General features: G+C 72.4%; 52 protein-coding genes and 1 pseudogene (2 of these 53 only partly in view). 28 read left to right on the top strand and 25 right to left on the bottom strand.

All coding sequences use genetic code 11. The features are described from left to right. From ACGF5U_RS09685 to ACGF5U_RS09675, 3 genes are all read left to right on the top strand, one after another. On the top strand, positions 1–820 hold the 3' portion of the coding sequence (locus ACGF5U_RS09685; RefSeq protein WP_392712178.1) for a methylmalonyl-CoA mutase. 761 nt of this gene lie to the left of the window's left edge; only the last 820 of its 1,581 coding nucleotides appear in the window; its start codon lies beyond the left edge, outside the window; it ends in the stop codon at positions 818–820. 212 nt (positions 821–1,032) lie between these two features. Then, a complete protein-coding gene (leuE, locus tag ACGF5U_RS09680) occupies positions 1,033–1,692 on the top strand; it encodes a leucine efflux protein LeuE (RefSeq protein ID WP_392712180.1) in 660 nt (219 codons plus the stop codon). A 46-nt stretch (positions 1,693–1,738) separates the two neighbouring features. Next, a complete protein-coding gene (locus ACGF5U_RS09675; RefSeq protein ID WP_392712182.1) occupies positions 1,739–2,569 on the top strand; it encodes a MerR family transcriptional regulator in 831 nt (276 codons plus the stop codon). A 155-nt stretch (positions 2,570–2,724) separates the two neighbouring features. Here ACGF5U_RS09675 and ACGF5U_RS09670 read toward each other — a convergent pair whose 3' ends face one another. Together ACGF5U_RS09670 and ACGF5U_RS09665 are read right to left on the bottom strand one after the other, a co-directional pair. Then, complete coding sequence (locus ACGF5U_RS09670) at positions 2,725–4,059, bottom strand: polysialyltransferase family glycosyltransferase (protein ID WP_392712184.1); 1,335 nt, start codon at positions 4,057–4,059, stop codon at positions 2,725–2,727. Further along, complete coding sequence (locus tag ACGF5U_RS09665; protein ID WP_392712186.1) at positions 4,056–5,174, bottom strand: glycosyltransferase family 2 protein; 1,119 nt, start codon at positions 5,172–5,174, stop codon at positions 4,056–4,058. Before ACGF5U_RS09665 ends, ACGF5U_RS09670 begins: the two co-directional genes overlap by 4 nt. A 251-nt stretch (positions 5,175–5,425) precedes the next feature. On the opposite strand from ACGF5U_RS09665, the gene ACGF5U_RS09660 reads away from it, so the two are divergent. The 12 genes from ACGF5U_RS09660 (at position 5,426) to ACGF5U_RS09605 (ending at position 20,274) form a co-directional block, all read left to right on the top strand. Further along, the gene (locus ACGF5U_RS09660) at positions 5,426–6,730 is read left to right on the top strand and encodes a DUF6716 putative glycosyltransferase (RefSeq protein WP_392712187.1); all 1,305 of its coding nucleotides are present in this window, start codon (positions 5,426–5,428) and stop codon (positions 6,728–6,730) included. Between the two features lie 14 nt (positions 6,731–6,744). Beyond that, positions 6,745–8,070 (top strand): cytidylyltransferase domain-containing protein, encoded by a 1,326-nt coding sequence (locus tag ACGF5U_RS09655; protein ID WP_392712188.1) that lies wholly within the window; start codon positions 6,745–6,747, stop codon positions 8,068–8,070. Between the two features lie 80 nt (positions 8,071–8,150). Next, complete coding sequence (locus ACGF5U_RS09650) at positions 8,151–9,038, top strand: N-acetylneuraminate synthase family protein (RefSeq protein WP_392712190.1); 888 nt, start codon at positions 8,151–8,153, stop codon at positions 9,036–9,038. Further along, complete coding sequence (locus ACGF5U_RS09645; RefSeq protein ID WP_392712192.1) at positions 9,035–10,279, top strand: hypothetical protein; 1,245 nt, start codon at positions 9,035–9,037, stop codon at positions 10,277–10,279. Before ACGF5U_RS09650 ends, ACGF5U_RS09645 begins: the two co-directional genes overlap by 4 nt. Positions 10,280–10,540: 261 nt before the next feature. Beyond that, positions 10,541–11,767, top strand: coding sequence for an amidohydrolase (locus ACGF5U_RS09640; RefSeq protein WP_392712630.1), 1,227 nt, complete (start codon positions 10,541–10,543; stop codon positions 11,765–11,767). A gap of 825 nt (positions 11,768–12,592) precedes the next feature. Continuing rightward, on the top strand, positions 12,593–13,639 hold the full coding sequence (locus ACGF5U_RS09635; protein ID WP_392712194.1) for a BMP family protein: 1,047 nt from the start codon (positions 12,593–12,595) through the stop codon (positions 13,637–13,639). 249 nt (positions 13,640–13,888) lie between these two features. Continuing rightward, a complete protein-coding gene (locus ACGF5U_RS09630; RefSeq protein WP_392712631.1) occupies positions 13,889–15,460 on the top strand; it encodes an ABC transporter ATP-binding protein in 1,572 nt (523 codons plus the stop codon). Next, on the top strand, positions 15,457–16,566 hold the full coding sequence (locus ACGF5U_RS09625) for an ABC transporter permease (protein WP_392712196.1): 1,110 nt from the start codon (positions 15,457–15,459) through the stop codon (positions 16,564–16,566). The genes ACGF5U_RS09630 and ACGF5U_RS09625 overlap by 4 nt, the downstream gene beginning before the upstream one ends. Continuing rightward, a complete protein-coding gene (locus tag ACGF5U_RS09620) occupies positions 16,563–17,834 on the top strand; it encodes an ABC transporter permease (RefSeq protein ID WP_392712198.1) in 1,272 nt (423 codons plus the stop codon). The genes ACGF5U_RS09625 and ACGF5U_RS09620 overlap by 4 nt, the downstream gene beginning before the upstream one ends. Continuing rightward, positions 17,831–18,232 carry a cytidine deaminase gene (locus tag ACGF5U_RS09615; protein ID WP_392712199.1) on the top strand — a complete coding sequence of 134 codons (402 nt, stop codon included), beginning with the start codon at positions 17,831–17,833 and terminating at the stop codon, positions 18,230–18,232. The genes ACGF5U_RS09620 and ACGF5U_RS09615 overlap by 4 nt, the downstream gene beginning before the upstream one ends. A 143-nt stretch (positions 18,233–18,375) precedes the next feature. Beyond that, complete coding sequence (locus ACGF5U_RS09610; RefSeq protein ID WP_392712200.1) at positions 18,376–19,653, top strand: thymidine phosphorylase; 1,278 nt, start codon at positions 18,376–18,378, stop codon at positions 19,651–19,653. 261 nt (positions 19,654–19,914) lie between these two features. Further along, a complete protein-coding gene (locus ACGF5U_RS09605) occupies positions 19,915–20,274 on the top strand; it encodes an STAS domain-containing protein (RefSeq protein WP_392712201.1) in 360 nt (119 codons plus the stop codon). On the opposite strand, the gene ACGF5U_RS09600 is transcribed toward ACGF5U_RS09605, so the two are convergent. From ACGF5U_RS09600 to ACGF5U_RS09590, 3 genes are all read right to left on the bottom strand, one after another. Further along, positions 20,207–21,184 (bottom strand): sigma-70 family RNA polymerase sigma factor, encoded by a 978-nt coding sequence (locus ACGF5U_RS09600; protein WP_392712202.1) that lies wholly within the window; start codon positions 21,182–21,184, stop codon positions 20,207–20,209. The genes ACGF5U_RS09605 and ACGF5U_RS09600 overlap by 68 nt on opposite strands. 97 nt (positions 21,185–21,281) lie before the next feature. Continuing rightward, the gene (locus ACGF5U_RS09595) at positions 21,282–21,929 is read right to left on the bottom strand and encodes a L,D-transpeptidase family protein (protein WP_392712633.1); all 648 of its coding nucleotides are present in this window, start codon (positions 21,927–21,929) and stop codon (positions 21,282–21,284) included. A 216-nt stretch (positions 21,930–22,145) separates the two neighbouring features. Next, positions 22,146–23,453, bottom strand: a complete 1,308-nt coding sequence (locus tag ACGF5U_RS09590) for an MFS transporter (protein ID WP_392712203.1) — start codon at positions 23,451–23,453, stop codon at positions 22,146–22,148. 62 nt (positions 23,454–23,515) lie between these two features. Between ACGF5U_RS09590 and ACGF5U_RS09585 the strand changes: the two genes are divergently transcribed. After that, positions 23,516–24,481 (top strand): LysR family transcriptional regulator, encoded by a 966-nt coding sequence (locus tag ACGF5U_RS09585; protein WP_392712204.1) that lies wholly within the window; start codon positions 23,516–23,518, stop codon positions 24,479–24,481. Positions 24,482–24,736: 255 nt separating this feature from the next. Here ACGF5U_RS09585 and ACGF5U_RS09580 read toward each other — a convergent pair whose 3' ends face one another. Continuing rightward, on the bottom strand, positions 24,737–25,513 hold the full coding sequence (locus tag ACGF5U_RS09580; protein ID WP_392712206.1) for an alpha/beta hydrolase: 777 nt from the start codon (positions 25,511–25,513) through the stop codon (positions 24,737–24,739). A gap of 129 nt (positions 25,514–25,642) precedes the next feature. On the opposite strand from ACGF5U_RS09580, the gene ACGF5U_RS09575 reads away from it, so the two are divergent. Beyond that, positions 25,643–26,797 carry an adenosine deaminase gene (locus ACGF5U_RS09575; RefSeq protein ID WP_392712207.1) on the top strand — a complete coding sequence of 385 codons (1,155 nt, stop codon included), beginning with the start codon at positions 25,643–25,645 and terminating at the stop codon, positions 26,795–26,797. A 137-nt stretch (positions 26,798–26,934) separates the two neighbouring features. Continuing rightward, positions 26,935–27,273 carry an ATP-binding protein gene (locus ACGF5U_RS09570; protein ID WP_392712208.1) on the top strand — a complete coding sequence of 113 codons (339 nt, stop codon included), beginning with the start codon at positions 26,935–26,937 and terminating at the stop codon, positions 27,271–27,273. Positions 27,274–27,386: 113 nt separating this feature from the next. On the opposite strand, the gene ACGF5U_RS09565 is transcribed toward ACGF5U_RS09570, so the two are convergent. The 5 genes from ACGF5U_RS09565 to afsQ1 all read right to left on the bottom strand — a co-directional run bounded on the left by ACGF5U_RS09565 (position 27,387) and on the right by afsQ1 (position 31,219). After that, on the bottom strand, positions 27,387–27,587 hold the full coding sequence (locus ACGF5U_RS09565) for a PspC domain-containing protein (RefSeq protein ID WP_392712209.1): 201 nt from the start codon (positions 27,585–27,587) through the stop codon (positions 27,387–27,389). Between the two features lie 89 nt (positions 27,588–27,676). Next, entirely contained in the window at positions 27,677–28,300 is a 624-nt protein-coding gene (locus ACGF5U_RS09560) for a VanZ family protein (protein WP_392712210.1), read from the bottom strand. Positions 28,301–28,372: 72 nt separating this feature from the next. Then, entirely contained in the window at positions 28,373–28,993 is a 621-nt protein-coding gene (locus ACGF5U_RS09555; protein ID WP_392712211.1) for a hypothetical protein, read from the bottom strand. Continuing rightward, on the bottom strand, positions 28,980–30,545 hold the full coding sequence (locus tag ACGF5U_RS09550) for an ATP-binding protein (RefSeq protein ID WP_392712212.1): 1,566 nt from the start codon (positions 30,543–30,545) through the stop codon (positions 28,980–28,982). Before ACGF5U_RS09550 ends, ACGF5U_RS09555 begins: the two co-directional genes overlap by 14 nt. Further along, entirely contained in the window at positions 30,542–31,219 is a 678-nt protein-coding gene (gene afsQ1 / locus ACGF5U_RS09545) for a two-component system response regulator AfsQ1 (protein WP_392712635.1), read from the bottom strand. Before afsQ1 ends, ACGF5U_RS09550 begins: the two co-directional genes overlap by 4 nt. A 170-nt stretch (positions 31,220–31,389) precedes the next feature. On the opposite strand from afsQ1, the gene ACGF5U_RS09540 reads away from it, so the two are divergent. Beyond that, positions 31,390–32,127 (top strand): SigE family RNA polymerase sigma factor, encoded by a 738-nt coding sequence (locus ACGF5U_RS09540; RefSeq protein ID WP_392712213.1) that lies wholly within the window; start codon positions 31,390–31,392, stop codon positions 32,125–32,127. A gap of 167 nt (positions 32,128–32,294) precedes the next feature. Here ACGF5U_RS09540 and ACGF5U_RS09535 read toward each other — a convergent pair whose 3' ends face one another. Next, on the bottom strand, positions 32,295–32,999 hold the full coding sequence (locus ACGF5U_RS09535; protein WP_392712214.1) for a uridine kinase: 705 nt from the start codon (positions 32,997–32,999) through the stop codon (positions 32,295–32,297). A gap of 54 nt (positions 33,000–33,053) precedes the next feature. Between ACGF5U_RS09535 and ACGF5U_RS09530 the strand changes: the two genes are divergently transcribed. Then, positions 33,054–33,389: a hypothetical protein gene (locus tag ACGF5U_RS09530; protein ID WP_392712215.1), complete on the top strand. Its 336-nt coding sequence runs from the start codon at positions 33,054–33,056 to the stop codon at positions 33,387–33,389. A 97-nt stretch (positions 33,390–33,486) separates the two neighbouring features. On the opposite strand, the gene ACGF5U_RS09525 is transcribed toward ACGF5U_RS09530, so the two are convergent. Genes ACGF5U_RS09525 through deoC form a run of 3 tightly spaced genes read right to left on the bottom strand, consistent with a single transcriptional unit; the run spans position 33,487 to position 36,802 of the window. Continuing rightward, a complete protein-coding gene (locus ACGF5U_RS09525) occupies positions 33,487–34,380 on the bottom strand; it encodes an aldehyde dehydrogenase family protein (RefSeq protein WP_392712216.1) in 894 nt (297 codons plus the stop codon). Continuing rightward, positions 34,373–35,809, bottom strand: a complete 1,437-nt coding sequence (locus tag ACGF5U_RS09520) for an aldehyde dehydrogenase family protein (RefSeq protein WP_392712217.1) — start codon at positions 35,807–35,809, stop codon at positions 34,373–34,375. The genes ACGF5U_RS09525 and ACGF5U_RS09520 overlap by 8 nt, the downstream gene beginning before the upstream one ends. A gap of 6 nt (positions 35,810–35,815) precedes the next feature. Next, positions 35,816–36,802 carry a deoxyribose-phosphate aldolase gene (gene deoC, locus ACGF5U_RS09515; RefSeq protein WP_392712636.1) on the bottom strand — a complete coding sequence of 329 codons (987 nt, stop codon included), beginning with the start codon at positions 36,800–36,802 and terminating at the stop codon, positions 35,816–35,818. A 132-nt stretch (positions 36,803–36,934) separates the two neighbouring features. Here deoC and ACGF5U_RS09510 point away from each other — a divergent pair, with 132 nt between their 5' ends. Then, entirely contained in the window at positions 36,935–37,516 is a 582-nt protein-coding gene (locus tag ACGF5U_RS09510) for a PH domain-containing protein (RefSeq protein ID WP_392712218.1), read from the top strand. 362 nt (positions 37,517–37,878) lie between these two features. Here the strand turns inward: ACGF5U_RS09510 and ACGF5U_RS09505 are convergent, their stop codons facing one another. From ACGF5U_RS09505 to ACGF5U_RS09490, 4 genes are all read right to left on the bottom strand, one after another. Next, on the bottom strand, positions 37,879–39,066 hold the full coding sequence (locus ACGF5U_RS09505; RefSeq protein WP_392712219.1) for a hypothetical protein: 1,188 nt from the start codon (positions 39,064–39,066) through the stop codon (positions 37,879–37,881). A 925-nt stretch (positions 39,067–39,991) separates the two neighbouring features. Further along, positions 39,992–41,650 (bottom strand): phospho-sugar mutase, encoded by a 1,659-nt coding sequence (locus ACGF5U_RS09500; protein ID WP_392712220.1) that lies wholly within the window; start codon positions 41,648–41,650, stop codon positions 39,992–39,994. A 428-nt stretch (positions 41,651–42,078) separates the two neighbouring features. Further along, positions 42,079–42,903, bottom strand: coding sequence for a purine-nucleoside phosphorylase (locus ACGF5U_RS09495; protein ID WP_392712222.1), 825 nt, complete (start codon positions 42,901–42,903; stop codon positions 42,079–42,081). Between the two features lie 515 nt (positions 42,904–43,418). Further along, the gene (locus ACGF5U_RS09490) at positions 43,419–43,856 is read right to left on the bottom strand and encodes a gamma-glutamylcyclotransferase (RefSeq protein WP_392712223.1); all 438 of its coding nucleotides are present in this window, start codon (positions 43,854–43,856) and stop codon (positions 43,419–43,421) included. Positions 43,857–44,009: 153 nt separating this feature from the next. Here ACGF5U_RS09490 and ACGF5U_RS09485 point away from each other — a divergent pair. Together ACGF5U_RS09485 and ACGF5U_RS09480 are read left to right on the top strand one after the other, a co-directional pair. After that, positions 44,010–45,485 (top strand): annotated as a pseudogene (locus ACGF5U_RS09485) (NAD(P)H-quinone dehydrogenase); the annotation flags it as partial. A gap of 209 nt (positions 45,486–45,694) precedes the next feature. Then, positions 45,695–46,648 carry a DeoR/GlpR family DNA-binding transcription regulator gene (locus tag ACGF5U_RS09480; protein ID WP_392712224.1) on the top strand — a complete coding sequence of 318 codons (954 nt, stop codon included), beginning with the start codon at positions 45,695–45,697 and terminating at the stop codon, positions 46,646–46,648. Positions 46,649–47,049: 401 nt separating this feature from the next. On the opposite strand, the gene ACGF5U_RS09475 is transcribed toward ACGF5U_RS09480, so the two are convergent. Next, a complete protein-coding gene (locus ACGF5U_RS09475) occupies positions 47,050–47,649 on the bottom strand; it encodes a TetR/AcrR family transcriptional regulator (RefSeq protein ID WP_392712225.1) in 600 nt (199 codons plus the stop codon). Positions 47,650–47,759: 110 nt separating this feature from the next. Next, a complete protein-coding gene (locus ACGF5U_RS09470) occupies positions 47,760–49,514 on the bottom strand; it encodes an acetyl/propionyl/methylcrotonyl-CoA carboxylase subunit alpha (protein WP_392712226.1) in 1,755 nt (584 codons plus the stop codon). A 458-nt stretch (positions 49,515–49,972) separates the two neighbouring features. Here ACGF5U_RS09470 and ACGF5U_RS09465 point away from each other — a divergent pair, with 458 nt between their 5' ends. Next, the gene (locus ACGF5U_RS09465) at positions 49,973–50,455 is read left to right on the top strand and encodes a hypothetical protein (protein ID WP_392712227.1); all 483 of its coding nucleotides are present in this window, start codon (positions 49,973–49,975) and stop codon (positions 50,453–50,455) included. Here ACGF5U_RS09465 and ACGF5U_RS09460 read toward each other — a convergent pair. The 4 genes from ACGF5U_RS09460 to ACGF5U_RS09445 form a co-directional block, all read right to left on the bottom strand. After that, complete coding sequence (locus tag ACGF5U_RS09460; RefSeq protein WP_392712228.1) at positions 50,436–51,038, bottom strand: Maf family protein; 603 nt, start codon at positions 51,036–51,038, stop codon at positions 50,436–50,438. The two genes, ACGF5U_RS09465 and ACGF5U_RS09460, sit on opposite strands and share 20 nt — an antisense overlap. A 39-nt stretch (positions 51,039–51,077) precedes the next feature. Next, entirely contained in the window at positions 51,078–51,206 is a 129-nt protein-coding gene (gene mmpB, locus ACGF5U_RS09455) for a morphogenic membrane protein MmpB (protein WP_392712229.1), read from the bottom strand. Between the two features lie 373 nt (positions 51,207–51,579). Continuing rightward, positions 51,580–51,789: an acyl-CoA carboxylase epsilon subunit gene (locus tag ACGF5U_RS09450; RefSeq protein ID WP_392712231.1), complete on the bottom strand. Its 210-nt coding sequence runs from the start codon at positions 51,787–51,789 to the stop codon at positions 51,580–51,582. Between the two features lie 10 nt (positions 51,790–51,799). Continuing rightward, positions 51,800–53,383 carry an acyl-CoA carboxylase subunit beta gene (locus ACGF5U_RS09445; RefSeq protein ID WP_392712232.1) on the bottom strand — a complete coding sequence of 528 codons (1,584 nt, stop codon included), beginning with the start codon at positions 53,381–53,383 and terminating at the stop codon, positions 51,800–51,802. Between the two features lie 119 nt (positions 53,384–53,502). Here ACGF5U_RS09445 and ACGF5U_RS09440 point away from each other — a divergent pair, with 119 nt between their 5' ends. From ACGF5U_RS09440 to ACGF5U_RS09425, 4 genes are all read left to right on the top strand, one after another. Next, on the top strand, positions 53,503–54,414 hold the full coding sequence (locus ACGF5U_RS09440) for a biotin--[acetyl-CoA-carboxylase] ligase (RefSeq protein WP_392712233.1): 912 nt from the start codon (positions 53,503–53,505) through the stop codon (positions 54,412–54,414). Between the two features lie 142 nt (positions 54,415–54,556). Continuing rightward, complete coding sequence (locus ACGF5U_RS09435) at positions 54,557–55,696, top strand: adenylate/guanylate cyclase domain-containing protein (RefSeq protein WP_392712235.1); 1,140 nt, start codon at positions 54,557–54,559, stop codon at positions 55,694–55,696. A 34-nt stretch (positions 55,697–55,730) separates the two neighbouring features. Beyond that, positions 55,731–56,627: an enoyl-CoA hydratase/isomerase family protein gene (locus ACGF5U_RS09430; RefSeq protein WP_392712236.1), complete on the top strand. Its 897-nt coding sequence runs from the start codon at positions 55,731–55,733 to the stop codon at positions 56,625–56,627. A gap of 109 nt (positions 56,628–56,736) precedes the next feature. Then, a protein-coding gene (locus ACGF5U_RS09425; protein ID WP_392712237.1) for a diguanylate cyclase domain-containing protein crosses the window boundary here: on the top strand, positions 56,737–56,764 show its beginning. It continues 1,112 nt past the right edge of the window; the window shows 28 of its 1,140 coding nt (coding positions 1–28); its start codon is at positions 56,737–56,739; its stop codon lies off the right edge, out of view.

Raw genomic sequence — 56,764 nt, 5'->3', positions numbered from 1 at the left:
CTTCGTGGCCCGCACCACGATCCTCGAAGAGGTCGCCAAGTTCCGCGCCGCGCGCCGCATCTGGGCCCGGGTCATGCGGGACGAGTTCGGGGCGAAGAACCCGAAGTCGCTGATGCTGCGGTTCCACACGCAGACGGCCGGTGTGCAGCTGACCGCGCAGCAGCCCGAGGTGAACCTGGTGCGCGTCGCCGTCCAGGGCCTCGCGGCCGTCCTCGGCGGCACCCAGTCGCTGCACACCAACTCGTTCGACGAGGCGATCGCGCTGCCGACCGACAAGTCGGCCCGCCTCGCCCTGCGGACCCAGCAGGTCCTGGCGTACGAGACGGACGTCACCGCCACGGTGGACCCGTTCGCCGGGTCGTACGTCATCGAGAAGATGACCGACGACGTGGAGGCCGCCGCCCTCGAACTGATGACGAAGGTCGAGGACCTCGGCGGCGCGGTCAACGCCATCGAGCACGGCTTCCAGAAGAACGAGATCGAGCGCTCCGCGTACCGGATCGCGCAGCAGACCGACAGCGGCGAGCGCGTCGTCGTCGGCGTCAACCGGTACACGCTCGACGCGGAGGAGCCGTACGAGCCGCTGCGCGTCGACCCGGCCATCGAGGCCCAGCAGGCCGAACGCCTGGCGAAGCTGCGTGCCGAACGCGACCAGACGGCGGTGGACGCGGCGCTGGAGGAGCTGAAGAAGGCGGCCGAGGGCACGGACAACGTCCTGTACCCGATGAAGGACGCCCTCAAGGCCCGCGCGACGGTGGGCGAGGTCTGCAACGCGCTCCGGGAGGTCTGGGGGACGTACGTCCCGACGGACGCGTTCTGAGCCGTCCCGCTCAGCTCCGGTCCGGTCCGGTCCGGTCCGTTCGGCCGGTCCGTCCCGGTCCAGAACGTTCCGGTCCGGTCCGGTCCGTTCGGCTGGTCCGTCCCGTTCCAGGCCGTTCCGGTCCGGTCCCTCCCGTTCCGGTCCGTTCCGGTGCGTTCCGTGTGGTGAAACACCCGGGCGGAGTGTCGTACCCGCGTGCGACACTCCGCCTCATGCTGGGTGTCACCGATCTGCCGACCTATGTCGCCGGGCTCCTCCTGATCATTCTGCTGCCGGGCCCGAACTCGCTGTATGTGCTGTCCGTCGCCGCCCGTCGCGGCATACGGACCGGCTATGCCGCCGCGGCCGGCGTGTGGTGCGGCGACACGGTGCTGATGACCCTCTCAGCGGCCGGTGTGGCCTCACTGCTCCAGGCCAACGCTCTGCTCTTCGGCATCGTCAAGTTCGCGGGCGCCGGCTACCTGACCTGGCTCGCCATCGGCATGCTGCGGGCCGCGTGGGCGGTGTGGCGGACCCGCCGCGAGCGGGCGGCCGACGGGGCGGACGAGAACGCCGCGTCCCCGGCGGCCGAGCGGCCGTTCCGGCGGGCGCTCGTCATCAGTCTGCTGAACCCGAAGGCGATCCTGTTCTTCGTGGCGTTCTTCGTCCAGTTCGTGGACCCGGCGTACGCGTACCCCGCGCTCTCCTTCGTGGTGCTCGGGTCGCTCGCCCAGGCGGCCAGCGTCCTCTACCTGACGCTGCTGATCTTCTCGGGTACGCGTCTGGCGTCCGCTTTCCGCCGCCGCAAGCGGCTCTCCGCCGCCGCCACGTCGGCGGCGGGCGCGCTGTTCCTCGGCTTCGCGGCGAAGCTCTCGCTCGCGAGCAGCGTCTGACCCCCTTGACCCTCACACCGTGTGAGGCCGTGTCGTAGGAGTCGTCATGTTCACCATCGGAGACTTCGCCCGGCACGGCCGCGTGTCCGTCCGCATGCTGCGTCACTACGACGCCGTCGGACTGCTGCGCCCCGCCCACGTCGACCCGCACAGCGGCTACCGCTTCTACGAGGCCGGTCAGCTGGCCCGGCTCAACCGGGTCATCGCCCTCAAGGACCTCGGCTTCACCCTCGACCAGGTGCGTTCCATCGTGGACGACCAGGTGGGTGCCGAGGAGCTGCGCGGCATGCTGCGGTTGCGGCGGGCCGAGCTGGAGACGGCGCTGACCGAGGCGGCCACACGCCTCGGCCGGGTCGAGGCGAGGCTCCGCGCCATCGAGAGCGAGGGACACATGTCCACGCAGGACGTAGTGATCAAAAGTGTGCCGGCGGTCCGGCTGGCCGAGCTGAGCGGGGTCGCCGCGGGCTTCGGCCCCGGTGAGATCGGCCCGGTCATCGGCCCCCTCTACGAGGAGCTGTGCGCCCGGCTGACGGCTGCGGGCGTCACGGCCTTCGGCCCGGGCGTCTCGTACTACGAGGACGCTCCGGCGGGCGACGGGTCGATCGTCGTCCACGCGGGAATGACCGTGCCGCCGGGCGTCACGGGCGCCGACGTGCCCGACGTGGAGTTCACCGAGCTGCCCGCCATCGAGGAGGCCGCGACCGTCGTCCACCGCGGCCCGATGGAGGACCTGCTGCCCACCATCCAGACGCTGGCCACCTGGATCGACACCAACGGCTACCGCTCCACGGGCTACTCGCGCGAGCTGTACCTGGAGGTCCCGGAGGACCGGGCGAAGTGGGTCACCGAACTCCAGGAACCGGTCACGCGCGCCTGACACCGCCCCGGCGACCCCGGAGCAGAAGCGCCCCGGCGACCCCGGAGCTGCAGCGCCACGAGCGTCGCCGGGGCCGCCGCCGGGTTGCCGCCGGTGGTCGCCGCCGGGCCGCCGCCGGGGCTCGCCCCGCCGGCCTCGCGGTGGCGCCCGCGCGGTCAGCGGGGCGCCGCGCGCCTCAGACGGCGGGCCCGGCGCACCACCCGGCGCGCCAGCGCGCCCCGGGGCACCGGCAGGCCACCGGGGAGGCCCAGCACGGTCAGCCGGCGGCGCTTGAAGTAGCGCGTGAGCTCCTGCCCCGTACGCCCGACGCCCGCCAGGTAGCGTTCCGCCGCCGGCCGCAGATCGGCGCGTACCCGCGGCTGCATCGCGAAGCCCACGGCGTTCACCAGGCCCGTCAGGTCCGCGTCGGCGGCGCGCGGGGCGCCGGACTCGCCGGCGTCCAGGTCGGGGAGCAGCGCGTCCGCGAGCGTCACCGGCACCCGGTTGCTGTTCTGGTACGGCGCGAGACGGTCCAGCAGCGGTCCGGTGCCGAGCCGGGCGACGGGGAGGCCGTAGAAGGCGCCCGCCGTGAACAGCGCCGTCGAGAAGCACCCCGCCACCAGGGCCGGGCGCATCCGCAGGAACACCACCTCGGCGAGGAGCGGCCGTTCCAGCACCGTCAGCTCGGCGCCCAGCCCCGCGGCCTCCCGCTCCAGCGTCCGCGCCCAGGACGCCGGGGCCACGGGGTGCGGCTTGAACACCAGCCTCCGGTGGCCGACGGCGACCGCGCCGCGCACCATCCGTACGTGCAGCGCCTCCTCCTCGTCGGGGGAGAGGATGCCGAGCGCGGCCAGGTACTGCCCCAGGAGCAGCGCGCGGCCGGACTCGCCGTCCCCGGCGGCCGGCTCGTCGGCCGCCAGCTCATCGACGACCTTCGTGAACGCCTCGGCCGGTACCAGGACGGGCTCCGCCCCGAACTCGGCCAGCAGCAGCGGCCGGAGGCCCGGCACCAGGTCCAGGTGGAGCAGCCGCCGCACCCGCTCGCCGACCAGCGGGTCGAGCCTGTCGCGGGTGGGTCCGTAGCTCATCAGCCCGTCCGCGTACACATCGATCGGCGCGTCGGGGAACAGCTGCGCGACCGCCAGCGCGGGCACCACGTGGAGGGACTCCACGACCAGTTCGACCCGGTCGCGGCCGAGGCCCCACAGCAGCCGCAGGTACCGCTCCCACAGCGGCACGTCGTCCGGTCGCGGGGTCCAGCCGCCCGGGTGGAACGGCGCGACGGCCTCGTTCCACGACAGCACCCCGTCGAAGCGGTCGCGCAGCCGCTCGAAACCCGGCATCCGGTCGAGCGGCGGGGTCGTCTCGGGCGTCGCCGCGTTGTTGGCGACCAGGAGGAGCCGCCGCCCGGCGGGCGCGAAGCAGCCGCTGTCCAGGGCGGCGGCGAGCGTCGCGGCACCGTACAGGCTGGAGGCGAAGAAGATCTGGGTGGTGGTGCGCGGGGTGCTCATACCGTGGCCTCCACCGGAAACGGACGGCGGCGCAGCCTGCGCAGCCGGGACGCGCGTTCGGCGTCCATCGATGCGAACGCGTCCTTGAGAATGTCCTGCGGCATCCGCTTGAGCGCCGCCGCGCTCCATGTCCGCAATTTCCTGGCGACAGCGCGTTCGAATCGGTCCGCCGACGACAGATGGTGGGCGATGATCGCGCAGTAGGTGCGGACCGCTTTCGGCAGCAGTCGTTCCGCGTCCGGATCCCGTGCCGTCTCTTCGAGTACCTGGTCGAATGCCCGAATGAAATCGAGCTGACGAATGTCGCCGATTTGTGTGAGCGATGAGGAGACGCCGCGCCGGTAGAAGATCCCCAGGGTGCTGACCGCCGCGAAGGAGTCCGCCTCGCGGTGCAGCCGCCAGATCCACGGCCGGTCCTCCGCCGTCCGCAGGCCGTCCGTGAAGCGGAGCAGCCCCCGGTCGGCCAGCCGCCGGTGGTACATGCCGGCCCAGGCGTACGGGTAGTCCACCGATGTGGAGCGGTCGGCCGGCAGGATCGCGTCACGGGGCCGCAGCACCTCGCCGCGCCGGCCGACCGGGGCCCGCTGCACGACCCGCTCCCTGCCCGTGCACCGCACATGGTCCGTGCGGATGAAGTCGCACCCCAACTCCTCGATGGATGAGAGAAGTTGGGCGAAGTGCCCGGGGGCCGTCCAGTCGTCGCCGTCGAGGAAGGCGAGGTACTCGCCGCGGGCTGCGTCGATGCCCGTGTTGCGGGCGGTGGCCAGCCCGCCGTTCTCCTCGTGCCGGATCAGCACCACCCCCGGAACCTCACGCTCCGCGCGCTGCAGCAGCTCCGTCGTCCCGTCCGTCGAGCAGTCGTCGACGAGGACGAACTCGAAGTCGTCGCGGGCGTTCGCGCGCAGGCTCCGCAGGGTGTCGGAGGCGAACGCGCGCACGTTGAAGAACGGCACGACGACCGAGAGTCTGACCGGGCGGTCGGCCGGGAGGCGGACGAAAGCGCTCACCGACGCGTTCACCGATGTGCCCGCCGACGTGTCCGCCGACATGTTCGCCGACGTGTCCGCCGACGTGTCCGCCGACATGTTCGCCGACGTGTCCGTCGCGGCGTTCATCGCAGCACTCATCGAACTGTTCACCGAAGCATTTCCCGGGGGATTCACCGGGGGATTCGCCGAAGGATTGACCACGCGCGAGACGCTAGGAGTCGGCCCGTCATTCGCTCCGACAGGCGGAGGGATACGCGGTGAACATCGGGCGGCGTACTCCTTAACCCGATTGCCACCGAATTGCCGCCAGCCGCTGTTCATCCTTTGTTGCGGCCGAGTTGGGCCGCGAAGCGGAATGCCTTCCTAACGTCCTGGCCGTGCCCTCAAGCAACCGAGCCGAGGTACGGGTCGCCGTGCTCGCCGACTCCGACACCCGATGGAAATGGGGTGCGCTGACCGCGCGCCGCATCGCCCCGCCCGACACGGACATCACCGGCTACGCGCTGCGCGGCCGGGCCACGCCGACGCCCAGGCAACTGGCCGAGGTCGGCGCCGGGACGCCCCGCGAGGTCACCGGCGCGGAGTTCCTGCGGGCGGTACGGGACGAGGAGTACGACGTCCTCGTCCTCGCCCTCGTCGGCGGCACCGTCCAGGCCATGCTGCACGGCCTCGCCGGGATGGCCCTCCGCCGCAGGCCGGTGATCGTCACCGGCTACGTCGGGATCGTCTACGAGAAGCTCGCCGACGGGCTGCTCCTGAGGCACGGCGCGGACGTCGTCCTCGCCAACTCGCGCGTCGACGCGGCGCGTTTCCGGGCTGTGTACGAGGGAGTCGGCGCCGACGCGTCGTCCGTGGTCGAGGCGGCGCTGCCGTTCCTCGGCGGGGCGCCGTACCGCCCCCACGCGGGCCGCGACACCGTCGTGTTCGCCGCGCAGCCGTCCGTACCGGCGACCCGCGCCGACCGTACGTACCTGCTGCGGCGGCTCGTCGGCCACGCGCGTCTCCACCCGGACCGCGAGGTGCTGCTCAAGCTCCGCTCACGGCCGGGCGAACACACCACGCACATCGAGGAGCTGCCGTACCAGAAGCTGGCGCGGAACCTCGCCGCCCCGCCCAACCTCCGCCTCGTGCACGGCAACATGGGTGAGGTCCTCGACCGTACCGACCTGCTGGTCACCGTCTCGTCAACGGCCGCCCTGGAGGCGCTGCACCGGCGCGTCCCGACCGCCGTGCTCACCGACCTGGGCGTACGCGAGGCACTGGGCAACCACCATTTCATCGGGTCGGGCCTGCTCACCTCCTGGGACCGGCTCGACGCCGGGCACCGCCCGCAGCCCGACGAGACCTGGCTGACCGGCCAGGGCGTCGCGTCGGACGGCTCGTACGCCACCGCCTTCGACACGGCGCGGGCCCGGGTCGCGGAACTCCTGGCGCTCGACGCGCTGCCCCCCGTCACCCCCTACTACACCCCGACCACAGCCCCCGGCTATCTGCCCGGCGTGCTCGCCCGCCACCGCCTGGACGCCACCATCCCCGCCGCCGCCACCGACGGTTTCGGCCCCGGGGGCGTACCCCGCGTACGGCGCGTGTTGCGCGACGCGGTGCGCGGGGCGGCGCGCGGCGCGTACCGCCATGGCGTGCAACGCGTGGCCCCGGTGATCCGCCGGCTGGGCGAGCTGTGAAGGAAGGCCGGCCCATGCGCACTCCCCGACCCGCATCCCCCGACCGCGACCCCGCCTCCGCCGGGCGCACCGTGCTGGCGGTGATCCCCGCCCGGGGCGGATCCAAGGGCGTACCCGCCAAGAACCTCGCCCCCGTGGGCGGCGTCCCGCTCGTCACACGTGCCGCCCGCGCCTGCCTGGGCGCCCGGCTCGTCACGGACGTCGTCGTCTCGACGGACGACCCCGCGATCGCGGAAGCAGCCCGCGCGGCCGGCGCCGAGGCCGTCCGGCGCCCCGAGGCCCTGTCGGGCGACACGGCCACGAGCGAGTCCGCCGTGCTGCACGCCCTCGACGCGCACGAGGCGGTGCACGGCCGCCGGGCGGACGTGGTGCTGCTCGTCCAGTGCACGAGCCCGTTCCTGACCGGCGCCGACGTGGACGCCGTGGCGGCCGAGGTCCTGGAGAACGGCGCCGACACGGCCGTGACGGTGGCCCCCTTCCACGGCTTCCTCTGGCGCGAGGGCGAGGGCGAGGGCGAGGGCGAGGGCGACACAGCGGACGGCGGCACCGACGCAGACACCGGCACCGACGCAGACACCGGCGGCGGCGTGGGCGGGGCCGTGGGTGTCAACCACGACAAGGCCCACCGCCCACGGCGCCAGGACCGGCCCCGGGACCTCCTGGAGACGGGCGCCGCCTACGCCATGGACGCGGCCGGCCTCCGCGTCCACGGGCACCGCTTCTTCGGCCGTACCGCCCTCGTGGTCACGGATCCCGCCCGCGCCCTGGAGATCGACGACCCGCACGACCTCGCCCGCGCACGGGCGCTCGCACCGCTCCTGGACGCGGCCGACACCCCGGTCCTGGACGACATCGACGCCGTCGTCCTCGACTTCGACGGCACGCAGACCGACGACCGCGTACTCATCGACGCCGACGGCCGCGAACTCGTGGCCGTCCACCGGGGCGACGGCCTCGGTGTCGCCGCGCTGCGCCGCGCGGGACTCCACCTGCTCATCCTCTCCACCGAGCAGAACCCGGTCGTCGCCGCCCGCGCGCGCAAGCTCCACATCCCCGTACTCCACGGCGTCGACCGCAAGGACGCCGCCCTGAAGCACTGGTGCGACGAGTACGGCATCGACCCGCAGCGGGTGCTCTACGCCGGCAACGACGTCAACGACCTGCCCTGCTTCGGCATGGTCGGCTGGCCCGTCGCCGTGGCCGACGCCCATGACGCGGTTCGGGCCGCCGCCCGTGCCGTCACCACCACCCCCGGCGGCTCCGGCGCCATCCGCGAGATCGCCTCCTGGCTGCTGGGCCCCGCCCTCGACCCCCGCGCGCACCACCCCGTACGCCGCTAGCCACCCGCACCGCCAGCCACGCACACCGCCAGGCACGCACGCCGCCAGGCACGCACGCCGACAGGAGAGAGAACCGACCCATGACCACCCGTCTGCGCACCCTCGGCCGCAAGACCGCCGGACCCGGCCGGCCCGTGTACGTCACCGGTGAGATCGGCATCAACCACAACGGCGACCTCGACAAGGCGATCGAGCTGATCGACGCCGCCGCCGCGGCGGGCTGCGACGCGGTGAAGTTCCAGAAGCGCACCCCGGAGATCTGCACCCCGCGCGACCAGTGGGACATCGAGCGCGACACGCCCTGGGGCCGGATGACGTACATCGACTACCGCCACCGCGTCGAGTTCGGGGAGACCGAGTACCGGGCCATCGACGACCACTGCCGGGAGCGCGGCATCGACTGGTTCGCGTCGCCGTGGGACACGGAGGCGGTCGTGTTCCTGGAGAAGTTCGACCCGCCCGCCCACAAGATCGCCTCGGCCTCGCTCACGGACGACGAACTGCTGCGTACCGTGCGGGCGACGGGCCGCACGGTCGTCCTCTCCACCGGGATGTCGACACCGAAGCAGATCCGGCACGCCGTCGAGGTCCTGGGCAGCGACAACATCCTCCTCTGCCACGCCACGTCCACGTACCCGGCGAAGGCGGAGGAGCTCAACCTGCGGGTGATCGAGTCGCTCCAGCAGGACTACCCCAACATCCCGATCGGCTACAGCGGCCACGAGACCGGCCTGCAGACCACGCTCGCGGCGGTCGCGCTGGGCGCGGTGTTCGTGGAGCGGCACATCACCCTGGACCGCGCGATGTGGGGCTCCGACCAGGCCGCGTCCGTCGAGCCGCAGGGCCTCGCACGGCTCGTACGGGACATCCGCACGATCGAGACGGCACTCGGCGACGGCGTGAAGAAGGTGTACGAGTCGGAGCTCGGCCCGATGAAGAAGCTCCGCAGGGTCCCGGCCGCCGCATGAGGCCCGCGACCGCCACCCTCGCCTTCGTCGAGAGCCCGGTCCAGCTCCTGAACGTCCTGGAATGGGCCCACGCCCCCGCCGACCCCACCGTCCGCACCCCCGCCCCCGCGCCCGTCCCCACCCACACCCGCACCCCCACCCGCACCCGCACCCCCACCCACGCAGCCACCCCCACCCCCACCCACACCCCCGCCCTCGACCCTGCCGATGACGAGCCGGCCGAGGGCCGCCGGACCGGGCGCGCCGGGGCGGGAGACGACCCGGCGGTCCCCCCGGCGGCGGACGGCCTCACCGTGGTCGTCCTGTCGCCGACCGATCCGATGTCCCGGGGCCAGCTGCGCCGGATGGTCCAGCTCGCCCGGGACGAGGGCCTCACCGTCCGGTGGCAGGAGGCGCGCGGCGGACGCGGTGCCCTGACGCGGACCCTGCGGGCGCTCGCGCCGCTGCTGAGGGGCGCCGAGCGGGTCGTCGTCGGCGACCCGTTCTCGCGGTACGTGCAGCTCCTGCTGACCCTCTTCGGCCCCCGCCACCTCACCGTCGTGGACGACGGCACGGCCACCATGGAGTTCGCGGCCCAGCTCGCGCGCGGCGAGCGCCTGGTCCGCTGGCACCGCCGGGGCACCCGGGGCCCGCGCGAGCTGGCACTCGCCCCGGTCACGGCGCTCGCCCGCCGCCGGCTCGCCCCGGGCCGCGACCGTACGGTGGAGATCTTCACCGCACTGCCGGTCGAGCCTCCGCCCGGCACCACGGTCACCGCGAACCGGTTCGCCTGGACCCGCGCCCGCTTCGGCCCGCCGCGCCTCACCGGGGGAGCGGACCTCGTCGGCACGTCCCTGGTCGAGACCGGTGTGGTGGACGCCGACCGGTACGCCGACGCCGTCGCCGCACTCGCGGCCGCGCACGGCGCCACTCGCTATTTCGCCCACCGCCGTGAGAGCGTGGAGAAGCTGCACCGCATCGCGGTGGGGACGGGCCTGGAGATCGTGCGCCCCGACCTCCCGCTGGAGCTGATCGCCCGCCGTGGCCCGATCGGCCGTACGGTCGTGAGTTTTCCGTCCACGGTGGCGCACACGCTCCCGCTGGCCCTGGCCGGCACGGGCATCAGGATCGCGGTGTGCGACATCGCGCCGGAGTGGCTGCGCGAGAGCGCCTCGCCCCGGGCGCGCGGCTTCCTGGCGGGCGTCGCCGAGTCGGCACGTACGGCGCACGGTCTGTCGCTCTACGGCGCGACCGGAGTGTGACGCGGACGGTGAGGCGAGGATGACGCGCGGCTGACGCGAGGGTGGCGCGGGGCGGGAGACCGGGCGTGAACGACTGCCAACACCGGCCGCTCCATGATCAATCAGAGATCCATTACGGTCCAAAAGTGCGTGAGCTTACCCACTTCCACCGGCACTCAAGCGCCTCCGGCCAGGTTTCTTTCCCCTATCGGGCTGAAGTTTTGTAGATCACACGTCAGTTGAGGGGTAAAGACGCCTACCCTTTGATGGGTGAACAAGTTGATGTCCCGCGAGCCCGAAGCCGACGTTCCCGGCGAAACGCCCCTCCTCGGTACGCTGCCGGAGTCCCTGCGTACCGAGCTGATCGCCTTCCGCCGGGATTTGCACATGCACCCGGAGCTGGGCAACCAGGAGTTTCGCACCACCGCGGCGCTCAAGGCACGGCTGGAGGCGGCGGGCCTGCGCCCCCGCGTTCTGCCCGGCGGCACGGGGCTCACGTGTGACATCGGCACCTGGGACGGCCACCGCCCCATGCTCGCGATCCGTGCCGACATCGACGCGCTGCCCATCCCCGACACCAAGGTGGACTGCGCCTACCGCTCCACCGTCCCCGACCGGGCGCACGCCTGCGGGCACGACGTTCACACCACCACCGTCCTCGGGGCCGGTCTCGTCATGGCGGACCTCCACCGGCAGGGTCTGCTGCCCCGCCCGGTGCGGCTGATCTTCCAGCCCGCCGAGGAGGTGCTGCCAGGCGGCGCCGTCGACGCCGTGGAGGCGGGCGTCCTGGACGGCGTCGGCAAGATCATCGCGGTGCACTGCGACCCCCGGGTGGACGCGGGCCGCATCGGGCTCCGCGTCGGCGCCATCACCTCCGCCTGCGACCGCCTTGAGGTCACGCTCGACGGGCCCGGCGGACACACCGCCCGCCCGCACCTGACCACGGACCTCGTCACGGCAGCCGCACGCGTCGCCACCGACGTGCCGGCGCTGCTGGCCCGCCGGATCGACGCCCGTTTCGGGCTCGTCCTCACCTGGGGCCACATCTCCTCCGGGCACGCGCCCAACGTCATCCCGCAGACCGCCGAGCTCGGCGGCACCGTCCGCTGCCTGGACCTGGAGGCGTGGCGCGACGCCCCCGACCACGTGCACGCGGCCATCGACGAGGTGGCGGCGCTGCACGGCGCGAAGTCGCAGATCACCTATGTGCGGGGCGTCCCCCCGGTCGTCAACGACCCGGTGGTCACGGAGCTGCTGCGGGAGGCGATGACGGCGCGCCGCGGGCCGTACGCGATCGAGGACACCGAGCAGAGCCTCGGCGGCGAGGACTTCTCCTGGTACCTGGAGCACGTCCCGGGCGCGATGGCCCGCCTCGGCGTCCGCCCCCCGGGCGACACGACCCGCCGTGACCTCCACCGGGGCGACTTCGACGTGGACGAGGCGGCGATCAAGGTGGGCGTCGAACTCTTCACCGCCGCCGCCCTGATCGACGCCGGCCCCACCCCCTGACGCCCAGACCCGGCGGCAGCCCCCAGGAGCCTGCCGCCGGGGAGCCCACCCGCCGGACGCGCCCACCCCCGCACCCTCCAGCCCCGGAATCCCACCCCCGGCGCCCCGCGCCCGCCCGGGCCGCACCCTCCAGCCCCCGGGCGCCACGCCCCCGGCGCGCCCCCGCGCCCGCCCCCGCCGGGCCCGCAACCAGCGCGCCCCGCGCCCCGCAACCAGCGCCCCCCGGCGCCCCGCGCCCGCCCGCGCCGCACACCGCGCCCGACATGCCCAGCCGCACCCGCGCCCGCAACCCCTACCCACACCCCCCACCCACACCCCCTCACCCACCCACACCCCCACCCCGGGCCCTTCGGCCCCCAGGTGTCCGCCGGGTGGCCCTGCGCGTCGCGCCGGTCGGCCTGCCCTGCCGGGCCCTTCGGCCCTCCGCGCGGCCGTTCGGCCCTCCGAGCCGTGTCGCCGTGCGCGTCGCGCGTGGCCGGGGCGCCCCGCAGGCGCCCCGCGCGCCACTTCGGCACCTCAACACCCGCTCCCCGCCTGCGGAAACGGCGGGAATCGGCCATCGGGCGCGGTGGTCACGCGACCCGCCCGTCCGTCACCGTAGGTCACGGGTCGGCACCGTTCGTGTCGCTGTATGGTCCGAGTTATGCCACGATGGCCCGTATATGACTCATGCGGCAGTTGTGGCTTGCGTCCGGTCGCCGGGTCGTCTACGCGACGATCCGATAACGACTGATGAACGGGTCTTTAACTGACATCTACGCGCGTTACGATCGCCGCGAAACCAGCGCCGGAAGAGGCGCTTCGGTCAGGTCGAAGGAGCCCCCCTTGCGCCGGATCACCAGGATCGCCACCGTGGGCGTCGCGTCTGCGGCTCTCGCGCTCAGCGCAACCGCCTGTGGCGGAAAGAAGTCGTCGGACGCCGCGTCCGACGGTGAAGTCAAGGCAGCCATCGCGTATGACATCGGTGGCCGCGGCGACCAGTCGTTCAACGACGCCGCGTTCGCCGGTCTCGAGAAGGCCGAGAAGGACCTCGGTGTCAAGGGTACGGAGGCCGAGCCCTCCGAGGGTGAGGGTGACCCCGACAAGGTCCAGCGCCTCACCGAGCTGGCCCGCGCCGGCAACAACCCGGTGATCGGTGTCGGCTTCGCCTACGCCCCCGCCATCGCCGAGGTCGCGCCGAAGTTCCCGGACACCACGTTCGGTCTCATCGACGACACCTCGAAGACCGGCAAGAACATCGCCAACCTGGTCTTCAACGAGGAGCAGGGCTCCTACCTGGCCGGTGTCGCCGCCGCCAAGGTGACCAAGTCCAACACCGTCGGCTTCATCGGCGGCGTCGAGACCCCGCTGATCAAGAAGTTCGAGGCGGGCTTCGTCCAGGGCGTCAAGGACACCAACAAGAACGTCAACGTCAAGGTCCAGTACCTGACGCAGCCGCCGGACTTCGGTGGCTTCTCCAAGCCCGACCTGGGCAAGGCCGCCGCGCAGGGCCAGATCGACGCGGGCGCCGACGTGGTCTACGCCGCCGCCGGTCTCGCCGGTTCGGGTTCGATCGAGGCCGCCGCCAAGGCCGGCAAGTGGGCCATCGGCGTCGACTCCGACCAGTACAACCAGTCGGGGCTGAAGGCGTACAAGGAGCGCATCCTCACCTCGGTGACGAAGGACGTCTCGGGCGCCGTCTACAACCTCATCAAGTCGGTGAAGGACGGCAAGCCGCAGTCCGGTGAGGTCCGCTACGGCCTCGACGCCAACGGTGTCGGCCTGTCGACCTCGAACCCGGCCTTCACCGAGATGACCGATGTGATCGCCGCGGTCGACAAGGCCAAGGCGGACATCGCCGCCGGCAAGGTCACCGTCAAGACCGCCCCGTAACACGGAGTCGGCCTGGCCGTCCCCGTGTCACGGGGGCGGCCAGGGTCCGCGGGCCCGGAGGGCGGCGCGAGCAGTCGCCTCCTCCGGGCCCCGGCCGGAATCCGGCCCCAGGTTTTTCGTCTTTGGCATTGCTACGCGCGTAGAACGCTCTCCGGCGCGATAACTTCGGCCCATTCCCCTGCTCGCGACAGCTCGCCCCGCCTGCCTTCCCTTGCTCCTCGACTCCTTTCTCGCCAAGGAGAGTGCGTCATCAACGCGTCCAGCCCTCCTCCTGCCGCGGTAGAACTGCGCGGCATTACCAAGCGTTTCCCCGGCGTCGTCGCCAACTACGACATCGACATCACCATCGGCAAGGGCACCGTCCACGCCCTCGTCGGTGAGAACGGCGCCGGCAAGTCCACCCTGATGAAGATCCTCTACGGCATGCAGAAGCCGGACGAGGGCACCATCACGGTCGACGGCAAGCAGGTCTCCTTCTCCAGCCCCGCCGACGCCATCGCCACCGGCATCGGCATGGTCCACCAGCACTTCATGCTGGCCGACAACCTGACCGTGCTGGAGAACGTCGTCCTCGGCAGCGAGAAGCTGTACGGCATCGGCGCCGGCGCGCGTAAGAAGATCAGGGAGATCTCCGACGCGTACAGCCTGAACGTCCGGCCGGACGTCCTGGTCGAGCACCTCGGTGTCGCCGACCGCCAGCGCGTCGAGATCCTCAAGGTCCTCTACCGAGGCGCTCGCACCCTCATCCTCGACGAGCCGACGGCCGTGCTCGTCCCGCAGGAGGTCGACGCGCTCTTCGACAACCTGCGGGAGCTCAAGGCCGAGGGCCTGACCGTCATCTTCATCTCGCACAAGCTGGGCGAGGTCCTGTCGGTCGCCGACGACATCACGGTGATCCGCCGCGGTACGACGGTCGGCACCGCCGATCCGCGCACCACGACCACCAAGCAGCTCGCCGAGCTGATGGTGGGCACCGAGCTGCCCTCGCCGGAGACCCGCGAGTCGACCGTCACCACCGTGCCGATGCTGGACGTGAACGACCTCCGGCTGTCCCAGACGGACCCGGACGGTGTCGTCCGTGACGTCCTCGGTGGCATCACCTTCACCATCCACAAGGGCGAGGTCCTGGGCATCGCCGGTGTCGAGGGCAACGGCCAGACCGAGCTGATCGAGGCCCTCATGGGTCTGCGCCAGCTCGACGGCGGCGTGATCACGCTCGACGGCACGGACATCTCGCGCGCCGCGACGCGCAAGCGCCGCGAGGGCGGCATCGGCTACATCCCCGAGGACCGCCACCGGCACGGCCTGCTGCTGGAGTCGCCGCTCTGGGAGAACCGTATCCTCGGCCACGTCACCGAGAGCCCCAACAGCAAGCGGGGCCTGCTCGACCCGAAGGCGGCCCGCCAGGACACCGAGCGGATCGTGCGCGAGTACGACGTCCGGACCCCCGGCATCGAGGTCACCGCGGCGTCCCTGTCCGGCGGCAACCAGCAGAAGCTGATCGTCGGCCGCGAGATGAGCCACAGCCCCAAGCTGCTGATCGCCGCCCACCCCACCCGCGGTGTGGACGTCGGCGCGCAGGCGCAGATCTGGGACCAGATCCGGGAGGCCCGCCGTGAGGGCCTGGCCGTGCTGCTGATCTCCGCCGACCTGGACGAGCTCATCGGGCTCTCCGACACCCTGCGGGTGATGTTCCGGGGCCGGCTGGTCGCGGACGCCGACCCCGCCACGATCACCCCGGAGGAGCTGGGCTCGGCCATGACCGGCGCCGCCACCGGCCACCTTGAGCACAACGAGAACGCGGACGGTGAGGGCCGATGAAGAAATTCGACAAGGACAAGGTGCTGCTGGGCCTCGCGGGCCCGGCACTCGCCCTGGTCGTGGCCTTCCTGCTCACCTCCGTGGTGCTGATCGTCTCGAACCGCAATCCGATCGAGCCGTACCAGATCATGGTCGAGAACGCCGAGTACACCGACGTTCAGGTGCTCATCCTCAACCAGACCGGCACGTACTACCTGGCCGCCCTGGCCGTGGCCGTCGGTTTCCGGATGAACCTGTTCAACATCGGTGTCGACGGCCAGTACCGCCTCGCGGCGATGCTCGCCGCCGTCGTCGGTGCCTCGGTCGAGCTGCCCGGCCCCCTGCACGTCCTGCTGATCGTGCTCGTCGCGATGCTCGTCGGCGCGTTCTGGGCCGGTATCGCGGGCTTCCTGAAGACCACCCGAGGGGTCAGCGAGGTCGTCGCGACGATCATGCTGAACGCCATCGCGACCAGCCTCATCGCCTGGATGATCCTGCCCGCCAACCTCGGAGTGCAGCCGCCCGGCTCCAACGACCTCACCACCGGTGAGATCGCCGAGTCCGGCTGGATGCCCGGCCTGGACATCGACGGCGGTGTGATCTACGGCTTCACCTTCGTCGCCTTCGCGCTCGGCATCGTCTACTGGTTCATCCTCAACCGCACCCGCTTCGGCTTCGACCTGCGCGCCACCGGCGCCAGCGAGTCCGCCGCCCAGGCGAGCGGTGTCGACGCCAAGAAGATGATCATTACGGCGATGCTGATCTCCGGCGCTGTCGCCGGTCTCGCCGGTATGCCCATGCTGCTCGGCCAGACCCACACCTACAGCCTGAGCTTCCCGGCCGGTGTCGGCTTCGTCGGCATCACCATCGCCCTGCTCGGCCGCAACAACCCGATCGGCATCTTCTTCGCCGCGCTGCTCATCTCCTTCCTGGAGAAGACGTCCGGCTCCCTCGACCAGTACGGGTACGAGAAGGAGATCGCCACGATCATGCAGGGCCTGATCGTGATCTCGGTGGTCGTCTCCTACGAGCTCGTCCGCCAGTACGGCCTCCGCCGCCAGCAGCAGAAGGTCGGCGAGGAGCTGGCCGCCCAGGCCCGCAAGAACAAGGAGGAAGTGGCGGCATGAGCGAGTCCACGAGCACCGTCTCGGCGGTCGGCACCGCCCCGAAGAAGGGCGGAGGACGCCGCAAGCTGTCCCTGCCCGTCATCCTGCTGATCATCGCGGGCGGCCTGCTGCTGTTCTCGCTGGTCCGGGTGATCAGCGGAGCCAACGACCTCACCTCCATCGGCCAGGTCTCCGGCGCCCTCCAGCTCGCCGTGCCGATCGGTCTCGCCGGTCTCGGCGGTCTGTGGGCCGAGCGGGCCGGTGTGGTCAACATCGGTCTCGAAGGCATGATGATCCTCGGCACCTGGTTCGGTGCCTGGGCCGGCTACCAGTGGGGCCCCTGGGTCGGCGTCCTCCTCGGCATCGTCGGCGGCGCCCTCGGCGGTCTGCTGCACGCGATCATCACGGTCACCTTCAACGTGAACCACATCGTGTCCGGTGTGGCCATCAACATCCTGGCCGTCGGCGCCACCCGCTACCTGTCGAACTTCACGTTCGCCGAGGCGCCGGGCGGTTCCTCCAAGCAGTCCCCGCGCATCGACCGGGTCGCCGACATCACGATCCCGGGACTCTCCGACGGGTTGGCCGATCTCCAGGCGAAACACTGGTTCTTCGTCTCCGACCTGGCCGGTCTCCTCGGCGGCCTGGTCACCAACCTGTCGCTGCTGACCGTCGTCGCGCTGCTGCTCATCCCCGCCACCTGGTGGATCCTGTGGCGTACGGGGTTCGGTCTGCGCCTGCGCTCCTGCGGTGAGAACCCGATCGCGGCCGAGTCCCTCGGCGTCAACGTCTACAAGTACAAGTACATCGCGGTCATCGTCTCCGGCGGCCTCGCGGGCCTCGGCGGCGCCTTCCTCGCCATCGTCTCCACCGGCATCTACCAGGAGGGCCAGACCGGCGGCCGCGGCTACATCGGTCTCGCCGCGATGATCTTCGGTAACTGGATGCCGGGCGGCCTCGCGCTCGGTGCCGGACTGTTCGGCTTCACCGACAGCCTCAAGCTGCGCGGCGGCGCCGACAACGTCCACGCCATGCTCCTGCTGCTGGCCATCCTGCTGATCGCGGCTGCCCTGTGGCAGCTGTACAAGAAGAAGTACGTGCACGCGGTGGTCTCGGCCGCCGTGTCGGCCCTGCTCTTCCTGTGGTACGCGATGACCGACCAGCTGCCGAGCCAGTTCGTGGACGCGGCCCCGTACGTGGCCACGCTGCTGGTCCTCGCCCTGTCCGCGCAACGGCTCCGCATGCCCAAGGCCGACGGCATGCCCTACAAGAAGGGCCAGGGCAAGTGACGTCCACCGACCCGCCCTTCGACTGGGAGGCCCTGCGCGACGCGGCCCGGGACGCCATGTCCCACGCGTACGCGCCGTACTCGGGCTACCCGGTCGGGGCGGCGGCCACCGTCGAGGACGGCCGCATGGTCACCGGATGCAACGTGGAGAACGCCTCGTACGGCATCGGCCTCTGCGCCGAGTGCGGGCTGGTCTCGCAGCTCCAGGCCACCGGCGGCGGGCGGCTCACGCACTTCGTGTGCGTGGACGGCCGGGGCGACGTCCTGGTCCCGTGCGGCCGCTGCCGGCAGCTGCTGTTCGAGTTCGGCGGCGGTGAACTGCTGGTGGACACCCCCGAAGGGGTGCTGACCCTGGACGCCATGCTGCCGCAGGCGTTCGGTCCGAAGCACCTCACCTGATCGACCCGCGACCCTCCGCCCCAAGGTCCCGCTTCACACGGCCAGGGGACCCCGGGGCGGAGGGTCGCGGCACTTCCCCTCTCTATGCGCGTAGAGTCGCGCTGGTACGTCGTCGGTACCCCGCTGGAAGGAACACTTAGGCCATGGACGCGATTTCCGTCATCCGCACCAAGCGGGACCGGGGCGAGCTCAGCCCGGAGCAGATCGACTGGGTCATCGACGCGTACACGCGCGGCGAGGTCGCCGACGAGCAGATGTCGTCGCTCGCCATGGCGATCCTCCTCAACGGCATGAACCGGGCCGAGATCGCCCGCTGGACCGCCGCGATGATCGCCTCCGGCGAGCGCATGGACTTCTCCTCGCTGTCCCGCCCGACCGCCGACAAGCACTCCACCGGCGGCGTCGGCGACAAGATCACTCTGCCGCTCGCCCCGCTCGTCGCCGCCTGCGGCGCGGCCGTGCCGCAGCTCAGCGGCCGGGGCCTCGGCCACACCGGCGGCACCCTGGACAAGCTGGAGTCGATCCCCGGCTGGCGGGCGCTGCTCTCCAACGAGGAGATGCTGCACGTCCTGGACACCACCGGCGCGGTGATCTGCGCGGCGGGCGACGGCCTGGCCCCCGCCGACAAGAAGCTGTACGCGCTGCGCGACGTCACCGGCACGGTCGAGGCCATCCCGCTCATCGCCTCCTCGATCATGTCGAAGAAGATCGCCGAGGGCACCGGCTCGCTGGTCCTCGACGTGAAGGTCGGCTCCGGCGCCTTCATGAAGAACCTCGAGGACGCCCGCGAGCTCGCCTCCACCATGGTCGGCCTCGGCACCGACCACGGCGTGAAGACGGTCGCCCTGCTCACCGACATGTCCACCCCGCTCGGCCTCACCGCGGGCAACGCCCTGGAGGTCCGCGAGTCCGTCGAGGTCCTCGCCGGCGGTGGCCCCGCCGATGTCGTGGAGCTCACCATCGCCCTGGCCCGGGAGATGCTGGACGCGGCGGGCGTCAGGGACGCCGACCCGGCGAAGGCCCTCGCGGACGGTTCCGCCATGGACGTGTGGCGCCGCATGATCGCCGCCCAGGGCGGTGACCCGGACGCCACCCTCCCGGTCGCCCGCGAGCAGCACGTGGTGACGGCCCCGGAGTCCGGCGTCCTCACCCGCCTCGACGCGTACGGCGTCGGTGTCGCCGCCTGGCGCCTCGGTGCGGGCCGCGCCCGCAAGGAGGACCCGGTGCAGGCGGGCGCCGGCATCGAGCTGCACGCCAAGCCGGGTGACACGGTCACGGCGGGCCAGCCGCTGCTGACGCTGCACACGGACACCCCGGAGAAGTTCGACTACGCCCTGAAGTCCCTTGAGGGCGTCTGGGACATCGCCCCGGCGGGCACGGCGTTCACCCCGAACCCGATCGTCCTGGACCGCATCGCCTGACCATCCGAAGGCGTACGCCCTTCGGCGTGAACGGGACCGGTAGCCCTTACCGGTCCCGTTCGGCGTACCGGGCGCCGGGAGAACCGACGACCGGGCGCCGGACGAACCGACGACCGGGTGCCGGGAGGACCGACGACCGGATGCCGGGAGGACCGACGGAAACGGTGGGGCCGTCGCGCGGCGGGTCCGGTGCGTGGCGGTCCTGTGCGCTCCCGACCCCCGCTCCGATGAGTTCCGGGCGCCGGCGGGGTCCCTGTTCATGTGAAGAACAGGGATCCCATCGTTCTGAGGCTCGCCGGCCCCGTCGAGCCCGCCGACGTCCCCCGCCTCCGCGCCCGGCTCGCCGAGCAGCTCGGCGCGCGGGCCTCGCCGGAACAGACCGTGGTCGTGGACGTCACCGACCTGGCAGGCCCCGGCCTCGCCGCCGTGGACGCGCTCGCCCGGCTGCATCTCACCGCCCGGCGCCTCGGCCACCGGCTGACCGTACGGGGCGCCGACGCCGACCTCCGCGCGCTGCTGGACCTGGTCGGGCTCGCCGACCGGCTCCTCCCGCTCACGCCTCCAGCCGGTCCGGAAGGTCGAACAGGGGGAACCAGCGCTTCACGTCCAGGAACGACGTGATCCCGGAGACCTTGCCGTCCACGATCTCGATGACCATGAGCGCCCACGGGCTGAACCCGCCTTCCGGGTCCGGATGGTAGTGGGCGAACGCCGGTGTGCCGTTCGCCACCGTGGCCACCAGCCGCGAGCCCCGGCACACCTCGCCGACGCCCAGCATCCAGCCCACGATGTCGTCGTGGCCCCGCAGCCACAGGTCGTACGGCGGCATGGACAGCGTCGCGTCCTCGTGGAGCAGCGCGGTCAGCGCCGCCATGTCGTACGCCTCGAACGCCGCCACGTAGCGGTCCAGGAGGCCGCGCTGCTCCTCGTCCAGGGGATCCGCGGTGTCCGTCCTGGCCGGGTCCGACGCGGCGAGCGTCGCCCGTGCCCGCTGGAGGGCGCTGTTCACCGACGCGACCGTGGTGTCCAGCAGCTCCGCCACCTCACCAGCCTTCCAGGCCAGCACCTCCCGGAGGATCAGCACCGCCCGCTGCTTGGGCGGCAGGTGCTGGAGCGCCGCCACGAACGCCAGGCGCACCGACTCCCGGGACAGCGCCGTCTCCGCCGGGTCGGCGGTCTGCGGCAGCACCCGCCCGTCCGGCACCGGCTCCAGCCAGGTGGCCTCCGAGTGGGCGGTGAGCCGCGCCTGCGCCACCGGCGTCGACTCCGTCAGGTCCATGGGGCGGGCCCGCCGGTTGCCGGCGTTCAGCGCGTCCACGCACACGTTCGTGGCGATGCGGTACAGCCAGGAGCGCAGCGAGGAGCGGCCCTCGAACTTGTCCAGGCTCCGCCAGGCACGGACCATCGTGTCCTGCACGGCGTCCTCCGCCTCGAACGCGGAGCCCAGCATCCGGTAGCAGTAACCGGTCAGCTCGGTGCGGTACTGCTCCAGCCGGGCTTCCTGGTCCTCAGGCGCTGCCACATCACCCATCGCGTCCACCCCTGTCGCGCTGTTCGTGCCTACCCTTCGGAAGCTACCTCAGGGCACTGACAACAGGGGCGGAACACCGGCGGAACAGGGGGTCCGATCACGTGCCGGGCTTGCGCCCGTAGACGTACACGTCGTCGCCGTTCTTCAGCAGGTTCCAGTACGCCTTCGCGTCCGCCGGCCGCATGTTGACGCAGCCGCCCGAGCCGGGCGGGTTGTACATGGACTTGGTGGTGGAGTGGAACGCCTGCCCGCCGTCGAAGAACTGCGAGTACGGCATCCTGACCTTGTAGATCGTCGACCAGTGATCGATGCTCCGCCAGTAGATCTTCTTGGCGCCGGTACGGGTCTCGGCCCCGTCCCGGCCGGTGCGGACCGGTACCGGCCCGTACTTCAGCTTCGCGCCGTCCTGGATCCAGCTGAGCTGTCTCGTGAGGTCGACACAGGCGATCCGGCCCTTGTCGGTCGGGCACTTGCCCGCCTTGTTCGGGTTCTTGCCGGCCGCCCGCTGGGCCAGCATCGTGCTCATCGTCCGCCAGGTGATCGGACCGGCGTACCCCGCGGTCGGGGTGATGCCGTGGGCCCGCTGGAAGGACTGGATCGCCTGGCAGTCCCCGGGCGACTGGCGGCCGTCAACCGGCCGTCCGAGGAACTGCTCCACCTGCTTCTGGTACGGGCCGGTCTGCGTCGTGCAGGACGCGGCCTGTGCGGTACCGGCGCCCAGCGCCATCGTCAGCGGAACCACCATGCCGGCCACGCCGAGCGCCGCTCCGGCACGTTTCACTGCCCCACCCATGACACCCACTCCCCTTGAGTCCGTGCGGTTGTCGTACCCGTAGGACGCTCGGCGAAGCGGCGCGGTTGTAGGGGAGCGGGTACGTATTTCGACGCCCGCCGGGCCTGCGCGCCCGCCGGGCCCTGCGCGCCCGCCCGTTCTCTGGCCGCCGGTCTCGGCGCTCCCGTCTCAGCGCCCGGCCGTGGCCGCCGCCGTGGCCCGGGAGGCGGACCGGGCGACAGCGGCGGAGGGGGCGAGCCGCCGCCGCTCCGCGCGGGCGCTGTGCGTCCCGTACAGCGTGATCGACACGACGCCGAGCACCGCGACGAGCCCGAGGAGCACCGTCCCCGCCCAGCCGCCCGCGTGGAACGCGACCGCGCCGAGCGTGCCGCCGACGCTGCTGCCCAGGTAGTACGCGGACTGGTACAGCGCCGACGCCTGCGCCCGCCCGGTCTTCGCCGTACGGCTCACCGCGGACGAGGCCACCGCATGCCCCGCGAAGAAACCGGCCGTGATCAGCACCAGTCCCAGCAGCACGGCCCCGAGGGAGGCCGCGAGCGACAGCAGCAGTCCGGCCGCCGTCGTCGTCACCGCCAGGTACAGCGCGCCGCGCCGCCCCATCCGGCCGACCAGCCTCCCGGCCGCCGCCGACGACACCGTACCGACCAGGTACACCAGGAAGACGGAGCCCACGACGCCCTGCGGCAGCGAGAACGGGGCCTCGACCAGCCGGTAGCCGATCACCGTGTACACGGCGCCGAACACCGTCATGAACAGCGCGCCGATCGCGTACAGCCGCATCAGCAGCGGGTCCGACAGATGGGTACGCACCGTCCGCGCCAGCGCGCGCGGGTCCAGGGAGCCCGGCGTGAAGTGGCACGCCCGGGGCAGCAGCACCCGGTACGCGACCGCGCACACCACCGCGAGCACCCCGACGGCGGCGAGCCCGGCCCGCCAGCCCCACAGCTGCGCGGCCCACCCGGTGACGATGCGGCCGCTCATCCCGCCGATGCTGTTGCCCGCCACGAACAGCCCGATCGCGGCGATCAGGGCCTTCGGCCTGACCTCCTCCGCCAGGTACGCCATCGCCGACGCCGGCACACCGGCGAGCGCGGCGCCCTGCACGGCCCGCAGGACCACCAGCCACTCCAGGGTCGGCGCGAACGGCACCAGCAGTCCGACCGCGACGGCGACCGCGAGGGAGGCCGTCATCAGCGCGCGCCGCCCGAACCGCTCCGACAGGGCGCTCAGCGGCAGGACGCAGAGGGCGAGCGCGCCGGTCGCGGCGGACACGGTCCAGCTCGCCGCCGACGCGGTCACCGCGAACTCGGCGGAGATCGCCGGCAGCAGGGCCTGCGTCGAGTAGAGGAGGGCGAAGGTCGCGACCCCGGCGGCGAAGAGGGCGAAGCTCATTCGGCGGTAGCCGGGACGGCCGGGGGCAAGGCGGGAGTCGGCGCCCACGGGAACGGTGGACGCCTTGGTACTGGCGGAAGGCATGTCACGACCGTATGCGTCGCCATTTCATGCGTCCAATGCACGAAAAGGCTTTAATCGTTCCCATGGTGCATGAGTACAGCTCACAGCCTCGGCTGTCACTGAACAGTAACGAAGAAGACATGGGACCGCTGCTCGCGCCGCGCCTCGCGTACTTCGTGGCGGTCGCCCGGCACGAGCATGTGACCCGGGCCGCGCAGGAGATGGGCGTCCCGCAGTCGACGCTGTCGCGGGCCGTCGTACGGCTCGAACAGGACCTGGGGGTCGCGCTGTTCGCCCGCAAGGGCCGTACGGTCACGCTCACCCCGGCCGGGCGCACCTTCCTCACTTCGGCCGAGCGGGCCCTCGCGGAGGTCGAGCGGGCCGCCGACTCGGTGCGCGCCGACGCCGACCCCTCGGCGGGGCGCGTCGCGTTCGGCTTCCTGCACACGATGGGGTCGGAGACCGTACCCGGCCTCATCCGCGCGTTCCGCGTCACGCATCCCAAGGTCCGCTTCACCCTCGTCCAGAACTACGGCGAGGCCATGATCGAACGGCTCCGCGCCGGCGAACTCGACCTCTGCCTGACCTCGCCGATCCCCGACGCCCCCGACCTGGTCGCCCGCCGCCTCGACGAGCAGCGGCTCCGGCTGGTCGTGCCCGACGACCACCGTCTCGCGGGCCGCAAGCGCGTCCGCCTCGCGGAGGCCGCCGACGAAACGTTCGTCACCCTGGAACCCGGCTACGGGCTGCGCCGCATCACCGACGACCTGTGCGCGGACGCGGGCTTCAAGCCGCGCGTCGCGTTCGAGGGCGAGGAGGCCGAGACGCTGCGCGGCCTGGTCGCCGCCGGTCTCGGGGTCGCCCTGCTGCCCCCGCCCGCCGTCGCACGCCCCGGCGTGGTGGAGCTGACGGTCACGGCGCCGCGCGCGGCCCGTGAGATCGGTGTCGCCTGGCAGGCGGGCACCCCGGACACGCCCCCGGTCGCGGCGTTCAAGAAGTTCCTGCTGTCCCGGCGGGGCAAGCTCCTGTCGGAACCTGACGAGCGCTGACCCGCAGCCACCCGCGCGTCCCGACCCACCGGCCCACCGATCCATCGGCCCCAGCCGGCCCACCGTCCCCACCAGCCACCCGAATCCACGGGTCCACCCGGGCCCACCAGCCCCCAACGGCCCAGGCGCCCACGACCCACACGCCCACGGCCCGGCGATCTCCCGCCGCGACCCGCCGCGCCCCGCGCCCCGCCACGGCCCGGCGATCTCCCGCCGCGACCCGCCGCGCCCCTGGACGAACCCCTGGATCCGCGGCTAGAGCCGCAGCGCCCGCCCGAAGCCCGCCGCCAGCGGCATCCGCAGGCCCAGCGGCGGAGGTGCCGCCAGCGCGTCGGCGACCGGGCGCGAGAACGGGCGGGAGAACAGCGCGCCCATCACGAAGTCCACCATCAGCGCCCGTACTTCGCCCTGGTGCTGGCGCAGCGCGTGACCGTCCGAGTGCACCTCGAACCGGCAGGTGTCCCGGTTGGCCTTCTTGGCGCGCTCGGCCAGCCGGTACGACAGTTCGGGGTCGGTCCTGGCGTCGTTCGTGCCGTGCACGATCATCACCTGACGGCCCACCAGCTGCTTCACCGGCTCCGGCTTGGCCGCCATGTCGTCCTCGGGCAGCCAGGGGGCCAGCGCCAGCACGGAGTTGACCGCCGTGTGGCCCGCCGCGCGGAGCGCCGCCCGGCCGCCCATGCCGTGCCCGAGGAGGCAGACCGGCACGTCGCCGTACCGGCGTACCACCTCGGACGCGGCCCACTGCGCGTCCGCCGCGAGCTGCGCGTCGGTGCCGTTCCAGCCGCGCCCCCGGTAGCGCACCACATGGGCGACGAGGCCCTCGGCGCGCCCGGCCCGTACCAGCAGACGGGCCGGCGGGAGGGCCGCGGCGTGCGCCAACGGCGAGGCCCGGCGCGTCGACAGGGGCTCGCCCTCCGGCAGGAGCAGCACCACGCCGCCGACCGCCGAAGCGGTTCCCGAGGCGGTGACCGCCCGGCCGAGCCGGGGTGCCCGCGTGCCGCCCGTACCTACGAGTGCAGGGAGTGCCATGGCAGAACAGTCTCAGAAGCACGGGTGTACGCCAGCCGTATGGGCGGTCACTGTTACGTATCGGCGGCACGTCCGCACACATGTGTCGACACCGTCACTCTCTACGCGCGTAGGGGCTACAGTTCGAAAATGACGAGCCACACCCTCACCATCCCCACCGCGGACCAGATCCGCCGCGCCCCGAAGGTGCTGCTCCACGACCACCTCGACGGCGGGCTCCGGCCCGGCACGGTCATCGATCTCGCCGCCGAGGCCGGGTACGACGCCCTCCCGGAGAACGAGCCCGACAAGCTCGGCCTGTGGTTCCGCGAGGCGGCCGACTCCGGTTCGCTGGAGCGCTATCTGGAGACCTTCGCGCACACCTGCGCCGTCATGCAGACCCGCGAGGCCCTCGTGCGGGTCGCCGCCGAGTGCGCGGAGGACCTCGCCGAGGACGGCGTCGTGTACGCGGAGGTCCGCTACGCCCCCGAACAGCACCTGGAGAAGGGCCTCACCCTCGAAGAGGTCGTCGCCGCCGTCAACCAGGGCTTCCGCGAAGGCGAGCGCCGCGCCCGCGAGAACGGTCACCGCATCCGCGTCGGCGCGCTGCTCACGGCGATGCGGCACGCGGCCCGCGCCCTGGAGATCGCCGAACTCGCCAACGCCCACCGCGACCAGGGCGTCGTCGGCTTCGACATCGCGGGCGCCGAGGCGGGTTTCCCGCCCACCCGGCACCTCGACGCGTTCGAGTACCTGAAGCGTGAGAACAACCACTTCACCATCCACGCCGGTGAGGCGTTCGGGCTGCCGTCGATCTGGCAGGCGCTCCAGTGGTGCGGTGCCGACCGGCTCGGCCACGGCGTCCGCATCATCGACGACATCGAGGTCGCCGACGACGGCGGTGTCACTCTCGGCCGGCTCGCCGCGTACGTACGCGACAAGCGCGTCCCGCTGGAGATGTGCCCGACGTCCAACCTCCAGACGGGCGCCGCCTCCTCGTACGCCGAACACCCCATCGGGCTGCTGCGCCGCCTGCACTTCCGCGTAACGGTCAATACCGACAATAGGCTCATGTCGGGCACGAGTATGAGCCGTGAATTCGAGCTGCTGACCGAGGCGTTCGGCTGGACGCTCGATGACATGCAGTGGCTGACGGTCAATGCGATGAAATCAGCATTCATTCCTTTCGATGAACGACTGGCCATGATCAACGATGTCGTCAAGCCCGGATATGCCGAGCTGAAGTCCGAATGGCTGTTCACGCAGACCGCTGCGACCAGCAGTGATGCGCCCGGATCCGACTGAGGCGGGCATATGTGAACAGAAGAAAACGGCCGGGAATTCCATGACCCGGCCGTTTTCGGTGTTTGCGGGGCGCATCGGCGGCTGGCTAAGTTGCAGAGCCGCTCATCTCCCCCGAGTTCCCCCAAGGACGAATTTCGATGAAGCAGTCTGCCGCCAAGACCATCGGTGTCGCCGCGCTCGGTGCCGCTTTCGCCGCGACCGCCGCCGGCAGCGCCGCCGCTATCGGCGCCGTGCCGACCGGCGCCGCCCTGGACACGGCCACCAAGACGCTGCCGATCGAGCAGGCCGCCGCCCAGCTCCCCGCGGGCGCCACCGAGCTCGTGGCCACCGGTCAGGAGGCCCTCGGCGCCGTCACCCAGGGCATGCCGGAGACCCCGATCGGCACCCCCGCCGACCCGGTCGTCGGCCTCCTCGGCGGACTGCCCCTCGGCAACCTGCCCGTCGGCGGCGCCCTCCCCGTCGCCGGCCTCGGCTGAACCGACCGGCCGAGCGGAACCGGCGCGGACGCGCCGCACACACGACGCGACGGTGGGCGCGCACCTTGGCAAGGGTGCGCGCCCACCGCTGTCCACGCGTCTCTCGAACTCTCCTACCAGGCCGGGTTGCCGGACTTCTCCTCCGGCAGCAGCACCCACAGCGCCAGGTACAGCAGGAACTGCGGGCCCGGCAGCAGGCAGGACACCAGGAAGATCACACGCATCGTCGTCGCAGAGGTGCCGAAGCGCCTGGCCAGCGCAGCGCACACTCCGCCGATCATGCGTCCGTCACGGGGGCGGGCAAGTGCGGCCATGGTGGGCTCCTTCGCGAGCTTCGCGGAAGCCGCTCCGTCGGGCTTCCGATGACTCCATCATTCCCGGACGGAAGGGGCGAAGCGTCGGACTACGGGGCGATCCCGACCCTGGGAATCGTCGGGGTCGCACCCTGACCCGCGTCATCCCGCAGCAGGGTCGCGCCCCGCCGCCTCCTGCCCTCGGCGGAGGCCACCGCTCCACCGCGGCCGCGCCGCCCGGAAGCCGACCCCCGGCACTCACCCGCCCCCGGCCGCCTACGGCGCAGCCGCGCCCGCCAGGCGGGCACCACGGCCAGGTGGGCCAGCGCCACACCGGCCGCGTTCAGCAGCATCGCGTCCACATCCACGACCCGCCCCGGCACCGCCGTCTGCAACAGCTCGATACCCAGCGACACCAGCGCCCCGGCCGCCACCGTCCTGGCCAGCGAAGCCCACGGCGACACATCCAGCCGGCCGTCCACCATCGGCAGCAGCACCCCGAGCGGCGCCAGCAGCAACAGGGCCTCACCGATCCGCCGCGCCGCCTCGACCGGGCCCAGCGCCAGATCCGCCTTGATCCCGGCGAGCGGCTCCAGATTGGCCGCCGTCACCCAGGGCACGTCCAGCGGCCGCAGCGTCAGCCACCCCACGAGCACCAGATGGACGAGGAGGAGGACGAGCCCCGCCACGCGGAAGCGGATGGCGGCACTGCCGCCCGAACCTTGACGCTGCACGCCCCCCAAGACGCGAGGAACGTCAGGATCGGTTCCGTCGCGCCCCCACAGACTCCGGCGGCCCCGCGAGGATCAGAAGACGTGCGACGGCACGGCCGACTCGGGACGCTCCTTCAGCGACGCCGGACACTGGTAGCGGCGTACCGGATAGTCGCCGGGACCGCCGAGCAGCGCCTCGCCCGACACGGCCGTCGCCTCGCTCTCCGCGTACGTGCACACGATCTGCGACAGCGCCGAAGGCGACAGGTCCTCGGGCTGGCGGCTCAGCCGCAGCGCCCCCGCCGGGTCGCCCGCGCGGCCGCCCGCCACGGTCAGCGCCTCCTGCACGTACGTGGTGAAACCGGCGTCCCGCTCCGCCTCCGACGGCCGCTCCCGCAACTGCTCCAGCAGCGCCCGCGCGGTCGCCACCCGGGCGTCCCGCACCCCGGGGCCCGGCAGCACCGCCGAACGCTCCACCGCCTCCAGGCCCGACGCGCACACCAGGTACACCCGGACCGGGACACCCCCCTGCGCCTGCGTGGCCACCGGCGTACCGGAGACGCTGCACGGCAGCCGGGACGGCGCACCGCCCGCGTCGACCGGTACCGACGTCGTCCTGATCCCGCACCCGGCCGCGACGGCGGCGACCACGGCGATCCCCGCGAGCGCGACCGTCCGCCGCCACCGGCGGTGCGGCCGCTCACGCATCCTCATGCCCGGCACCCCTCTGCCCCCGGTCCTCTCCACCGTCCGTGCCGTCGCCGCCGCGTGCGGCCCGCTCACCGCCGGAACCGTGCTGTCCGGCGATCCCCGAACCGTCGCGCGGCAGCCGCAGCGTGAACACCGCGCCGTCCCCGTCGGGCGAGTTGGCCGCCGTGATGCCACCGCCGTGGATCAGGGCGTTCTCCATCGCGATCGACAGGCCGAGCCCACTGCCCTCCGAGCGCGGACGGGACGCGCTCGCCTTGTAGAAGCGGTCGAAGACATGCGGCAGTACGTCATCGGGGATACCGGGACCGTGGTCGCGCACCTCGATGATCAGGTCGTCGCCCACCGTCCGCACCGACACCCGCACCGGCGAACCACCGTGCTTGAGCGCGTTGCCGATCAGATTCGCCAGGATCACATCGAGCCGCCGCGGATCGAGCCGCGCCATGATGCCCCGCTCGGCGTCCAGGTCCACGGCGTCCAGCCAGGCCCGCGCGTCGATGCACGCCGTCACCTGGTCGGCGACGTCGACGTCGTCCAGGACCAGCTTCGCCGTACCCGCGTCGAAGCGGGTGACCTCCATCAGGTTCTCGACGAGCGTGTTCAGCCGCCGGGTCTCGCTGACCACCAGCGCCACCGCCGGTGCGATCATCGGATCGAGGCCGTCCTGCTCCTCCTCCAGGACCTCCGTCACCGCGGTCAGCGCCGTCAGCGGCGTCCGCAGCTCGTGCGACATGTCGGCGACGAACCGGCGGCTCGACTCCTCCCGGGCGCTCATGTCGGCGACCTTCTTCTGCAGGTTCTCCGCGGCGCTGTTGAACGTCCGGGACAGTTCGGCCAGTTCGTCCGTGCCCGACACCCGCAGCCGGGTGTCGAGCCGCCCCTCGCCCAGCCGCCGCGCCGCCTCCCCGAGCCGGTGCACCGGCTTGAGCACCGTCGTCGCCGCGGCCTGCGCGAGCAGCGCGGCGGCCAGCAGCGCGACCAGCGTCGCCACCGCCAGCGACCAGGCCAGCGAGTTCAGGTCCTGCCGCTCCGGCTCCAGCGACTTGAACATGTAGCCGGTCGGCCCGCCGCCGATGATCCGCGTCCCGCCGACCAGGTACGGCGTCCCGCCGCGCGTCGTCCGCAGCCAGAACAGGTGGTACGGGTACTCGTTGCCCGAGGTGATCTGCTGCTGCTTGTCGACGGCCGCCCGCAGCGACTCCGGTACGTCGTCCAGCGTGAACCGGTCCGGGTCGGACGCCCCCACGATCGGCTTGCCCTCGGCGCGCTCGCCCAGCAGCAGCACGCTGTACCCCGAACCGCCGCCGCCCATCTGCTCGGCGGTCCGCCGCAGTTCGTCCTGCGTGGGACGCAGCGGCAGCGTCGCCGCCCGGTTCTGCATCTCCTGCCGGAAATCGCCCAGCGCCGCGTCCTGCGTACGCGTGAGCACGGCCTCCCGGTTCAGCCAGTACGCGATGCCCGACGCGGCGACCGCGGCCGTCAGCGCGACCAGCGCGAACACGACGATGAGACGCAGCCTCAGACTGGTCCACCGCAGCCCGGCGGCCGCGCTCACGAAGGGACGTCCAGCCGGTAGCCGACACCGCGGACCGTACGGATCAGCGTCGGCGAGGACGGCACGTCCTCCACCTTCGCCCGCAGGCGCTGCACACACGCGTCCACCAGACGCGAGTCGCCCAGGTAGTCGTGCTCCCACACCAGCCGCAGCAGCTGCTGGCGCGACAGGGCCTGACCGGGCCTGCGGCTCAGCTCCAGCAGCAGCCGCAGCTCCGTCGGCGTCAGCTGGAGGTCCTCGCCGTTCTTCGTCACGGTCATCGCGGCCCGGTCGATGACCAGCGCCCCGAACGTGGCCGAGTCCGTGGCCTCCCGCTCACCCCGGCGCAGCACGGCCCGGATCCGGGCGTCCAGCACCCGGCCCTGGACGGGCTTGACCACATAGTCGTCGGCGCCGGACTCCAGTCCGACGACGACGTCGATGTCGTCGCTCCGCGCGGTCAGCAGAATGATCGGCAATTGATCGGTACGCCGAATACGCCGGCACACCTCGAAACCGTCGATGCCGGGCAGCATCACATCGAGCACGATCAGATCGGGCCGTTGCTCCCGCAGCAGTTTCAGGCCGTCCTCACCCGTCGCCGCGGTGGCCACACGGTGGCCCTGGCGTGACAGGGAGAGTTCGAGGGCCGTGCGGATGGCGTCGTCGTCCTCGATCAGCAACAGGAAAGGCACGGACGTCATTCTGTCCCATGGTGAAGGAGGAGTTCGACTGTTGGAGCGCTCCCACGGCTCATCGTCCCCTGTGACACATCTGTGACAGTCGGCGGACACCGTCATGAAGTCCCCCGGGCAGGCTTTTGGGCACACGGACCGAAGACACTCCACACGACGGGGGGCGCGAGATGAACGCACTGCACAGCACCACCTCCAGCGCAGTTGTCACGCGTCTCCACGACGTCAAGAGGAGCACCGAGAAGTCCGGCGCGGTGAACGGGCGGGGGTGCGTTCGCAGCGCCGGGCGTCAGCACAGGACGCCGTACATGGTGTCCGTGGCTGACGGGGGAGCGGGGTACAGGGAGGCATCGGGGGAGCGCACAGCCCGGCCGGAGGCCACGGACGCGGAAGCCGCGTTCACCGCCTACGTCCAGGAGCGCCGCGCCTCCCTGTACGCCACCGCCTACCACCTGACCGGTGACCGGTTCGAGGCCGAGGACCTGCTGCAGAGCGCGCTGTTCTCCACGTACCGCGCCTGGGACCGCATCAGCGACAAGGCGGCCGTCGGCGGTTATCTGCGCCGCACCATGACGAATCTGCACATCAGCGCCTGGCGGCGCCGCAAGCTCAACGAGTACCCGACGGAAGAGCTGCCGGAGACGGCGGGCGACTCCGACGCGATGCGCGGCACGGAACTCCGCGCGGTCCTCTGGCAGGCGCTCGCCCGGCTGCCCGAACTCCAGCGCACCATGCTGGTCCTGCGCTACTACGAGGGCCGCACGGACCCGGAGATCGCGGAGATCCTGGACATCAGCGTCGGCACGGTGAAGTCGAGCATCTGGCGTTCGCTGCGCCGGCTGCGCGAGGACGAGGTCCTCAGCTTCGGCCGTGACGAAGAGGAGTCCTTCGGCCAGCTGGTGGCCTGAGGGCGCGGGCCGCGGGCCCGCAGGGACGACCGGTACGGGGGTGCCGGGCACGGGGGACGACGGGGGAACCGGGTACGGGGGTACCGGGGGAACGCGCAGGGCCGGACAAGCCGGGGGGTCTTGTCCGGCCCTGCGCCATGTCCGGCCCCGGCGGGACGCGGCGCGCGTCAGGCGGGTTCCGGGGTGGCGGGGGTACGGCAGCGGCCGGCCGCCGCGGCGGCGAGGCGGCCCAGGGCCTCGGCCTTGGCGCACGGGTGGGCGCCGAGCGCGGTCTGCCGGGCGACGATGGAGCGTTCGGCGCGCATCAGGCGCCAGCCCCTGCGGAGCAGGAACGGCACCGACTTGCGGCCCTCGCGGAGATCCCGCAGCAGCCGGCGGCGGAACGTGGTCGAGGGGCGTCCGCGCAGGCACAGGGCGTCCGCGAGCACACCGAGCTCCCGGCAGCGGGCCACGATGTCGGCCGCGAAGATGCCCTCCGCGATGAACAGGGGCGTCCGCTCGATGTCGAGCGTCTCCCGGGAGACCCGCGAGCTGGTGGCGATGTCGTACACGGGGACGGTCGTCCGGCCCGTACCGCACAGCTCCACGATCGCGGCGACCGCCGCGTCCGCGTCCCAGGACAGGGGGGAGTCCCAGTCGATGTCCGCGCTGCCGGGGACGAGCGGCAGCGTGGGGTCGTGACCCTCCTTGTAGAAGTCGTCGAGCCGGAGCACGGGCAGGCCCGCGCGGGCGGCGAGGGACGACTTCCCGGAGCCGGAGGGGCCCGCGAGCAGCACGACGCGGGTGGGAATCGATTGGGAGCTCACGGGACACCAGTGTGAACCATTGGGCCGGTCGGGGGACGCCGCCGGGGACCCGTTGGTATCGAGCATCACACCTCCCCTACGGTGTGTGCCCGACCGATCACCCTCCAGGCAGGATGTCCCATGAACCCCTTGCTGAAGGCCGGACTGACCGTTTCGGCGCTGGGCGCCGCGCTCGGTGCCGCCGGGGGCACGGCCCAGGCGGCCCAACTGCACGAGATCGACCCGGCGGCGGCCATGCAGGCGGTGACGGGCGCGCTGCCGCACGCGGCGGCGCCCGTCAAGCACCTGAAGATCAACCCGCTGGCGGAGACCGGCGTCGACCCGCTGAACAACGGGGTCGGCACGCAGGTGTCCGACTTCCAGCCCGTCGACACGACGATGGCCACCGGCTCGCTGACCAGCGCCCCCAACCTGCCGGTCGCCGGACCGCTGCTCGGCGGGGTCGTCCCCGGCTGAGGAGCCGCCTGCGCACGCCAGGACACGAGGCGGCCCCGCCTCCCCCGGACGGAGGGGAGGCGGGGCCGCGGTGTGGGGGGTGGAACCGGGGGACGGCTCAGTACGACGAGCCGGACGCGCCCAGCGAACCAGTGGGGTGCCAGACCGTCTTGGTCTCCAGGAACGCCGTCAGACGGCCCGTGCCCGGGTCCGCGGAGAAGTCGGCGCCGTCCACAGCCTGTGGACGCAGTACGCGCTTCAGGTTGTCGGCCGCCGCGATCTCCAGGTCGCGGGCCAGCTCGGCGCCCGCGCCCGTCAGGTCGATCGCGTTGACGTCCTGGTGCGCGGCGAGCGGCGTGCCGATCTCGGCGGCCTTGCCCGACAGGATGTTGACGACACCGCCCGGCAGGTCCGACGTCGCCAGCACCTCGGCCAGGGACAGCGCGGGCAGCGGGGCCTTCTCGCTGGCCACGACGACGGCGGTGTTACCGGTGGCGATGACCGGGGCGATCACCGACACCAGACCCAGGAACGACGACTCCTGCGGCGCCAGGACGGCGACGACACCGGTCGGCTCCGGCGTGGAGAGGTTGAAGTACGGGCCGGCGACCGGGTTCGCCCCGCCCACGACCTGGCCGATCTTGTCGGTCCAGCCCGCGTACCAGACCCAGCGGTCGATGGCCGCGTCGACGACGCCCGCCGCCTCGGACTTCGACAGACCCTCGGCCGCGGCCACCTCGCGCACGAACTGGCCCTTGCGGCCCTCCAGCATCTCCGCGACGCGGTAGAGGATCTGGCCGCGCAGGTACGCCGTCGCCCCCGACCAGCCGCCGAACGCCTTGCGGGCGGCCACGACCGCGTCACGCGCGTCCTTGCGGGAGGAGAGCGGCGCGTTGGCCAGCCACTTGCCCTTCGAGTCCGTCACTTCGTACACCCGGCCGCTCTCGGAACGGGGGAACTTGCCCCCGACGTACAGCTTGTAGGTCTTGAGGACACTGAGCCGATCAGACATCGAGGTACGCCTCCAGGCCGTGGCGGCCGCCCTCGCGGCCGAAGCCCGACTCCTTGTAGCCGCCGAACGGCGAGGTCGGGTCGAACTTGTTGAACGTGTTGGCCCAGACGACACCGGCCCGGAGCTTGTTCGCCACCGCGAGGATGCGGGAGCCCTTCTCCGTCCAGATGCCGGCCGACAGGCCGTACTGGCTGTTGTTGGCCTTCGCGACGGCCTCGTCCGGTGTACGGAACGACAGCACCGACAGCACCGGGCCGAAGATCTCGTCGCGGGCGACCGTGTGCGCCTGTGTGACACCCGTGAAGAGGGTCGGCGCGAACCAGTAGCCGCTGGACGGCAGCTCGCAGGCGGGCGACCAGCGCTCGGCGCCCTCCGCCTCGCCCGTGTCGGCGATGGCCTTGATCCGGGCCAGCTGCTCGGCCGAGTTGATCGCGCCGATGTCGGTGTTCTTGTCCAGCGGGTCGCCCAGGCGCAGCGTCGACAGACGGCGCTTCAGCGAGTCCAGCAGCTCGTCCTGGATCGACTCCTGCACCAGGAGGCGGGAGCCCGCGCAGCAGACCTGGCCCTGGTTGAAGAAGATGCCGTTGACGATGCCCTCGACGGCCTGGTCGATGGGGGCGTCGTCGAAGACGATGTTGGCGCCCTTGCCGCCCAGCTCCAGGATGAGGCTCTTGCCGGTGCCCGCGAGCTGGCGGGCGATGGCCTTGCCGGTGGCCGTCGAGCCGGTGAAGGCGACCTTGTTCACGTCGGGGTGCTGGACGAGCGCGGCGCCCGCGTCCCCGTACCCGGGAACGATGTTCACGACGCCCTTGGGCAGCCCGGCCTGGCGGCAGATGTCCGCGAAGAACAGGGCCGACAGCGGGGTCGTCTCGGCGGGCTTGAGGACGACGGTGTTGCCCGTCGCCAGCGCCGGGGCGATCTTCCACGCCAGCATCAGCAGCGGGAAGTTCCACGGGACGACCTGGCCGGCCACACCGAGCGGCTTCGGGTTCGGGCCGTAGCCGGCGTGGTCCAGCTTGTCGGCCCAGCCCGCGTAGTAGAAGAAGTGCGCCGCGACGAGCGGAAGGTCCGCGTCGCGGGTCTCCTTGATCGGCTTGCCGTTGTCCAGGGTCTCCAGGACGGCCAGCTCACGGGAGCGCTCCTGGATGATCCGCGCGATGCGGAACAGGTACTTGGCGCGCTCGGCGCCGGGCAGCGCCGACCACTTTTCGAACGCCTTGCGGGCGGCCTTCACGGCCCGGTCCACGTCCTCGGCGCCGGCCTGGGCGACCTCCGACAGGACCTCCTCCGTGGAGGGGCTCACGGTCTTGAAGACCTTGCCGTCGGCGGAGTCGGTGAACTCGCCGTCGATGAACAGGCCGTACGACGGCGCGATGTCGACGACCGAGCGGGACTCGGGAGCGGGTGCGTACTCGAATGCAGATGCCATGTTGAATCAGTCCACCGTCACGTAGTCGGGACCGGAGTAACGTCCGGTGGCCAGCTTCTGACGCTGCATCAGCAGGTCGTTCAGCAGGCTCGACGCGCCGAACCGGAACCAGTGGTTGTCCAGCCAGTCCTCGCCGACGGTCTCGTTGACCAGGACGAGGAACTTGATCGCGTCCTTGGTCGTACGAATCCCGCCCGCGGGCTTCACACCCACCTGGATACCCGTCTGCGCCCGGAAGTCGCGCACGGCCTCCAGCATGAGCAGCGTGTTGGCGGGAGTGGCGTTGACCGCGACCTTGCCGGTCGAGGTCTTGATGAAGTCGGCGCCGGCCATCATGCCGAGCCAGGAGGCGCGGCGGATGTTGTCGTACGTCGAGAGCTCGCCGGTCTCGAAGATGACCTTCAGCCGGGCGGCGCCGCACGCCTCCTTCACGGCGCGGATCTCCTCGTAGACCTTCAGGTAGCCGCCCGTGAGGAACGCGCCCCGGTCGATCACCATGTCGATCTCGTCCGCGCCCGCCTCGACGGCGTCATGGACGTCCGCGAGCTTCACGGCGAGCGCCGCGCGGCCCGCCGGGAAGGCGGTGGCGACGGAGGCGACCTTCACGTCCGTGCCCGCCAGGGCCGCCTTCGCGGTGGCCACCATGTCGGGATAGACGCACACGGCCGCGGTGCGCGGAGTGGTGCGGTCGATCGGGTCGGGGTGGACGGCCTTGGCGGCGAGCGCCCGGACCTTGCCCGGGGTGTCCGCCCCTTCGAGGGTCGTCAGGTCGATCATCGAGATGGCCAGGTCGATGGCGTACGCCTTGGCCGTCGTCTTGATCGAACGGGTTGCGAGGGACGCGGCGCGCGCTTCCAGGCCGACGGCATCCACACCGGGCAGCCCGTGGAGGAACCGGCGCAGTGTGCTGTCGGACGCGGTCACGTCAGCGAATGCGGGAGCGGTGCGGGCACCGCCCTGCTCGAGCGGAGTCGAGAGCTTGGGGGAGGGCATGGTCACCAGATCAGCATATCTACGCGCGTAGCTGCCTGTACAGCCCTCAACGACAACGGTTGCGAAACGCCCGCCCCCGACCTGCCGGGGCGGGCCCCCGGTGCCGTCGGGGCGTGAGGCACAATCGGCCGCATGACATCCCCTGAGCAGCCGGACAAGCCCTCGGAGCCCACGTACGCGGACCGCGTCTACCGGTCCCCGCTCGCGATGGTGGGCGGCGCCCTGCTGCTCGCCCTCGCGCTGTGGATGGGTGGCGACGCGCTGATCCGGGGCGAGGGCCGTACGAAGCTGCTGGCCGTCGCCACGCTGCTGCTGGTGGTGCCGCTCGTCGTCGCGTTCACCTTCCGTCCCGCGGTGTTCGCGAACGACGACCGGATGCGGGTGCGCAACCCGTTCCGCACGATCGTGCTGCCCTGGTCCAGCGTCGTGACGCTGCGGGCGCAGTACTCGACCGAGGCCGTCATCGAGGACGGCACGAAGTACCAGCTCTGGTCGGTCCCGGTGTCCCTGCGCGAACGCAAGCTCGCCGCCCGCGGCAAGAAGACCACCCCGGCGGACGCGGACCGAACCGTCCAGGAACTCCGTGAACTCGCCGAGACCGGCGCCACCCGCCCGACGGCGAAGGGCGAGCCGACGGTGACGTGGGCGTACGAGATCATCGCCCCGGCGGTCGTGGGCGCGATCGCCCTGGCAACGCTCCTCGCCACCGGCTGACCCCGCCTCGGCCCACCCCCACCGAGTGGCATACGGGCCCGGCACCCCCCCACACGCACCACCCCTCCACCCCACCCAGTGGCATACGGGCCCGGCACCCCCACACGGACCACCCCTCCCACCCCACCCCACCCCAACCAGTGGCATACGGGCTCCGCACCCACCCACCGACCCGCAACCCGAACGGCCCTCGGCCACCCACCCCCGCCGAGGCACGCCCGGCGTGATTCGTCGTACGGCGGGAGGGGCCGTGCAGGGTCGCCCCCGCAGGCGTCGGCGGGTCCGTGACGGCGCGAAGACCGGGGCCCGAGCCCGCCGACGCCGAGGAGGTGAGCCCGGAGCGGCACCGACCCACCACGGGCCTACGGGGGCCCGGCCCAGGTCAGCAGCATGTAGCCGCCCGCCCAGGCCGACATCAGCGTCGCGGCGACCAACGCGAGCGCGGCCACCCTCGGCGTCGCGCGGGCCACCCCCAGCGCCAACGGCAACAGCAGGGGGAACCCCGGCAGCAGGAAGCGGGCGCGCGGGAAGTACACGCCGCCGCTGCCCAGCGCCACCACCAGCAGCACACCCGAGAACACCAGCAGCGCGACCGGCTGCCGGTCGGCGACGCACAGCACGTACAGCCCCGCCGACACCACGAGCGTCACCGACACGAGCACCAGGAACAGCTGCGGCGTCCGGTCGTACGCCAGAAGCTCCCGCATCTCGCGCAGGGTGTCCGCACCGCCGTCCCACTCGTTGCGCCACAGCCGCTGCACCGCGAAGTACCCGTCCCAACGGCCGACCCGGACCCCGACCCACGCCACGTACCCCAGCCAGCCGAGCGGCGCCGCCACCGCGGCCGCCAGCGCCGCCCTGTCGCCCCGCCGGACCGCCGCGACCAGGCCCGCCACCGTCACCGCCGCCGCGAGGGCGACGCCCGTCGGCCGGGTCAGGCCCGCCGCCACCGCCAGCCCCGCGGCCCACGCCCAGCGGCCGGTGAGCACCGCGTACAGCGCCCACGCGGCGAGCGCCGTGAACAGCGACTCGGTGTACCCCATCCACTGCACGACCCCCACCGGCAGCGCCCCCCACAGCACGGCCAGCACCGTGCCGGTGCGCCGCCCGTACAGACGGTCGCCGACCGCGAAGACGCCCCACGCGGCGACCAGCGAGCACAGCACGGCGAGAACGAGGCCCACCGAGGCCCGCGACCCGGGCGTGACGCCCGCCACCACCTTGATCAGCAGCGGGTAGAGCGGGAAGAACGCCAGGTTGTTGGAGTCCATCTCGGTGCCGAGGCTGTCCTGGTACCCGTGGTCGGCGATGCCCAGATACCAGTTGGAGTCCCAGGAGGTGGCGAGCGCCGGCCAGACACCGTGGTGCTTCAGGTGGGCCCAGCGGGCCAGCACGAACAGCCCGCAGAGCCGTACCGCCAGATAGCCGAGCAACGCGGGAGCCGCATGCCGCAGCGACGTCACGGTCCGCGCCCCGGCCGTACGGGTCCTCGCCGGCGGCGGGCGCCGTGAGGCGGGGACGGTAGGGCGTTCGGTGATCACCGGCGGCACGGGGCGGCTCCCAGAGGCTCGTGGCGTCGCGAAGGCCCGGGGCGTGAACTCCGGGCCAGAAACCCGGCCGACCTGATCCGACCGATCCCGATACGACCGGCCCCTGATCCGACCCGACCGCCCTTCCCGGACGGACCGACTGGACCGACCCAGACCAGACCGACCCCAACCGGATCCACCTGATCCGCCTGGACCGACCGGACCCGACCGGCTCGACACACCCGACCAGACCGGCCTGATCCGAGCCGACCGCCCGTCCGGGCCGACCCAGACCAGACCGACCGACCCGAACCGGATCGACCTGACGCAACTCGACCTGATCGGACCCGACCACCCCGACTGGACCGACCCGGACCGGATCGACCAGGCCCGACGCAACTCGACCTGATCCGAGCCGACCAACCCGACGCGACCGACCCGACCGAACCGCACCGACCCGACCGAACCGCACCGACTCGACCGATCGGACCGCCCCAACCCGACCGGACCGATACGACCGACCGGACCGGCCCAACCCAGCCGGACCGATCCGATCCGGTCCGGCCGACCGGACCTGGTCTACCTGGACCGTGCCCAGGCCGGGACCAGACGCGGGCCTCGTCGGGTCGGGCCGTGACTCTGCCCGGTCCCGGTCCGGGCAGGGGCACGGCACCGTCCGTCCGGGGCCTTGGGCGCGTGGTCCGGTCCGGGCGGGGACCGACGGCGGGGCACGGGCTTGTGGCCCGAACGGCCGGAACCGGGACCCGGCCCGGACCGGGTCCCGGTTCCGGCCCCGGGCGCCGGAGGGCGTGGCTCGGCATGCGCTGACAGCCTCGCGCACCGGCCGCCGTCGGCGAAGGAGGCGGCGTGAGGTCCGGGCGCAGATTAGCCCGTACGGAACAGCGCGTTGTTCCGTACGGGCTTCGACAGTGCGCGGGGCGGCGCCTCAGATGCCGGCCGACGCCGCCAGGTCCCGCTTGATCCCGGCGAGTACCTGCGCGGCGCGCCCGCGTGCCCCCGCGAGCTCGGTCGCGTCGGCGACCGGGACGACGACCTCCAGGTAGCACTTGAGCTTCGGCTCCGTGCCGCTCGGCCGCACGATGACGCGGGCCTTGAACTCGCCGTCGAGGTGGTACCGCAGACCGTCCGTGGGCGGCAGCTGTCCCGCGCCGCGCGTGAGGTCCTCGGCGGACACGACGGTCAGCCCGGCGAGCTTCGCCGGCGGGACCTCGCGCAGCCGGCGCATGGCGTCGGCGATGACGCCGAGGTCCTCCACCCGGACGGACAGCTGGTCGGTGGCGTGCAGCCCGTGGGAGACGGCCAGGTCGTCCAGCAGGTCGGAGAGGCTGCGGCCCTGCTCCTTCAGCTCCGAGGCGAGTTCGGTGACGAGCAGCGCGGCGGTGATGCCGTCCTTGTCGCGTACGCCCTCGGGGTCGACGCAGTAGCCGAGGGCCTCCTCGTACCCGTACCGCAGGCCGTCCACGCGGGCGATCCACTTGAACCCGGTGAGCGTCTCCTCGTACCCGAGTCCGGCCGCCTCGGCGATCCGCCCCAGCAGCGACGACGACACGATCGACTCCGCGAAGACGCCCGTGGCGCCCTTGTGGACGAGGTGCTCGGCGAGCAGCGCGCCGACCTCGTCGCCGCGCAGCATCCGCCAGCCGCCGTCCGCCGTGTCGTCCGGGACGGCGACGGCGCAGCGGTCGGCGTCCGGGTCGTTGGCGATGACGATGTCCGGCTGGACCTCGCGCGCCCGGGCGAACGCCAGGTCCATGGCGCCGGGCTCCTCCGGGTTGGGGAACGCGACGGTCGGGAACGCCGGGTCGGGCTCGGCCTGCTCCTCGACGAGGACGGGCGCCGGGAATCCGGCCCGCGCGAACGCCGCGAGGACGACGTCCTTGCCGACGCCGTGCATGGCCGTGTAGACGACGTTCGCGGTCCGGGGGGAGCCGCTGGTCAGCACCGCGTCCGTACGCGCCAGATAGGCGTCCAGGACCTCGTCGCCGAGCGTCTCCCAGCCGCTCTCGGCACGCGGCACGTCGCGCAGCGAGCGCACGGCGGCGATCTCCGCGGCGATCTCGGCGTCGGCGGGCGGCACGATCTGCGAGCCGTCGCCCAGGTAGACCTTGTAGCCGTTGTCGCGCGGCGGGTTGTGGCTGGCGGTCACCTCGACACCGGCGACGGCGCCCAGGTGCCTTATGGCGTACGCCAGGACGGGCGTCGGCAGCGGGTGGGGCAGCACGGCGGCGCGCAGCCCGGCGCCGACCATCACGGCGGCGGTGTCACGGGCGAAGTCGGCCGACTTGTAGCGGGCGTCGTAGCCGATGACGACGAGTCCGCCGGTCTGCCCCTTCGCCCGCAGGTAGCCCGCGAGGCCGGCCGCCGCCCGGATGACCACCGAACGGTTCATCCGCATGGGCCCCGCGCCCAGTTCGCCGCGGAGTCCTGCCGTACCGAACTGGAGCGTTCCGCTGAACCGCGCGGCGAGTTCGTCGAGGTCCTCGGCCGCGAGGAGCCGCGCGAGTTCGTCGCGGGTCTCGGCGTCCGGGTCCTCGGCCAGCCACGCCTCCGCCTGTGCGACGAGGGCCTGCGGATTCTGCTGCACGGTGGTCTGCCTCTCTGGAAGTCGTACGAGTCTCTGGTCGGCGGGGACCGCCGGGTCCCCGCCGGGTCCGGTGGCGGGATCGTGCGGACGCCCGGTCACGAACGGCCGGTCACGTACCGCCGGTCACGTACCGCCGGTCACGAACCGCCGGTCACGAACGGCCGATCACCATCGACGGATCACCATCGAACGATCACGAACGGCCGATCACCACCGACGGATCACCAACGACCGATCGACCGATCGACCGATCAAGGACCGCCGATCACGAACGTCCGGTCACGTGTACCCGGAATCCGGCGGCACGGCACCGGCGGTACGGCACCGGCACCGTTACCGGCTTCGGCACCGGCGCCGAAGCACCGGTGCCCCGGGGGCGGTGCGGGCGGCCCCGTCCCGGGGCGCCGCGCCGCGGTGGGCCGGATGGGTCAGATCCGCTCCAGCACCCGGGCCAGCAGCTGGCCCATGCGCGCGGCCGAGTCGCGGCCGGCCTGGAGGACCTCCTCGTGGTTCAGCGGCTCACCCGAGAGGCCCGCGGCCAGATTGGTGACGAGCGAGATGCCCAGGACCTCGGCGCCGGCCTCGCGGGCCGCGATGGCCTCCAGGACGGTCGACATGCCGACGAGGTCGCCGCCGAGCACGCGGACCATGTTGATCTCGGCCGGGGTCTCGTAGTGCGGGCCGGGGAACTGGACGTACACGCCCTCCTCCAGCGTCGCGTCGACCTCCTTGCACAGCGCGCGCAGCCGCGGCGAGTACAGGTCGGTCAGGTCGACGAAGTTCGCGCCGACGATCGGGGACGCGGCCGTGAGGTTCAGGTGGTCGCTGATCAGGACCGGCTGGCCGGGGCGCATGCCCTCGCGCAGACCGCCGCAGCCGTTGGTGAGCACGACGGTCTTGCAGCCCGCAGCGACGGCGGTGCGGACGCCGTGGGCGACGGCGGCGACGCCCCGGCCCTCGTAGTAGTGCGTGCGGCCGAGGAAGACCAGCGCGCGCTTGTCGCCGATCCGGTACGAGCGGATCTTGCCGCCGTGGCCGGCGACGGCCGGCGGCGGGAAGCCGGGCAGCTCGGTGACCGGCAGCTCGACCTCGGGGGCGCCGAGGGCGTCGACGGCGGGCGCCCAGCCGGAGCCCATCACGAGGACGACGTCATGGGTCTCGGCGCCGGTCAGCTCGCGCAGGCGCGCGGCGGCGGCGTCGGCGGCGGCGTAGGGGTCGCCCTGGAGGTGGTCCGGGGTGGCAGTTGCGTTCACAGAGTCTCGCCTCGCGAAGGAACGTCGCCCCCGGTGCGGCGGTGCTCCGGCCGGGGGTCCGGGGGTCGCCCCGGAAGTTTTTCGGTACGCGCAAGAGCGTAGCCCGAGAATTCCTACGCGCGTAGATGACGATGCGGACGGACATGCGATCGTTGTCTTGTCGTTTCCGACGAACACCCCTTCCGACCTGCGGGTCACGCCCTACAGGCCCCTGTGGGGGCCGGTGGTCCCGAGATCGGCGACACGCGACGCGCGGCGGCGCGGACGGGTGGTGACACGGCGGCGAGACGGCCCGGAGCGACGACGCGGACCGACCGAAGGCGTCGCCAGGGCACGCCACGGGGCCGACCGGCCCAGGTCGTGTTCCCCCGCCGTCCGCGCGCACGCACCAGCCGACTCACCAGAGGGAGACCGCACCCGGCTCCGATGCCACCGATGCCGTGATGCCACCGACGCCGCCAGTGCCACGGACGCCGCCGGTGCCGCCGATGCCACCCCGCTCCGCCGGATGCTCCCTAGCAGGGCCGCTTGCGCAGCTCCATGACGTAGTCGTGCGGAGCGCCCGCGGACTCGGCGGCGTCGGCGATCTCGCCCAGGTACCGGGCGGAGGGCAGGCCGCCCTCGTAGCCGTTCAGGACGTACACCCAGGCGGCTTCCTCGCCGTCCAGGGTGTCGACCCGTACCCGCATGCGCCGGTAGATGTCGAGGCCGACACCCTCCCAGCGGTCCATCGAGTCCTCGTCCATCGGGGCGATGTCGTACAGCGCGACGAAGACCTGGGAACGCGGCGCCTCCACGATGGTGGCGAGCGCGCCCTCCCAGCCCATCTGCTCGCCCCCGAACGTCAGCCGCCAGCCGTTCAGCCAGCCCGTACCGCGCAGCGGGGAGTGCGGGGCGCGGCGGGTCATCAGCCGCGCGTCGAGGTTGCCGGCGTACGCGGCGTAGAGCGACATGGGATCGAGGGTACGGGAGGGGCGGGGGTGGGCGCTGTTCTCCCGGTTTCCCGTAGGAGGGCCCCGGGGCGAAGCTCACGGAACAGTGCGGGACAATGAAGTACGTACTCCCATCCATCGAGGACAGCTCAACCCCCGGCGAAACCGGCTCGCGGGGTTGCCGTGACGAGAGCGCGAGGCGTAACCCCAGTGACCCGGATCGTGATCATCGGTGGCGGACCCGGCGGATACGAGGCGGCCCTGGTGGGCGCCCAGCTCGGCGCGGAGGTGACCGTCGTCGACTGCGACGGCCTCGGCGGGGCTTCCGTCCTGACGGACTGCGTCCCTTCGAAGACCCTCATCGCGACCGCCGAGGTGATGACGACCTTCGACTCCTCGTACGAGGAACTGGGCATCATCGTCGCGGACGACACCCCGCACGTGGAGCAGGCCGCCCGGGTCGTCGGTGTCGACCTCGGCAAGGTCAACCGCCGGGTGAAGCGCCTGGCGCTGGCCCAGTCCCACGACATCACCGCCTCCGTCACCCGGGCGGGCGCCCGCGTGATGCGCGGGCGGGGCCGGCTCGACGGCCAGCAGGCCATGGACGGCTCCCGGAGGGTCGTCGTCACCGCCGCCGACGGCACCGAGGAGACCCTCACCGCCGACGCCGTGCTCATCGCGACCGGCGGCCACCCGCGCGAGATCCCGGACGCCCTGCCGGACGGTGAGCGCATCCTCAACTGGACCCAGGTGTACGACCTGGACGAGCTCCCCGACGAGCTCATCGTGGTCGGCTCCGGTGTCACGGGAGCGGAGTTCGCCGGCGCGTACCAGGCGCTGGGCTCCCGCGTCACCCTCGTGTCGTCCCGCGACCGGGTGCTTCCGGGTGAGGACCCGGACGCCGCCGCCGTCCTGGAGGACGTGTTCCGGCGCCGGGGCATGAACGTCATGGCCCGCTCCCGCGCACAGTCCGCCAAGCGGGTGGGCGACCGGGTCGAGGTGACCCTCGCCGACGGCCGGGTCATCTCCGGCTCGCACTGCCTGATGGCGGTCGGCGCCATCCCGAACACCGCCGGGATGGGCCTGGAGGAGGCCGGCGTACGGCTCAAGGAGTCCGGCCACGTCTGGACCGACAAGGTCTCGCGCACGTCGGCGCCCGGCGTCTACGCGGCCGGTGACGTCACGGGCGTGTTCGCCCTCGCCTCGGTGGCGGCCATGCAGGGCCGGATCGCGATGTACCACTTCCTCGGCGAGACGGTCGCCCCGCTGAACCTCAAGACGGTGTCGTCGAACGTCTTCACCGACCCCGAGATCGCCACGGTCGGTTACACGCAGGCCGACGTCGACGCGGGCAAGATCGACGCCCGGATGGTCAAGCTGCCGCTGCTGCGCAACCCGCGCGCCAAGATGCAGGGCATCAGGGATGGCTTCGTCAAGATCTTCTGCCGCCCCGGCACCGGCATCGTGGTCGGCGGCTGTGTCGTCGCCCCGCGGGCCAGCGAGCTGATCCACCCCATCTCGATCGCGGTCGACAACAACCTGACGGTCGAACAGATCGCGAACGCCTTCACCGTGTACCCCTCGCTGTCGGGGTCGATCGCCGAGGTGGCACGACAGTTGCACACCCGGAAGACGACAGCCGAGTCCTAGTCCGCCGCCGAGACCGGGACAACACCCGGCAACCCCCGGCAAGTCGGGACATCCATCGTCCCGGTCCGGTCAGCGGCCGGTCATCCCGCGATCGCCGGCGCACACGTACGGGGCCGCCCATACCACTTGGCGGCCCCGTTCGTTCGCAATTTCTCTGATTCGGCCCGCACAGCTGCAAACAATCGGCCGCTGGGGTTACTGTCAGTTTCGTGTTCGCTGCAGAACGTCGTCAGTTGATCCTTGAAATGGTGCGCGCCAACGGGGCGGTATCGCTCCGGGAGCTCGCCCGCGTCGTCCAGACCTCCGAAGTGACCGTACGGCGTGACGTGCGCGCACTGGAGGCAGAAGGACTCCTCGACCGCCGGCACGGCGGTGCGGTACTGCCGGGTGGTTTCACGCGAGAGTCCGGCTTCCCGCAGAAATCCCATCTCGCGACCGCCGAGAAGACGGCCATCGCCGATGTCGCCGCGAGCCTCGTCGAAGAGGGTGAGGCCATCGTGGTCGGCGCGGGGACCACCACCCAGGAACTGGCCCGCCGGCTGGCCCGCGTACCCGGCCTGACCGTCGTCACCAATTCGCTGCTGGTGGCCCAGGCCCTCGCGCACGCCAACCGGGTGGAAGTCGTCATGACCGGTGGCACCCTGCGCGGCTCCAACTACGCGCTGGTCGGCAGCGGGGCCGAACAGTCCCTCCAGGGACTGAGAGTCTCCCGGGCCTTCCTGTCCGGCAGCGGCCTGACCGCCGAGCGGGGCCTGTCCACGTCCAACATGCTGTCGGCGAGCGTGGACCGGGCACTGGTCCAGGCCGCAGCGGAGGTCGTCGTCCTGGCCGACCACACCAAGCTCGGCACCGACACCATGTTCCAGACGGTGCCCACGGATGTGATCACCCGTCTCGTCACCGACGAGCCGCCCACGCACGACGACCGGGCGGCCACGGAGCTCCAGGCCCTCGCCGACCAGGGAGTCCAGGTCACGGTGGCCGGATCAGGGCCGGGTGCCACGTCCGGCGACGGTGCCCCACCAGGACGGCAGCCCCGCAGGGACGTTCCCCTGCCGGGCCAGCGCGGCCGCCACCCGGGCTCCCAGCTGCGCAGCGCCCTGGCGGGCGCCGACGCCCAGCCGACCGAGCGCGCCCGAGTCGCCGACCTCCGCCGCCGCTAGGCCGGGTCCGCCGGACCACCAGACCGCCCGCCGGGCGGGAGGGGGCGTGGAGGGTCGCCCCCGCAGGGGTCGGCGGCGACGCGACGGCTCCCATAGCCGGCACCCAAGGCCGCCGACGCCGAGGAGGTGAGCCCGGAACGCCCCCGACCCACCCACCCACGGGCGGAAGTACGACGGCCCAACGCCCGCCCCCACGGCACCCGACCTCCCACGGCCCCCGACCCCCCACGGCCCCCGCCCCCCACGGCCCCCGACCCCCCACGGGCCCCGACATCACACCCTCCACGGCCCCCGACCCACCCACCGACGGGCGGAAGTACGACGGCCCAACGCCCGCCCTCCACGGCCCCCGACCCCCCACGGGCCCCGACATCACGCCCGAACCAAGGCCCGCGCCGACGCTACGGCTTCAGACCGCGCAGGGTCAGCTTCAGCAGCCGGTCCGCCAGCTCCCCGTCCGCCGGGTCCTGTTCGGCGGCGAGGGCGATCGCGTTGGTCAGCTGCATGAGGTCGCCGATCGACACGTCCGCCCGTACCGTCCCCGCCTGCTGCGCCCGTACCAGGAGCCGTTCGCCGGCCTCCCGCAGCGGGACGTTGCACTGCGACAGGGCCGACGTCGTGTCGTGCGACGCCGACAGGAGCGCCCGCGCCAGCCCCCGGTACTCGCCCGCGTGCGTCACGATGGCCCGCAGCCACTCCACCAGCGCCGTGCACGGCTCGTCCGCGTCGGCCAGTTCCCGCGAGCGCAGCAGCAGCGCCCCGAGCGCCTCCTGGAACACCGCGCTCAACAGCGCGTGCCGGTTCGGGAAGTGCCGGTACAGCGTGCCGATGCCGACCCCCGCGCGGCGCGCGATGTCCTCCAGCGACGCGTCCGTGCCGTGCTCGGCGAACGCCGCGCGGGCCACGCTCAGCAGCCGTTCGTAGTTGCGGCGGGCGTCGGCCCGCATGGGACGCGGCGCACCGCCCGGCGCCGTACCGGTACCGGTGCCGGTGATCGCCATCGCCTGTCCTCCTTGCTCCGTACGTCCAGCATGCCATCGGGCGGCACAGGCCGAGGGGCCCGCCGGGCAGTATGCCCGGGGGCCCCTCGCTGGGTCGGTGCGGAACCCGGTCAGTCCTTGATCTCGCAGATCGCCGCGCCGGACGTCACCGACGCGCCCACCTCCGCCAGGAGGCCCTTGACGGTGCCCGCCCGGTGGGCGTTGAGCGGCTGCTCCATCTTCATGGCCTCCAGGACGACGATCAGGTCGCCTTCCTTGACCTCCTGGCCCTCCTCGACGGCCACCTTGACGATGGTGCCCTGCATGGGCGAGGCGAGGGTGTCGCCGGAGGCGGCCGGGCCGGACTTCTTCGCGGCGCGGCGCTTGGGCTTGGCGCCGGCGGCCAGCCCGGTACGGGCGAGGCTCATGCCCAGCGACGACGGCAGGGAGACCTCCAGGCGCTTGCCGCCGACCTCGACGACGACGGTCTCACGGCCCGGCTCCTCGTCCGCCTCGGCGTCGGCCGGCGCGGCGAACGGCTTGATCTCGTTGACGAACTCGGTCTCGATCCAGCGCGTGTGGACCCGGAACGGATCGCTGGTGAACGCCGGGTCGGCGACGACGGCACGGTGGAACGGGATGGCGGTCGCCATGCCCTCGACCTGGAACTCGGCCAGGGCGCGGCGGGCCCGCTCCAGGGCCTGCTGCCGCGTCGCGCCGCTGACGATCAGCTTGGCGAGGAGGGAGTCCCAGGCGGGGCCGATGACGCTGCCGGACTCCACGCCGGCGTCGAGCCGGACGCCGGGGCCGGTCGGGGGCGCGAAGGTGGTGACGGTGCCGGGGGCCGGCAGGAAGTTGCGGCCGGGGTCCTCGCCGTTGATGCGGAACTCGAAGGAGTGGCCCCGCACGGCCGGGTCGTCGTAGCCGAGCTCCTCGCCGTCGGCGATGCGGAACATCTCGCGGACGAGGTCGATGCCGGTGACCTCCTCGGTCACCGGGTGCTCGACCTGGAGGCGGGTGTTGACCTCCAGGAAGGAGATCGTGCCGTCCATGCCGACGAGGAACTCGACGGTGCCGGCGCCGACGTAGCCGGCCTCCTTGAGGATGGCCTTGGAGGCGCGGTAGAGCTCCGCGTTCTGCTCGGGGGAGAGGAACGGCGCCGGGGCCTCCTCGACCAGCTTCTGGTGGCGGCGCTGCAGGGAGCAGTCACGCGTCGACACGACGACCACGTTGCCGTGCTGGTCGGCGAGGCACTGGGTCTCGACGTGGCGCGGCTTGTCGAGGTAGCGCTCCACGAAGCACTCGCCGCGGCCGAAGGCGGCGACCGCCTCGCGGACCGCCGAGTCGTACAGCTCGGGGACCTCTTCGAGGGTGCGGGCGACCTTCAGGCCGCGGCCGCCGCCACCGAACGCGGCCTTGATCGCGATGGGGAGGCCGTTCTCCTCGGCGAAGGCGACGACCTCGTCGGCGCCGGACACCGGGTCGGGGGTGCCGGCGACCAGGGGGGCGCCGGCGCGCTGGGCGATGTGCCGGGCGGCGACCTTGTCACCGAGGTCGCGGATGGCCTGCGGCGGCGGACCGATCCAGATCAGTCCGGCGTCGAGTACGGCCTGCGCGAACTCCGCGTTCTCGGAGAGGAAGCCGTAACCCGGGTGGATGGCGTCCGCGCCGGAGTCCTTGGCCGCCTGGAGCACCTTGGCCATGTCGAGATAGCTGGCGGCCGGGGTGTCACCGCCCAGGGCGAACGCCTCGTCCGCGGCACGGACGTGCAGGGCGTCCCGGTCCGGGTCGGCGTAGACGGCCACGCTGGCGATCCCGGCGTCCCGGCAGGCACGGGCGACACGGACAGCGATTTCGCCACGGTTGGCGATGAGCACCTTGCGCACGATGGCTCCCTCCTTGCTGTATTTCCCGGAAGGCAGTGCCCCCGGTTGTGGCTGCGCCGCGGGCCGGACCCCCGGCCGGCGGATCCCGGCCCGGAGTGCTCGACGGGCCACCGCGCCGAAGACTTCCCAAAACACGCTGAGTTTAGGGACTGCCGACACGGCGTTTCGACCCGGCCCCACAGGTGAGCTTCCCCACACGGAGCGTGATCCGGTGTCTGTCCGGACGGCGAAAACCCTTGTCCCGCCACGGTACGCGGGTGTTCTTCACGGCACAGTATCGCTGTGGTGTGGCCAAGGTCTCTGTCCGCGCGGTCAGCGGACGATCAGGTTTCTTTGTGGAATCCCTACGAATGGGCGAGTGATTCTTTGCGGCGGTGTCGTGACCCTTGCCCCAGGGTTTACTCGTTAGTAGCCTGCGCGTCGTCCGTACCGCAGGTAACTGCCAAGGGGGACCCGTCGTGGCCCGCAGACCGATCGCCCTCGTGTCCGGTGCCGCCCTGCTCGTCGAGGCGGTGGGGGTGGTGCTCCTGCACGGTGTCCTCGCGACCGTCCTGTCGGGGCAGCGCATGTCGCTGGCCGGGCTGGACCCGGACGCCATGATCGCGGGTACCTGGGCGATGGGCGGTGCGTTCGGGCTCTACCTGGCCGTGTGCGGCACGGTGCTGCTGATCACCGGGGTGCGGGACCGCAGGCCGGGCCGGGCGGCGCGGATCCTGCTGATCTCGTGCGCGATCACCCATGGCGTGCTGGGTGCGGTGACGGTGGGGCTGGTGGGGTGGTCGGCCTTCGTCTTCATGATGGTGATGCTGGCACTGGTGGTGTTGTCCCTCGTCGCGTACGCGCCGGAGGCCGGGCACCGAGCCGCCCCGGACACGACCGGCACGGCCCCCACGCGCCCTCCGGGCGACGCGGACGGAGCCGTCACACCCACAGGTCCGTGACCGACACGCCGAGCTGTCCGAGCAGCCTCCGCAGCAGCGGGAGCGACAGACCGATGACGTTGCCGGGGTCGCCGTCGATGCCCTCGATGAACGGCGCCGAGCGCCCGTCCAGCGTGAACGCGCCCGCCACCTGGAGGGGTTCGCCGCTGGCGACGTACGCGGCGATCTCGGCGTCCGTCGGCTCGCCGAAGCGCACGAGCGTGGACCCGGTCCCGGAGGCGTACCGCTTGCTGGCCGTGTCGTGGACGCAGTGGCCGGTCTGGAGGACGCCGACCCGGCCGCGCATGGCCTTCCAGCGGGCGATGGCCTCCTCCGCGTCGGCGGGCTTGCCGAGCGCCTGGCCGTCCAGCTCCAGGACGGAGTCGCAGCCGATCACCAGGGCGCCGGACACCTCGGGGCGTGCGGCCACCAGGGACGCCTTCGCCTCGGCCAGCGCGAGGGCGAGCTCGGCCGGCGTGGGGGCGGTGACCTTGTCCTCGTCGAAGCCGCTGACGATGACCTCGGGGTCGAGCCCCGCCTGACGCAGCAGTCCGAGGCGGGCGGGGGACGCGGAGGCGAGCACGAGTCGGCGCTGAGCAGTCATGGCGCCATCGTACGGAAGGAGCGGCGGCCGGGGCGGCCGTCAGCGCAGGCCCGCGACGAACATCGCGATCACCATGGCGAGCGCCAGGAGCGTGCCCGCGCGGCGGAGCATGGCCTGCATGTCCCGCATCTCCTTGGGCGGCTCGTTCTCCGGATCGGACCACAGCATGCGGTCGATCCTGCTGGCCCGGAGCGGCGTGGCGCCTGAGTATCCGTACTCAGGCGCCACGGTAGGAATGGACTAATCCGCAGGACGGACCCGCACTCGGCGCGGGCCGCGTCCGCGCCGGATCCACTCCACGACCGGACCGGGGCGGACCCGGCCGAGGTGGACCCGGCCCGACTGGACCGGGGCGGACCCGGCCGAGGTGGACCCGGCCCGACCCGACCCGACCCGACCGGACCGGACCGGACCCGACCCGACCCGACCGGACCGGACCGGACCCGACCGGACCCGACCGGGACGGACCCGGCCGGCGCGGACCCGGCCGGACCCGGCGGGACCGATGTGACCCGGCCGGACCCGGGCGGACCCGGCGGGGTCAGGTCGGCCAGTAGGACCTGGCCCATGAGCGGGGGCCCGGCTGGGGGCGGCGGGCTCGGGCGATGCGCGCCGGGTCCGACCAGCCCTCGGGGACGGGCGGCGCGCCTTCGGCGCCGGCCGAGGCCGTCGCCGCGGCGCGCGCCTGGACCACCGCCAGTGCGGCGGCCAGCTCCTCCGGGGTCGGGTTGCCCCGTACGACCTTGATCATGAGGGGCTCCTTAGAGGGGGATGTTGCCGTGCTTCTTCGGAGGCAGGCTTTCCCGCTTCGTCCGCAGCTGACGCAGGCCCTTCACGATCTGCGTGCGCGTCTCCGACGGCATGACCACGGCGTCGACGTAGCCGCGCTCGGCCGCCGTGTACGGGTTGAGCAGGGCGTCCTCGTACTCCTGGATCAGCCGCGCGCGGGTGGCCTCGGTGTCCTCGGCCTCGGCGATCGTCCGGCGGTGCAGGATGTTGACGGCGCCCTGCGCGCCCATGACGGCGATCTGCGCGGTCGGCCACGCCAGGTTCAGGTCGGCGCCGAGGTGCTTGGAGCCCATGACGTCGTACGCGCCGCCGAACGCCTTCCGGGTGATCACCGTGATCAGCGGCACCGTGGCCTCGGCGTACGCGTAGATGAGCTTGGCGCCGCGCCGGATGATGCCGCCGTACTCCTGGTCGACGCCGGGCAGGAAGCCCGGTACGTCGACGAAGGTCAGCACCGGGATGTTGAAGGCGTCGCAGGTGCGGACGAAGCGGGCCGCCTTCTCGCTGGCGTTGATGTCGAGGCAGCCGGCGAACTGCATCGGCTGGTTGGCGACGACACCGACCGGGAAGCCCTCGACGCGGCCGAAGCCGGTGAGGATGTTCGGCGCGAACATGCCCTGGGTCTCCAGGAACTCGCCGTCGTCCAGCACGTGTTCGATGACCGTGTGCATGTCGTACGGCTGGTTCGCCGAGTCCGGGATGAGGACGTCCAGCTCCCGGTCCTCGTCCGTCGCCTCCAGGTCCGCCTCCTCCGGGAAGGCCGGCGGCTCGGACAGGTTGTTCGACGGCAGGTACGACAGCAGCGACTTGACGTACTCGATGGCGTCCTTCTCGTCGCCCGCCATGTGGTGTGCCACGCCGGACGTGGTGTTGTGCGTACGGGCGCCGCCCAGCTCCTCGAAGCCGACGTCCTCGCCCGTCACCGTCTTGATGACGTCGGGGCCCGTGATGAACATGTGCGACGTCTGGTCGACCATCACCGTGAAGTCGGTGATCGCGGGGGAGTAGACCGCACCGCCCGCGCACGGCCCGACGACCAGGCTGATCTGCGGGATCACGCCCGAGGCGTGGGTGTTGCGGCGGAAGATCTCGCCGTACATGCCGAGGGCCATGACGCCCTCCTGGATGCGGGCGCCGCCGGAGTCGTTGATGCCGATGACGGGGCAGCCCGTCTTCAGGGCGAAGTCCATCACCTTGATGATCTTCTGCCCGAACGTCTCGCCGAGCGCCCCGCCGAAGACCGTGAAGTCCTGCGAGAACACGGCGACCGGCCGGCCGTCGACCGTGCCGTACCCGGTGACGACGCCGTCGCCGTACGGGCGGTTCCTGTCCAGGCCGAAGTTGGTGGAGCGGTGCCGCGCGAACTCGTCCAGCTCGACGAACGACCCCTCGTCGAGGAGCAGGCCGATCCGTTCGCGGGCCGTCAGCTTGCCTTTCGCGTGCTGCTTCTCGACGGCACGCTCGGAGCCCGCGTGCGTCGCCTCCTCGATACGGCGCTGCAGATCCGCGAGCTTCCCCGCGGTCGTGTGAATGTCGGTCTCTTGACGCTCGGACATCGGGATGCGGCTCCCTGCCTGGTCACGGGTGGTCACGGGTTCGTTGGCTACTGGCCCGTAGCGTATCGGCGGGGATGCCGTTCGGCAGTGCGGTGTTTGCCACACCTAGGCTGGGTTGCATGACGCCCTCACATGGTCCAGGAAGCGGTACGGGAAACGGGCGGGGAACCCGTCGGGAGGCACGCGGGGAGACCGGTCCGGCGAGCCGCTGGACCGACCTCGAACGGCCCCCGCTGAACGCCACCGCCCTGCGCCGGGCCCTGCTGCGGCCCGGCTCCCTGTGGACGTCCCTGGACATCGTGACGGCGACGGGCTCCACCAACTCGGATCTCGCCGCCAGGGCCGCCGAGCTCCCCGAGGGCGCCGTCCTCGTCGCCGAGGAGCAGACCAGCGGGCGTGGGCGGCTCGACCGCGTCTGGTCCGCGCCCGCCCGCTCGGGCCTGTTCCTCTCCGTACTCCTCAAGCCCGACGTGCCCGCGCACCGGCTCGCCTGGCTGCCGCTGCTCACCGGGGTCGCCGCCGCCACCGGACTCGCCAGGGCGGCCGGTGTCGACATGTTCCTGAAATGGCCGAACGACCTGCTGGTGAAGGTCGGCGGGGAGGAGCGCAAGACCGGCGGCATCCTGGCCGAGCGCGCCGGGGCCGACGGCATCGTCGTCGGGCTCGGTCTCAACGTCACCCTCCGGGACGATGAGCTGCCCGTGCCGACCGCCGGGTCGCTCGCCCTCGCGAACGCCGTCTGCGCCGACCGGGACCCGCTGCTCCGCGCCGTCCTGCGGTCGCTGGAGGAGTGGTACGGCAAGTGGACCGCCGTCGACGGCGACCCCGCCGCCTGCGGCCTCCAGGAGGCGTACGCGGCGGGCTGCGCCACTCTCGGCCGCACCGTCCGCGCGGAGCTGCCCGGCGACCGCGCCCTCACCGGCGAGGCGGTCGCGGTCGACGGTGACGGGCGGCTCGTCGTGGGCACCCCGGACGGCGGCCGGGAGTCCGTGGGGGCGGGCGACATCGTCCATCTGCGCCCGGCCGGCTGAACGCGCTGCGCAGCGGGGACGTGAGCCAGGGCACACCTGCCGTATCGTTGAGGCGATTCGCCGGTGCGGGCCCCCGGGCCCGTCCGGCGGGAGACCGGCAGATCGGCAGGGCAGTGCGCAGGGAACGGGCAGGAGGCGGCCGGTGACCGTCGACGACGCGAACGCGGGCGGAACGGAACACCCCACCCCCCACCATGTCGTCGACCATACGGCGGAGCCCACCGACAACCCCCTCGCCATCCGTCTGGAGCATCTGATCCTGGGCGCCGAGCGGCGCTACACCCCCTTTCAGGCGGCCCGCACCGCCGGGGTGTCCATGGAGCTGGCGTCCCGCTTCTGGCGGGCCATGGGCTTCGCCGACATCGGCCAGGCCAAGGCGCTCACCGAGGCCGACGTGCTGGCGCTGCGCCGGCTGGCCGGTCTGGTGGAGGCGGGCCTGCTGAGCGAGCCGATGGCCGTGCAGGTCGCGCGGTCCACCGGCCAGACCACGGCGCGGCTCGCCGAGTGGCAGATCGACTCGTTCCTGGAGGGTCTGACCGAGCCGCCCGAGCCGGGTATGACCCGCACCGAGGTCACCTACCCGCTGGTCGAGCTGCTGCTGCCGGAGCTCCAGGAGTTCCTGGTGTACGTGTGGCGGCGCCAGCTCGCCGCCGCGACCGGCAGGGTCGTGCAGGCCGCCGACGACGACGAGATGGTCGACCGGCGGCTCGCCGTCGGCTTCGCCGACCTGGTCGGCTTCACCCGGCTGACGCGGCGCCTGGAAGAGGAGGAGCTGGGCGAGCTGGTCGAGGCGTTCGAGACGACCTGCGCCGACCTGGTCGCGGCGCACGGCGGCCGGCTGATCAAGACGCTCGGCGACGAGGTGCTGTTCGCCGCGGACGACGCGGGCACGGCGGCGGAGATCGCGCTGCGGCTCATCGAGACCCTCGGCCACGACGAGACGATGCCGGCGCTGCGGGTCGGTATCGCGTTCGGCACGGTCACCACGCGCATGGGCGATGTGTTCGGTACGACGGTGAACCTGGCGAGCAGGCTCACCTCGATAGCGCCGAAGGACGCCGTCCTGGTGGACGGGGCGTTCGCGGAGGAGCTGTCCCGTACGGGGGAGGCGCCCGTGTCGGAGACCCAGGCGGCGGAGGAGGCGGCCCGCGCGGAGAAGGAGGGCGAGGCCCCGCCCCCGTACCGGTTCGCGCTCCAGCCGATGTGGCAGCGGCCGGTCCGCGGCCTCGGCGTCATCGAACCCTGGCTGCTGTCGCGACGGGAGCCTAGGATCCCCGGGTAACGAGATAACGGTCGTTAACCGGGAGGGTCACAGGATGTCTCAGTCCGAGTCCGAGTCCGCGTTCGCATCCGCGCCGGATGTCGCGCCGGGGTCCGCGTCCGCGCCGGATGTCGCGCCAGGGGCCGCGTCCGCGCCGGAGCGGCGCTTCGGGGAGTTCGTCGCCGTACGCCGTCACGAGGGGCTGCCGTACGTCGCCGAGCTGGTGCTCGACCGGCCCAAGGCCATGAACGCGGTGTCGACGGAGATGGCCCGCTCGATCGGTGCCGCGTGCGACGCGCTGGGTGCCGACCGTTCCGTACGGGTGACCGTGCTGACCTCGTCCCACGACCGGGCGTTCTGCGTGGGCGCCGATCTGAAGGAGCGGAACTCCTTCACGGACGCCGAGCTGGTGCGGCAGCGGCCGACCGCGCGCGCCGCGTACACCGGTGTCCTGGAGCTGCCGATGCCGACCGTCGCCGCCGTGCACGGCTTCGCGCTCGGCGGCGGGTTCGAGCTGGCGCTGGCCTGCGACCTTATCGTCGCGGACGCCACGGCGGTCGTCGGGCTGCCCGAGGTGTCCGTCGGGGTCATCCCCGGCGGCGGCGGTACGCAGCTGCTGCCGCGCCGGGTCGGGGCGGCGCGCGCCGCGGAGCTGGTGTTCACCGCCCGGCGGGTGGCGGCAGCCGAGGCCGCGGGGCTCGGCCTGGTCGACGAACTGGTGGAGGACGACGCCCGGGGCGCCGCCCTGGAGCTGGCCGGGCGGATCGCCGCCAACTCGCCGGTCGGGCTGCGCGCGGCCAAGCGGGCGCTGCGGCTGGGGCACGGCCTCGACCTGCGGGCCGGCCTGGAGGTCGAGGACGCGGCGTGGCGTTCCGTCGCCTTCTCCGGCGACCGGGCGGAGGGTGTCGCGGCGTTCAACGAGAAGCGGCCGCCGGTGTGGCCGGGTGAGTGAGGCTCCCTTACGGAGCGTCACTGGCGTGGCTCAGAGTCACCGGAGTGGCCCTGGGTGACCGGAGCGGTCCGGAGGGTGAAAAGTCCAGGGGCATCCCTAAGCTTGAGGAATGGGTGAGGATGTCCGACTGCGGACCG

This window comes from Streptomyces sp. NPDC047886 (genome assembly GCF_043204435.1).
In the GTDB taxonomy this organism is placed as follows: Bacteria; Actinomycetota; Actinomycetes; order Streptomycetales; family Streptomycetaceae; genus Streptomyces.
Note: the sequence above shows the minus strand (reverse complement) of the source record. Positions and strands in the feature narration are given on the sequence as shown.

Coding starts and splice junctions, on each gene's coding strand:
- ACGF5U_RS09520 (WP_392712217.1), bottom strand. CDS start 35,809: ATGGCATCTGCATTCGAGTACGCACCCGCTCCCGAGTCCCGCTCGGTC.
- ACGF5U_RS09575 (WP_392712207.1), top strand. CDS start 25,643: ATGACGAGCCACACCCTCACCATCCCCACCGCGGACCAGATCCGCCGC.
- ACGF5U_RS09460 (WP_392712228.1), bottom strand. CDS start 51,038: ATGACTGCTCAGCGCCGACTCGTGCTCGCCTCCGCGTCCCCCGCCCGC.
- ACGF5U_RS09595 (WP_392712633.1), bottom strand. CDS start 21,929: ATGGTGGTTCCGCTGACGATGGCGCTGGGCGCCGGTACCGCACAGGCC.
- ACGF5U_RS09645 (WP_392712192.1), top strand. CDS start 9,035: ATGAGGCCCGCGACCGCCACCCTCGCCTTCGTCGAGAGCCCGGTCCAG.
- ACGF5U_RS09555 (WP_392712211.1), bottom strand. CDS start 28,993: ATGAGGATGCGTGAGCGGCCGCACCGCCGGTGGCGGCGGACGGTCGCG.
- ACGF5U_RS09440 (WP_392712233.1), top strand. CDS start 53,503: ATGACGCCCTCACATGGTCCAGGAAGCGGTACGGGAAACGGGCGGGGA.
- ACGF5U_RS09510 (WP_392712218.1), top strand. CDS start 36,935: ATGACATCCCCTGAGCAGCCGGACAAGCCCTCGGAGCCCACGTACGCG.
- ACGF5U_RS09655 (WP_392712188.1), top strand. CDS start 6,745: ATGCGCACTCCCCGACCCGCATCCCCCGACCGCGACCCCGCCTCCGCC.
- ACGF5U_RS09610 (WP_392712200.1), top strand. CDS start 18,376: ATGGACGCGATTTCCGTCATCCGCACCAAGCGGGACCGGGGCGAGCTC.
- ACGF5U_RS09585 (WP_392712204.1), top strand. CDS start 23,516: ATGGTGCATGAGTACAGCTCACAGCCTCGGCTGTCACTGAACAGTAAC.
- deoC (WP_392712636.1), bottom strand. CDS start 36,802: ATGCCCTCCCCCAAGCTCTCGACTCCGCTCGAGCAGGGCGGTGCCCGC.
- ACGF5U_RS09475 (WP_392712225.1), bottom strand. CDS start 47,649: ATGGCGATCACCGGCACCGGTACCGGTACGGCGCCGGGCGGTGCGCCG.
- ACGF5U_RS09640 (WP_392712630.1), top strand. CDS start 10,541: ATGTCCCGCGAGCCCGAAGCCGACGTTCCCGGCGAAACGCCCCTCCTC.
- ACGF5U_RS09565 (WP_392712209.1), bottom strand. CDS start 27,587: ATGGCCGCACTTGCCCGCCCCCGTGACGGACGCATGATCGGCGGAGTG.
- leuE (WP_392712180.1), top strand. CDS start 1,033: ATGCTGGGTGTCACCGATCTGCCGACCTATGTCGCCGGGCTCCTCCTG.
- ACGF5U_RS09600 (WP_392712202.1), bottom strand. CDS start 21,184: ATGGGTGATGTGGCAGCGCCTGAGGACCAGGAAGCCCGGCTGGAGCAG.
- ACGF5U_RS09665 (WP_392712186.1), bottom strand. CDS start 5,174: ATGAACGCCGCGACGGACACGTCGGCGAACATGTCGGCGGACACGTCG.
- ACGF5U_RS09580 (WP_392712206.1), bottom strand. CDS start 25,513: ATGGCACTCCCTGCACTCGTAGGTACGGGCGGCACGCGGGCACCCCGG.
- ACGF5U_RS09530 (WP_392712215.1), top strand. CDS start 33,054: ATGAACCCCTTGCTGAAGGCCGGACTGACCGTTTCGGCGCTGGGCGCC.
- ACGF5U_RS09525 (WP_392712216.1), bottom strand. CDS start 34,380: ATGTCTGATCGGCTCAGTGTCCTCAAGACCTACAAGCTGTACGTCGGG.
- ACGF5U_RS09590 (WP_392712203.1), bottom strand. CDS start 23,453: ATGCCTTCCGCCAGTACCAAGGCGTCCACCGTTCCCGTGGGCGCCGAC.
- ACGF5U_RS09535 (WP_392712214.1), bottom strand. CDS start 32,999: ATGCTCGATACCAACGGGTCCCCGGCGGCGTCCCCCGACCGGCCCAAT.
- ACGF5U_RS09625 (WP_392712196.1), top strand. CDS start 15,457: ATGAAGAAATTCGACAAGGACAAGGTGCTGCTGGGCCTCGCGGGCCCG.
- ACGF5U_RS09490 (WP_392712223.1), bottom strand. CDS start 43,856: ATGTCGCTCTACGCCGCGTACGCCGGCAACCTCGACGCGCGGCTGATG.
- mmpB (WP_392712229.1), bottom strand. CDS start 51,206: ATGCTGTGGTCCGATCCGGAGAACGAGCCGCCCAAGGAGATGCGGGAC.
- ACGF5U_RS09650 (WP_392712190.1), top strand. CDS start 8,151: ATGACCACCCGTCTGCGCACCCTCGGCCGCAAGACCGCCGGACCCGGC.
- ACGF5U_RS09670 (WP_392712184.1), bottom strand. CDS start 4,059: ATGAGCACCCCGCGCACCACCACCCAGATCTTCTTCGCCTCCAGCCTG.
- ACGF5U_RS09570 (WP_392712208.1), top strand. CDS start 26,935: ATGAAGCAGTCTGCCGCCAAGACCATCGGTGTCGCCGCGCTCGGTGCC.
- ACGF5U_RS09675 (WP_392712182.1), top strand. CDS start 1,739: ATGTTCACCATCGGAGACTTCGCCCGGCACGGCCGCGTGTCCGTCCGC.
- ACGF5U_RS09445 (WP_392712232.1), bottom strand. CDS start 53,383: ATGTCCGAGCGTCAAGAGACCGACATTCACACGACCGCGGGGAAGCTC.
- ACGF5U_RS09620 (WP_392712198.1), top strand. CDS start 16,563: ATGAGCGAGTCCACGAGCACCGTCTCGGCGGTCGGCACCGCCCCGAAG.
- ACGF5U_RS09540 (WP_392712213.1), top strand. CDS start 31,390: ATGAACGCACTGCACAGCACCACCTCCAGCGCAGTTGTCACGCGTCTC.
- ACGF5U_RS09430 (WP_392712236.1), top strand. CDS start 55,731: ATGTCTCAGTCCGAGTCCGAGTCCGCGTTCGCATCCGCGCCGGATGTC.
- ACGF5U_RS09450 (WP_392712231.1), bottom strand. CDS start 51,789: ATGATCAAGGTCGTACGGGGCAACCCGACCCCGGAGGAGCTGGCCGCC.